This is a genomic window from Symplocastrum torsivum, from assembly GCF_059505465.1.
The window spans coordinates 1-57,671 of record NZ_JCACKQ010000039.1 but is presented as its reverse complement, the minus strand read 5'-3'; the positions used below and the strand labels follow the sequence as shown (position 1 = coordinate 57,671).

The 57,671-nt window shown below is 46.4% G+C and carries 45 protein-coding genes; 32 read left to right on the top strand and 13 right to left on the bottom strand.

Annotated features, from left to right (window positions below):
• Positions 1–6: 6 nt before the first annotated feature.
• Both AC5JL3_RS12570 and sufR read right to left on the bottom strand, forming a co-directional pair.
• Positions 7–264, bottom strand: a complete 258-nt coding sequence (locus AC5JL3_RS12570) for an NDH complex assembly factor CRR9 (RefSeq protein ID WP_192222026.1) — start codon at positions 262–264, stop codon at positions 7–9.
• Between the two features lie 62 nt (positions 265–326).
• Complete coding sequence (gene sufR / locus AC5JL3_RS12565) at positions 327–1,004, bottom strand: iron-sulfur cluster biosynthesis transcriptional regulator SufR (RefSeq protein ID WP_496074810.1); 678 nt, start codon at positions 1,002–1,004, stop codon at positions 327–329.
• A 220-nt stretch (positions 1,005–1,224) separates the two neighbouring features.
• On the opposite strand from sufR, the gene sufB reads away from it, so the two are divergent.
• From sufB to AC5JL3_RS12530, 7 genes are all read left to right on the top strand, one after another.
• Entirely contained in the window at positions 1,225–2,664 is a 1,440-nt protein-coding gene (gene sufB / locus AC5JL3_RS12560; protein ID WP_496074809.1) for a Fe-S cluster assembly protein SufB, read from the top strand.
• 112 nt (positions 2,665–2,776) lie between these two features.
• Positions 2,777–3,568, top strand: coding sequence for a Fe-S cluster assembly ATPase SufC (gene sufC / locus AC5JL3_RS12555; RefSeq protein ID WP_496074812.1), 792 nt, complete (start codon positions 2,777–2,779; stop codon positions 3,566–3,568).
• 2 nt (positions 3,569–3,570) lie between these two features.
• Positions 3,571–4,956: a Fe-S cluster assembly protein SufD gene (sufD, locus tag AC5JL3_RS12550; RefSeq protein WP_496074808.1), complete on the top strand. Its 1,386-nt coding sequence runs from the start codon at positions 3,571–3,573 to the stop codon at positions 4,954–4,956.
• An 87-nt stretch (positions 4,957–5,043) separates the two neighbouring features.
• The gene (locus AC5JL3_RS12545; RefSeq protein WP_496074807.1) at positions 5,044–6,306 is read left to right on the top strand and encodes a SufS family cysteine desulfurase; all 1,263 of its coding nucleotides are present in this window, start codon (positions 5,044–5,046) and stop codon (positions 6,304–6,306) included.
• A gap of 85 nt (positions 6,307–6,391) precedes the next feature.
• The gene (locus AC5JL3_RS12540) at positions 6,392–7,021 is read left to right on the top strand and encodes a Uma2 family endonuclease (RefSeq protein ID WP_496074806.1); all 630 of its coding nucleotides are present in this window, start codon (positions 6,392–6,394) and stop codon (positions 7,019–7,021) included.
• Positions 7,022–7,040: 19 nt separating this feature from the next.
• Complete coding sequence (locus AC5JL3_RS12535) at positions 7,041–8,429, top strand: deaminase (RefSeq protein WP_496074805.1); 1,389 nt, start codon at positions 7,041–7,043, stop codon at positions 8,427–8,429.
• Positions 8,429–8,845, top strand: coding sequence for an Imm1 family immunity protein (locus AC5JL3_RS12530; RefSeq protein WP_496074804.1), 417 nt, complete (start codon positions 8,429–8,431; stop codon positions 8,843–8,845). Before AC5JL3_RS12535 ends, AC5JL3_RS12530 begins: the two co-directional genes overlap by 1 nt.
• 106 nt (positions 8,846–8,951) lie before the next feature.
• Here the strand turns inward: AC5JL3_RS12530 and AC5JL3_RS12525 are convergent, their stop codons facing one another.
• Positions 8,952–11,903, bottom strand: coding sequence for a GAF domain-containing protein (locus AC5JL3_RS12525; RefSeq protein ID WP_496074803.1), 2,952 nt, complete (start codon positions 11,901–11,903; stop codon positions 8,952–8,954).
• A 4-nt stretch (positions 11,904–11,907) separates the two neighbouring features.
• Here AC5JL3_RS12525 and AC5JL3_RS12520 point away from each other — a divergent pair, with 4 nt between their 5' ends.
• A complete protein-coding gene (locus tag AC5JL3_RS12520; RefSeq protein ID WP_496074802.1) occupies positions 11,908–12,162 on the top strand; it encodes a hypothetical protein in 255 nt (84 codons plus the stop codon).
• Between the two features lie 275 nt (positions 12,163–12,437).
• On the opposite strand, the gene AC5JL3_RS12515 is transcribed toward AC5JL3_RS12520, so the two are convergent.
• Complete coding sequence (locus AC5JL3_RS12515) at positions 12,438–13,676, bottom strand: alpha/beta hydrolase fold domain-containing protein (RefSeq protein WP_496074801.1); 1,239 nt, start codon at positions 13,674–13,676, stop codon at positions 12,438–12,440.
• A gap of 313 nt (positions 13,677–13,989) precedes the next feature.
• Here AC5JL3_RS12515 and AC5JL3_RS12510 point away from each other — a divergent pair, with 313 nt between their 5' ends.
• The 8 genes from AC5JL3_RS12510 (at position 13,990) to AC5JL3_RS12475 (ending at position 27,446) form a co-directional block, all read left to right on the top strand.
• Positions 13,990–14,451, top strand: coding sequence for an orange carotenoid protein N-terminal domain-containing protein (locus AC5JL3_RS12510; RefSeq protein ID WP_496074800.1), 462 nt, complete (start codon positions 13,990–13,992; stop codon positions 14,449–14,451).
• 327 nt (positions 14,452–14,778) lie between these two features.
• Complete coding sequence (locus AC5JL3_RS12505) at positions 14,779–20,046, top strand: response regulator (protein ID WP_496074799.1); 5,268 nt, start codon at positions 14,779–14,781, stop codon at positions 20,044–20,046.
• Between the two features lie 76 nt (positions 20,047–20,122).
• Positions 20,123–20,377 carry a hypothetical protein gene (locus tag AC5JL3_RS12500; protein ID WP_496074798.1) on the top strand — a complete coding sequence of 85 codons (255 nt, stop codon included), beginning with the start codon at positions 20,123–20,125 and terminating at the stop codon, positions 20,375–20,377.
• A 395-nt stretch (positions 20,378–20,772) separates the two neighbouring features.
• Positions 20,773–21,033 (top strand): hypothetical protein, encoded by a 261-nt coding sequence (locus tag AC5JL3_RS12495; RefSeq protein WP_496074797.1) that lies wholly within the window; start codon positions 20,773–20,775, stop codon positions 21,031–21,033.
• A gap of 160 nt (positions 21,034–21,193) precedes the next feature.
• Positions 21,194–21,613: a BlaI/MecI/CopY family transcriptional regulator gene (locus AC5JL3_RS12490; protein ID WP_496074796.1), complete on the top strand. Its 420-nt coding sequence runs from the start codon at positions 21,194–21,196 to the stop codon at positions 21,611–21,613.
• On the top strand, positions 21,613–22,455 hold the full coding sequence (locus tag AC5JL3_RS12485; protein WP_496074795.1) for a M56 family metallopeptidase: 843 nt from the start codon (positions 21,613–21,615) through the stop codon (positions 22,453–22,455). The genes AC5JL3_RS12490 and AC5JL3_RS12485 overlap by 1 nt, the downstream gene beginning before the upstream one ends.
• Positions 22,456–22,686: 231 nt before the next feature.
• Positions 22,687–24,159: an efflux RND transporter periplasmic adaptor subunit gene (locus tag AC5JL3_RS12480; protein ID WP_496074794.1), complete on the top strand. Its 1,473-nt coding sequence runs from the start codon at positions 22,687–22,689 to the stop codon at positions 24,157–24,159.
• Positions 24,159–27,446: an efflux RND transporter permease subunit gene (locus AC5JL3_RS12475; RefSeq protein ID WP_496074793.1), complete on the top strand. Its 3,288-nt coding sequence runs from the start codon at positions 24,159–24,161 to the stop codon at positions 27,444–27,446. Before AC5JL3_RS12480 ends, AC5JL3_RS12475 begins: the two co-directional genes overlap by 1 nt.
• A 66-nt stretch (positions 27,447–27,512) precedes the next feature.
• Here AC5JL3_RS12475 and AC5JL3_RS12470 read toward each other — a convergent pair whose 3' ends face one another.
• Positions 27,513–28,649, bottom strand: coding sequence for an iron-containing redox enzyme family protein (locus AC5JL3_RS12470; RefSeq protein ID WP_496074792.1), 1,137 nt, complete (start codon positions 28,647–28,649; stop codon positions 27,513–27,515).
• A gap of 174 nt (positions 28,650–28,823) precedes the next feature.
• On the opposite strand from AC5JL3_RS12470, the gene AC5JL3_RS12465 reads away from it, so the two are divergent.
• Positions 28,824–29,948 (top strand): carboxylate-amine ligase, encoded by a 1,125-nt coding sequence (locus AC5JL3_RS12465; RefSeq protein WP_496074791.1) that lies wholly within the window; start codon positions 28,824–28,826, stop codon positions 29,946–29,948.
• Between the two features lie 65 nt (positions 29,949–30,013).
• Here the strand turns inward: AC5JL3_RS12465 and AC5JL3_RS12460 are convergent, their stop codons facing one another.
• Complete coding sequence (locus tag AC5JL3_RS12460) at positions 30,014–30,328, bottom strand: DNA cytosine methyltransferase (protein ID WP_496074790.1); 315 nt, start codon at positions 30,326–30,328, stop codon at positions 30,014–30,016.
• Between the two features lie 337 nt (positions 30,329–30,665).
• Between AC5JL3_RS12460 and AC5JL3_RS12455 the strand changes: the two genes are divergently transcribed.
• From AC5JL3_RS12455 to AC5JL3_RS12445, 3 genes are all read left to right on the top strand, one after another.
• Positions 30,666–30,815 (top strand): helix-turn-helix domain-containing protein, encoded by a 150-nt coding sequence (locus AC5JL3_RS12455; protein WP_496074789.1) that lies wholly within the window; start codon positions 30,666–30,668, stop codon positions 30,813–30,815.
• Positions 30,816–30,889: 74 nt separating this feature from the next.
• A complete protein-coding gene (locus tag AC5JL3_RS12450) occupies positions 30,890–32,071 on the top strand; it encodes a benzoate/H(+) symporter BenE family transporter (protein ID WP_496074788.1) in 1,182 nt (393 codons plus the stop codon).
• 169 nt (positions 32,072–32,240) lie between these two features.
• Positions 32,241–32,831, top strand: coding sequence for a peptidoglycan-binding domain-containing protein (locus tag AC5JL3_RS12445; RefSeq protein WP_496074787.1), 591 nt, complete (start codon positions 32,241–32,243; stop codon positions 32,829–32,831).
• 379 nt (positions 32,832–33,210) lie between these two features.
• Here AC5JL3_RS12445 and AC5JL3_RS12440 read toward each other — a convergent pair whose 3' ends face one another.
• The 3 genes from AC5JL3_RS12440 to AC5JL3_RS12430 all read right to left on the bottom strand — a co-directional run bounded on the left by AC5JL3_RS12440 (position 33,211) and on the right by AC5JL3_RS12430 (position 36,760).
• Positions 33,211–34,083 (bottom strand): pentapeptide repeat-containing protein, encoded by an 873-nt coding sequence (locus AC5JL3_RS12440; protein ID WP_192222005.1) that lies wholly within the window; start codon positions 34,081–34,083, stop codon positions 33,211–33,213.
• Positions 34,084–34,376: 293 nt separating this feature from the next.
• Positions 34,377–35,408: a hemerythrin domain-containing protein gene (locus AC5JL3_RS12435; protein ID WP_496074786.1), complete on the bottom strand. Its 1,032-nt coding sequence runs from the start codon at positions 35,406–35,408 to the stop codon at positions 34,377–34,379.
• Positions 35,409–35,722: 314 nt separating this feature from the next.
• Positions 35,723–36,760 (bottom strand): hemerythrin domain-containing protein, encoded by a 1,038-nt coding sequence (locus AC5JL3_RS12430; protein ID WP_496074785.1) that lies wholly within the window; start codon positions 36,758–36,760, stop codon positions 35,723–35,725.
• A 478-nt stretch (positions 36,761–37,238) separates the two neighbouring features.
• On the opposite strand from AC5JL3_RS12430, the gene AC5JL3_RS12425 reads away from it, so the two are divergent.
• Positions 37,239–37,979, top strand: coding sequence for an LmeA family phospholipid-binding protein (locus AC5JL3_RS12425; protein WP_496074784.1), 741 nt, complete (start codon positions 37,239–37,241; stop codon positions 37,977–37,979).
• Positions 37,980–38,092: 113 nt separating this feature from the next.
• On the top strand, positions 38,093–38,827 hold the full coding sequence (locus AC5JL3_RS12420; RefSeq protein WP_496074783.1) for an LmeA family phospholipid-binding protein: 735 nt from the start codon (positions 38,093–38,095) through the stop codon (positions 38,825–38,827).
• Positions 38,828–38,978: 151 nt separating this feature from the next.
• Here the strand turns inward: AC5JL3_RS12420 and AC5JL3_RS12415 are convergent, their stop codons facing one another.
• Positions 38,979–39,719 carry a carbonic anhydrase gene (locus tag AC5JL3_RS12415; RefSeq protein WP_496074782.1) on the bottom strand — a complete coding sequence of 247 codons (741 nt, stop codon included), beginning with the start codon at positions 39,717–39,719 and terminating at the stop codon, positions 38,979–38,981.
• Between the two features lie 223 nt (positions 39,720–39,942).
• On the opposite strand from AC5JL3_RS12415, the gene AC5JL3_RS12410 reads away from it, so the two are divergent.
• The 4 genes from AC5JL3_RS12410 (at position 39,943) to AC5JL3_RS12395 (ending at position 48,795) form a co-directional block, all read left to right on the top strand.
• Positions 39,943–41,985: a protein kinase domain-containing protein gene (locus AC5JL3_RS12410; protein WP_496074781.1), complete on the top strand. Its 2,043-nt coding sequence runs from the start codon at positions 39,943–39,945 to the stop codon at positions 41,983–41,985.
• A 229-nt stretch (positions 41,986–42,214) separates the two neighbouring features.
• Positions 42,215–42,958, top strand: coding sequence for an LmeA family phospholipid-binding protein (locus tag AC5JL3_RS12405; RefSeq protein ID WP_496074780.1), 744 nt, complete (start codon positions 42,215–42,217; stop codon positions 42,956–42,958).
• A 71-nt stretch (positions 42,959–43,029) separates the two neighbouring features.
• Entirely contained in the window at positions 43,030–43,551 is a 522-nt protein-coding gene (locus AC5JL3_RS12400) for a DUF2231 domain-containing protein (protein WP_496074779.1), read from the top strand.
• A gap of 300 nt (positions 43,552–43,851) precedes the next feature.
• On the top strand, positions 43,852–48,795 hold the full coding sequence (locus tag AC5JL3_RS12395; RefSeq protein WP_496074778.1) for a CHAT domain-containing protein: 4,944 nt from the start codon (positions 43,852–43,854) through the stop codon (positions 48,793–48,795).
• A 173-nt stretch (positions 48,796–48,968) separates the two neighbouring features.
• On the opposite strand, the gene AC5JL3_RS12390 is transcribed toward AC5JL3_RS12395, so the two are convergent.
• On the bottom strand, positions 48,969–49,319 hold the full coding sequence (locus AC5JL3_RS12390; protein ID WP_192221996.1) for a hypothetical protein: 351 nt from the start codon (positions 49,317–49,319) through the stop codon (positions 48,969–48,971).
• Positions 49,320–49,500: 181 nt separating this feature from the next.
• Positions 49,501–52,143, bottom strand: a complete 2,643-nt coding sequence (locus tag AC5JL3_RS12385) for a HEAT repeat domain-containing protein (RefSeq protein WP_496074777.1) — start codon at positions 52,141–52,143, stop codon at positions 49,501–49,503.
• A 343-nt stretch (positions 52,144–52,486) separates the two neighbouring features.
• Here AC5JL3_RS12385 and AC5JL3_RS12380 point away from each other — a divergent pair, with 343 nt between their 5' ends.
• Together AC5JL3_RS12380 and AC5JL3_RS12375 are read left to right on the top strand one after the other, a co-directional pair.
• Positions 52,487–53,041 carry a Uma2 family endonuclease gene (locus AC5JL3_RS12380; protein ID WP_496074776.1) on the top strand — a complete coding sequence of 185 codons (555 nt, stop codon included), beginning with the start codon at positions 52,487–52,489 and terminating at the stop codon, positions 53,039–53,041.
• Positions 53,042–53,183: 142 nt separating this feature from the next.
• Positions 53,184–53,648 (top strand): DNA phosphorothioation-associated protein 4, encoded by a 465-nt coding sequence (locus AC5JL3_RS12375; protein ID WP_496074775.1) that lies wholly within the window; start codon positions 53,184–53,186, stop codon positions 53,646–53,648.
• A 14-nt stretch (positions 53,649–53,662) separates the two neighbouring features.
• Here AC5JL3_RS12375 and AC5JL3_RS12370 read toward each other — a convergent pair whose 3' ends face one another.
• On the bottom strand, positions 53,663–53,959 hold the full coding sequence (locus tag AC5JL3_RS12370; RefSeq protein WP_496074774.1) for a Uma2 family endonuclease: 297 nt from the start codon (positions 53,957–53,959) through the stop codon (positions 53,663–53,665).
• A gap of 408 nt (positions 53,960–54,367) precedes the next feature.
• Here AC5JL3_RS12370 and AC5JL3_RS12365 point away from each other — a divergent pair, with 408 nt between their 5' ends.
• The 4 genes from AC5JL3_RS12365 (at position 54,368) to AC5JL3_RS12350 (ending at position 57,619) form a co-directional block, all read left to right on the top strand.
• On the top strand, positions 54,368–55,537 hold the full coding sequence (locus AC5JL3_RS12365; RefSeq protein ID WP_496074773.1) for a phosphoadenosine phosphosulfate reductase domain-containing protein: 1,170 nt from the start codon (positions 54,368–54,370) through the stop codon (positions 55,535–55,537).
• A 75-nt stretch (positions 55,538–55,612) separates the two neighbouring features.
• A complete protein-coding gene (locus tag AC5JL3_RS12360; protein WP_496074772.1) occupies positions 55,613–55,861 on the top strand; it encodes a winged helix-turn-helix domain-containing protein in 249 nt (82 codons plus the stop codon).
• 25 nt (positions 55,862–55,886) lie between these two features.
• Positions 55,887–57,026 carry a DUF4351 domain-containing protein gene (locus tag AC5JL3_RS12355; protein ID WP_496074771.1) on the top strand — a complete coding sequence of 380 codons (1,140 nt, stop codon included), beginning with the start codon at positions 55,887–55,889 and terminating at the stop codon, positions 57,024–57,026.
• A 149-nt stretch (positions 57,027–57,175) separates the two neighbouring features.
• Positions 57,176–57,619 (top strand): transposase, encoded by a 444-nt coding sequence (locus AC5JL3_RS12350; RefSeq protein WP_496074770.1) that lies wholly within the window; start codon positions 57,176–57,178, stop codon positions 57,617–57,619.
• Positions 57,620–57,671: the final 52 nt, after the last annotated feature.

The following is a 57,671-nucleotide window of genomic DNA, read 5'->3' as shown; positions in this document are numbered from 1 at the left end:
TAAGCTTTACCACTTGAGGAACGCCGCATCGATTCCTTGTTCTCGCCGGATTTTTCCATCTTGTTCAAACCAGTCTATGACTTGCTGATGGGTTAAGTCCTCAATTGCAACGTTAGTATCTTTGGAAATTTGCTTTAACAGCCGTAGAGATGAAATTGTTAATCGAGTCAAAAATTTTTCTGAGGAGGATAGTAGCGCTTTGTCTACATCTGCCGACTCTTCTGGAGTTAGAAATTGTGTAGTCGGTTGCTGAGGTTCAGCCATAAGATAGATATTTCAGTAGTTCGTTCCTACCATAGCAAGCGATCGCTTACTGGAGAAATAGCTCACACAACCTCTTTACATGAGCTTCCTGCTTTAATCAAATAACCACACTGATGTTCGCCATTGTTAATCCAGTGAGTGCGCTCAACCGAACAATCCGGTAGCACTGCTGCAAACATCTCCAACTCATGCCCACACACGCTGGGATAAGATTCAGCAACATTGGAAATAGCACAGTTGTGTTCTGCCAAAATAAACTGATGACCAATGCCGTTTTCTACATTACTTGGTTCTAGAGCATACCACTCTGCCATGTACCCTTCGCCTTTGCGGAGTTCTACTAGCTTAGCTACACGCTCTTGTACCGAACCCGTGCCAACCTTATCGCGATATTCTAGTGCTTTACGTTGCCACTGTTTACGCAAAATTGAACTTGCTTGTTCATGCCCTACAGTTTCTATGAGAGTATCCAGTAGGGAAACAGCAAAATCTTCATAGCGATGAGGAAAGCGATCGCGTCCTTTGCGACTAAGGCGATAAACGTATTGGGGACGCCCCATCCCCACTTGTACCTGTTGATGCTCAAGCAAACCTTCTGTCTCCAAATCCTTCAAATGCCGCCGAATTGCCTGCGGGCTAATCTCAAAGGCTTCGGCTAACTCCTGCGCCGTCGCTTGATCTTGTTTCAGTAAACGTTGCAAGATGTCTTGCTTAGTGGAAGGATGCTGAGTAGTCGTCATCGGCTTTCGGGAAACTTGGGACTGAAAGGCGAGAGGAAGCAATTTGATTTGACTTTGACAATATCGTTGTTGTTAATGTATTTTACAATAGAGTTAAACAACTAGTTTGTTGTTTTAGTCATCAGACGCATCTGTCAGTGGTTGCCGCAGCTTGACGCTCGCCGTCACCCACCTGCCATCTTAATGATTCGCACAAGAACACTCCTAGAACACTGAATCAATGACTGCCACCGTCAAGACACTAGTCAACCAGCCTTACAAGTACGGCTTTGTCACCGACATTGAGTCCGACATCATTCCTCGCGGGTTGAGTGAGGATGTCGTCCGCTTAATCTCCTCCAAGAAGAACGAACCAGAGTTCATGCTGGAGTTTCGCCTCAAAGCTTATCGGCAATGGCAGAAGATGACGGAGCCTAGCTGGCCTCACGTTACCTATCCTGCTATTAATTATCAGGATATTAGTTATTACTCGGCACCTAAGCAAAAGAAACAGAAGCTAGATAGCCTCGATGAAGTTGACCCCGCACTGCTGGAAACCTTCGAGAAGTTAGGCATTCCCCTTTCTGAGCAAAAGCGGTTGTCTAACGTTGCTGTGGATGCAATTTTTGATAGTGTTTCCGTGGCAACCACCTTCAAAGAAAAGCTTGCTAAAGATGGCGTAATTTTCTGCTCAATCTCAGAAGCCCTGCAAGAACACCCAGAACTGATTAAGAAGTACCTTGGTAGCGTTGTTCCTGTCGCAGATAACTACTTCGCTGCCCTCAACGCTGCCGTCTTTAGTGATGGTTCCTTTGTCTTCATTCCCAAGGGTGTCAAATGCCCGATGGAACTCTCCACTTACTTCCGGATTAACACAGGTGACACCGGACAATTTGAGCGTACCTTGATTGTCGCGGAAGAAGGCAGTTCCGTCAGCTACCTAGAAGGCTGCACAGCACCGATGTACGATACGAACCAGTTACACGCGGCTGTGGTGGAACTCGTTGCCATGGACAACGCTGAAATCAAATATTCTACCGTACAGAATTGGTACGCCGGAGATGAAAACGGCAAAGGTGGTATTTACAACTTTGTTACCAAGCGAGGGTTGTGCCAGGGAGTTAACTCGAAGATTTCCTGGACACAGGTAGAAACAGGTTCTGCGATTACCTGGAAGTATCCCAGTTGTGTACTCGTAGGCGATAACTCTATCGGTGAGTTCTACTCTGTAGCGCTAACCAATAATATGCAGCAAGCTGATACTGGCAGCAAGATGGTGCATATTGGCAAAAACACCCGCAGCACGATTATTTCTAAGGGAATTTCCGCCAGCCGTTCCAAAAATAGCTATCGCGGGTTGGTCAAGATTGGCCCCAAAGCTGAAGGCGCACGGAACTACTCTCAGTGTGATTCAATGTTGATTGGTGACACCGCGCAGGCGAACACATTCCCTTATATCCAAGTGCAGAACAATACTGCCAAGGTAGAACACGAAGCCTCTACCTCCAAGATTGGGGAAGACCAACTATTCTACTTCGCGCAACGTGGTATTTCCGCTGAAGATGCTATCTCCATGATGGTTAGCGGATTCTGTAAGGATGTCTTCAACGAACTGCCAATGGAGTTTGCCGCCGAAGCAGACAAACTGTTGAGCCTCAAGCTAGAAGGTAGTGTCGGATAGGGACTAGGGACTGGGGGCTGGGAAAGTATGACGTGTGAATTCAACGATGAACTTTTTTCTCAATCCCCAATCACCAATTTCCACAATTTGCAGAGAATTATTGTTAGTCGAAATGATTAAAGAAAATAGTGAAGTGATTCTGTCGGTTCGCGACTTGACGGCAGATGTCGATGGGAATCAGATTCTTAAGGGATTAAATCTAGACGTTAAGGCGGGAGAAATTCACGCCATTATGGGACCGAATGGTTCTGGAAAGAGTACGTTTTCTAAAGTTTTAGCGGGTCATCCTGCCTATGACGTTACTGGAGGTGAGATAGTTTTCCAGGGGCAAAATTTGCTGGAAATGGAACCGGAAGAACGTGCGATCGCAGGTATTTTTCTCGCCTTCCAGTATCCTATAGAAATTCCCGGTGTTAGTAATTTAGACTTCTTGCGCGTAGCGTACAACTCCCGCCGTAAGAACCAGGGATTAGAAGAAATTGACACGTTTGATTTTGAAGATTTAGTACAAGAAAAGCTAGAAGTTGTCAAGATGAACCCTAGCTTTCTAGAACGTAGTCTTAATGAAGGCTTCTCTGGAGGCGAGAAAAAGCGGAATGAAATTCTCCAGATGGCACTACTAGAGCCGAAGCTGGCAATTTTAGATGAAACAGATTCGGGTTTAGATATTGACGCTCTCAAGATTGTTGCTGATGGCGTTAATCAGTTAACAAATCCAGAGAATGGGACGATTTTGATTACCCACTATCAACGGCTACTTAATTACATTGAGCCAGATTTTGTTCATGTAATGGCAAGTGGTCGTATCCTCAGAACGGGTGGAAAGGAACTTGCCGTGGAATTAGAATCTCGTGGCTATGATTGGGTGCTGGAAGAAGAAGCTGTTGAGGTTGGAGGACGATAACGATGCAAGTTTCTGCCAACACAATTCCTAACCCCGAAGAGTTATTAATCACTGCCTCTGACTCTCAAGATGCTTATCTTATTGAGTTATTAAATCAGTCTCAAGCACTGGGTTTACAAGTAATTGACCCGGAAATGGTAGCGTTGCTCAATGAGTTACGCGATCGCGCTTCGCAATGGGTGAAGAAGCTTACACTTCCCACTAGACGGGATGAAGAATGGCGCTTTACTGATTTATCACCACTAGTACAGGTTAATTTCCAAACCTCTACGACTTCTGCTTTACCGGAATCATTACTAGATGAGTTCGCATTACCCGAAGCACCAATTCGCTTAGCCTTTGTTAACGGGGTTTATGCGCCCCAACTATCATCTTTGGCTGATTTGCCAGAGGGGTTAGTTGTCAGTAATTTGGCTCAATTACCTGTAACTCATCGCTCAAGAGTTGGTGAATATCTCGCCCAGCAACAAGGCGCAACAGAACTATTCACGGCGCTGAATACTGCGGGTTTAACAGATGCCGCTGTGGTTTGGGTATCGAAGAATACGGTAGTAGAAACACCGATTCATGTGTTGTTTATCTCGACTACCGATGAGGTGCCGATTATTTTCCAGCCTCGTTGTTTGGTGGTAGCTGAAACAGGCTCTCAATTGAATGTAATTGAGTCGTATGTCACTAGTGTAGAAGGGTGTCCAGATATTCCTGTGAATCGTCCCTATTTCACAAATCCGGTGACAGAGATTTGGGTAGAGGAAAATGCTCAAGTGACTCATACCCGGAGTCAGAGAGACGCGGCTGATGCAATTCATATTGGCAAAAGTGCGATCGCACAAGCTCGAAATAGCCGCTACACCTGCAATGCCATCACGCTAGGGGCAAAACTGTCTCGCCATCATTTAGAAGTCTTTCAGACAGGTGAAGGCACGGAAACGACTTTAAACGGGTTGACGATGATTGGCGGTGAACAAGTGGCTGACACCCATAGTGCGATCGCTCTCAATCATCCCCACGGCATCAGCAATCAGTTGCATAAATGTATCGTGGACGACCGGGGTCACGCGGTCTTCAATGGTAAGGTGTTTGTCCCGAAAGCGGCACAATTTACGAACGCGGGTCAGCTAAACCGCAACTTACTGCTATCACCAAAAGCCCGTGTTGATACCAAACCCCAACTAGAAATCACTGCTGACCAAGTGAAATGTTCTCACGGGGCGACGGTAAGCCAACTGGATGCCGATGAAGTTTTCTACCTGCAAAGCCGTGGACTGAATGAAGCCAACGCCCGCGAGTTGTTGCTTGATGCCTTTGCGGCTGAGATTCTTAATCGCATTCCTGTAGCTTCGCTACAGCATAGACTGGCTCAGTGTGTTTCATGCAGGATGTCATAGTTGCTTGTTGTTGGTTGTTTGTTGTTTGTCAATAACCAATAACCAACAACCATTAACCAATAACCAACAACCATTAACTGATAACCCATGACGATTGCTCAGGAAAGAACACTCGCTGCCAAAGTGCGCCAAGACTTCCCTATTTTGCATCAGGAAGTCAACGGCAAACCTTTGGTATATCTCGACAACGCTGCCACTTCCCAAAAGCCTCTGGCAGTACTGAATGCCCTACGCCACTACTACGAACGGGATAATGCCAACGTTCACCGAGGCGCTCATACCCTCAGTGTGAGAGCGACAGAAGCGTATGAAGGCGCACGGGATAAAGTCGCTAGCTTCGTAAATGCTGCCTCGCGGCAAGAAATTGTTTTCACCCGTAATGCCAGTGAAGCGATTAACTTAGTTGCCTATACGTGGGGATTGAACACGTTGCAGCCGGGAGATGAGATTATTCTCTCTGTGATGGAACACCACAGCAACATTGTTCCTTGGCAACTCATTGCTCAGAAAACAGGTGCAGTACTCAAGCACGTAAACCTCACTGAGACAGGTGAGCTTGACTTAGAGCATTTTCAGCAGCTAATTTCAGATAAAACCAAGCTGGTAAGTGTGGTTCATGTCTCTAATACCTTGGGTTGTATTAATCCAGTTGAAGAGATTATTGCGATCGCACACCGTCACGGCGCTAAGGTATTAATCGATGCTTGCCAGAGTGTCCCTCATATGCCGATTGATGTCCAGGCAATGGACTGTGATTGGTTGGTTGCCTCCGGTCACAAAATGTGCGCTCCAACAGGTATAGGCTTCCTGTATGGGAAACTCGACCTACTTATGGCAATGCCTCCCTTCATGGGTGGTGGCGAGATGATTGCCGAAGTCTTCCTTGATCATTCGACTTATGCGGAGTTACCCCACAAATTTGAAGCCGGAACTCCGGCAATTGGAGAAGCGATCTCGCTAGGTGCAGCAGTAGACTATCTATCAAACTTAGGCATGGACAAAATCCACGCCTATGAAGAAGAACTAACCGCCTATCTCTTCAAGCAACTGCACGGCATTCCTGAACTAAAAGTCTATGGTCCACAACCGACAGAAGACGGTAAAGGTAGAGCAGCACTCGCATCTTTTACACTTCCAGGACTCGACTCTAGCGATATTTCTGCACTTCTCGATCAAGAAGGTGTTGCGATTCGTTCAGGACATCACTGCACTCAACCCCTACACCGAATTTTAGGCGTATCGGGTACAGCACGGGCGAGTTTGTACTTCTACAACAGCCGTGAAGATATTGATGCCTTCATTACTGCACTCAAGGACACGATCGACTTTTTCGGCAACATTATGGACTGAAAGGAAACTATAAAGTATCTTCAGTTATGTTTAAAGGGTGGGCATTGCTCACCCTTTCATGTTCTAAAACTTATCCAAGATTGAGATGGTTACTACCTTAACTCAAGCTGAGCAAAGAACTGTACTACAAAACATTAGTTGGCAAACCTTTGAAGCCTTGCTGAAAGAGACAGGTGAAGATAGAGGTTCACGGTTTGCTTATGACTGCGGCACCTTGGAAATCATGACTCCTCTTTACGAACACGAAAATCCAAAAGTTCAGTTTGATCGCTTAATCTTTGCCTTAGTTGAAGAACTTGATATTGAAATAAAAAGTGCTGGTTCTACAACGCTAAAGCGGAAATTAACCAATCGAGGGATAGAACCAGATAACTGTTACTACATCCAGAATGAACCAGTGGTCAGAGGTAGGCAAGAACTAGATTTAGAAACCGATCCGCCACCTGACTTAGCCATTGAAATCGACATTACTAGTAGTTCTGTTAACAAGTTCGGAATTTACTCAGCACTAGGTATACCAGAGCTTTGGAGATATGATGGACGAGTTTTGAAATTCTATCAGCTAGCTGAGGAGCAGTATGTTGAGTGTGAGTTTAGCCTTGCCTTTTCCCTAGTATCGGTGGCTGAGATGAGTCGGTTTATTGAGCAGAGTAAAATTTCTGGAGAAATTGCCTTGCTGAAATCATTTCGAGCTTGGGTGAGGGATAAGATTTAGTATTCTCCAAAACATCAGGATGAAAGAGATGAGTCGTGGCAAAGGTTTTGGCGAAAATAAAATTTTAATAAAGAGTAACTTCTCAACAAAATCTCATCCTTTAAAAAAATTTGCTAGAGAAGGAGCTGACAGGAAATCCTTAATACGCTTCATTGAGGAAAATTGGGAACGTCTTTCAGGGGAAGCTTGGAAAGGTTATTTAGAGAAAGGACGTGGGGCACTTATCATTAAGTTGAATAAGATAGTTCTGCTTGGAGGTAATTTTTCTGTTCAGTACATAGACGAGCGAGAGATATTTCGTCAGGAGATGATGCGTGGACTTTGGGCTGCGATGCAAGCCGATAAAGTTCAAAAGATAGTGAATGAATATGATCCAGAACGACAGGTAGCGATTATCCTTGAATGGCGAGGCAGGGATGGGCATATTAGCCTACGCTACAATTCGACTTCCAGTACCCCACCAGAGAATTACCAAAAACTTGGGCTTCAGGCAGAGGAACCAGCGTCACCACTGAATAAATTACTAGATTTAAGGGCTAGTGTTGAATGGGCTGACCCATTAAACCCACCTCACCCTATTTGTAGACTCATAGCAGAAGATTTCGAGCTTTTTGCAGCTTTTGCCTGGAAGGGTTATTTAGAACAAGGACGTGGTGCCGTTCATGTCCTCTTGGGTAAAGGAGGGTGGGAGGCGTTAGGCATACCAAGCTGGAATTCTGGGGAATTTCCTTTTAAATACTTAGGTGAGTATCAGTACGGCTTGTCCAAATATTTGAAGCAAACTGAGGATCGGAAAAACTGCCAAGAATTAATTTCTAAGTATGATCCTAGCCAAGAATTCGTTCTTGTAGTGGGATGGACTTGTAGTAAAGGATTGATTTTTTTACCTTTAAAAACTGATGATAGAAATATACCATCTGAATGCTATAAGCGGCTTAAGGGGCAGCTAGACGAATTCACTGTGAAGCAGTCGAAGCAAACATTTTCGATATCGAAGGAAAAAACTATTAGTATTTTTGAAGAACTAGCTGAATATAGACAACGCCTCGATTTACCCCCTGCTGGAAGTGAAATAGATAAATCAACCATCGCCAAACTAGAAATAGGCGGTCAAACTTTCTTCGGTATCAATTCTGCTAGTAATCCCCATCCTCGACAGATAACTTTCAAAGTCAATCCCATTACTAAAACCCACGCTGAGGCTGATGCTTTTCAACAAGCAGCGGATGCAGGCATTAAAGGTGGTAAAGCTCGTTTGATTGTGGATCGCGATCTTTGCGCTGCTTGCGGTATAAGAGGGGGTGTCAATTCTATGGCTTGGCAGTTAGGTATAGAAGAATTAGAAACTATTACTCCAAGCGAAAGTAAGACAATAACTGTAAAACCGCCAAACAGAAGGAGCCAATAATGTTTGTATTAGACTTATCAGTTGAAAAATGGGTTGGGAACCGAAATGAAAGTGACTTCATTGAAAACCCAGACTGGAATCAAATAGAAGCAGCCATCCGTGAATTAGACGGCAAGAGCAAAACTTTAGTGACATTGGGAGTAGATGACGAGGCATACATGACTATTGGCGGGGGTGAATCGGGAAATTATGTTGTCTCAGTAACTTTCGATAATATGAGTTTCCATAACTTGGTTGATTTATCAAAACCTAATGCTACAGAAAAGCTAGTTATTGGTGGACAAGAAGGAATTTATCCAGCCAAGATATGTGTTGATTTGCTTCCTTGCTTACTGGCTGCTAGAACATTTACAGAATCAGGCAAACTTGATACCTTGCTTTCTTGGCAAGAAGATGAATCATTAGTAGCGGTGTGAAAAGCAAGGTTTTGGTCAAATCTATTTCTGAATACCAATCATTCAAGTAACAAAGTACTGCTTGAGAATGAAGGCGATCGTATTGAACGAAGAGTCCTTTGCTGTATCAAAGAGGCAAATTGCGATCGCCTTCCCATAGCGATCGCTTTTGAGACTTCTCGGTATCCACCTTAAACACCTCCACAGACGCTTGTAGTTGCTGTGCCACCTCCACAGTTTGCTGCAACGAGTCAGAAATTTGATGCGAAGACTCGGCAGCCCGTTCCGAAACCTTGGCGATCTCATTCATCAAATCCGTCACAACAGACGATGTTTCTACTTGAGACACTGTAGCAACAGAAATCGAGGTAATCAACTGGTCAATCTGGCGAGACACCTCCACAATCTGAGCAAGACTTTGTTTTGTCTCATTAACCAGATGAGTACCTTCAACAACCTGAGATGTACCCAGTTCCATCGCCTCAACGGCTTGACTCGTCTCTAGTTGAATCTTTTCCACGATTTGTTCAATTTCTTTAGTCGCTGCCGCAGAACGGGCTGCCAGTTCACCCACTTCTTTAGCCACTACAGCAAAGCTCTGACCCTCTTCACCCGCTCGTGCCGCTTCAATCCCGGCATTGAGGGCTAACAAGTTTGTCTGCAAAGCAATTTGGTTGATTAAAGAAACCACCTTAGAAATTTCTTGAGTTGATTCACCCAAACGCTTCACTTTATTAGCCGTTTGGGCGACTGTTTCCTGCAAGTTCAAAATCTTTTGCACTGTGCGATCCATTGCTTCTCCACCTGTTTCGGCTGTTGTCGAGGCTGTACGCGCCACAGCCGCCGCTTGGCAAGCGCTATCTGCCACTTCTTGAATCGAACGAGTCATTTGCTTCACTGAATCCAAGGTTCGCGTTGTCTCTTGAGCCTGTTGGAAGGCAACATCTGCCAGTTGTCGGATTGCCTCTTCATTGTCTCCAAGAGAAGCGTTAACCTGAGTTGTTGCTTGTTTGACCTGTGTCACAATCCCTTGCAAGCTTTCAATAATTGCATTAAAAAAGTCAGCAACGGTACCCAACTCACCATCTGTCACTTCAGCGCGAACGGTTAAATCACCTTTAGCGGCTCCTTCAACCTCTTGAATCAAGATAAGCAGTTGACGTCGCAGTTCCTCGCTTTGCTGATTTTGCTGCTCAGAAACAAGATTAACTTGCTCAATGAGCTTGGCTTGGTCAAGAGCATAGCCAATTTGAGCCGCTAACTGTTTAAGTAAATAAAATTCTGGTTGCTGCCAATCCCGACGCTCCGAACACTGATGAACACACAATAAACCAACTAACTCATCACCGGAGAGAATCGGCGCAACCATACTGGCTTTAATTTGCAGGTTTTCCAAGAGCCTGAGGTGAGTAGCGGTGAGGTCGGCTTGATAAACATCATGGGCAATCCAGAGGCTACCCATGCGATAGCCTTGGAAATTTTCTTCCTGAAACAATTGATTGAGATTGTGTTCTGGAGTCGGTGTCCAATCGGAGGAAACGGCTTGAGATGTGATTGTTCCATCCCTACCCTCAGGATTGAAGCGATAAATTAGTACACGATCAACATTTAGGGTTTGTTGAATCGACTTGACTGAAGTGCTGAAAATGTCTTGTGAGTTGAACGACTGACGAATATGGGAGGTAAAGTCTGCCAAGAGTTGTGTTCGCTTCGCTTCAGTTGCCACACTTTTTAAAAGGGTTGCTTGTTCCAGCGCCAAGCTAACTTGGGTGGCTAACTCCTCAAATAAGTCAATTGTCGGCTGTTCCCAGGTGCGTGTTGTAGAACACTGATGAGCAATGATTAAACCCTGGAGCTGTTTGTTTGTCCGAATTGGGGCAATTAAACTTGACTTAACTTGGTATTGTGCTGCAAGAATTTTGTCAGTGTTGTTGTGAGTCGATTCTTCAATGACGTTACTGATGGGATGGTTCAAACCATTCTTCAACAACTCCAGATCACGCTCTGCTATACCAAGATTAGCCAGTTGCAATCCAAATGTTGACGACCAACCAGAAACAACTGACTCTGCGACGACTTCTCCTTCGTTGAGGCTTGGGTTAAGGCGACAGACAAGGACTCGATCTACATTAAGGGTTTGTCGAATTTCTGTAGCGGCTGTGATGAAAATTTCCTCTGAATTGAGAGATTCACGAATACGCAAAGCAACGTTAGAAAATAAACTAACCTGTTTGGCTTCAGCTTTCTGTTCCAGAAAGTTCATGCGACTCAATCGCAGTGAAATAAGTGAGGCTAACTGCACGAAGAAATCAATATCGTCTTGCTGCCAAATCCGTGCTTTGTCACACTGATGAGCAATGATTAAGCCAAGAAGTTGGTCATCTTGGAGAATTGGTACCACCATGTTGGCTTTGATTTGATAGTGTTCCAACAATTTAATGTGGCACGCTGACAAGTCGGCTTCGTAGATGTCGTTAATGACACAGATGCGACCATTTTTGTAGAGTCCACCTTTGCTGTCTTTCATGCAGGTGTCTACAATTTCATTCCCAATCGACTGAATTAATCCCGGTGCAACGGATTCAGCGGTAATAGTTCCATTCCAGTTCTCGTCAAAGGTATAGATAATTACCCGATCAGTATTGAGGATTTTTCTTGCTCCCTCAACGGTTCGTTGATAGAGAGAGTGAAGATTGATCGGTTGATTTTGGGAGGCAATATCACCAAATAATAGCGTTTTCTCAGAGCAAGGCTTTACGGAACTGAGGCGATGGCGATAAACGAGTAATGCGATCGCATTTGCTAATACCCCTGCAACTCCACTAAAGAGCGCTAATTCAAGCAGTAGGTTTTTTTGAAGAATTGGTGAAACCTTTGTTTCCCCTGACTCAACTTGGGCAATTGGTTTGGTGGCAGCTCGGTTTGCAAAGTGGTAGCCTGTTGCTCCAATACCCAATGCAGGAATGATGCTCAAGCAGAGTGCTAAAACCAAAGCTTTAGTACGCTCTCTAGAACTTACTCCGCTGGCAAATAAGCGGTGTTTGACTGCTGGAAAAGTCAAATTCAGTTGGTTTGTCATGAGGATGAAACCACAATTAGTTAAGACAAATGCATTGAGTAAGAAGTCATTTATGTCCGCACCCTACCAAACCGTTGTTTACAAAAGGAAACTATACTATGAGCTTTATACAGGCATAGGTTTTAATGGCAAGGAAAATTTCTCAATTTCTATTGCTTTGCCAGTGCCGATAGCTGGTGCCCTGATGAATTCCTTCAGAGGAGAACCCATTATTATGCTTATAAAAAACTGCTTTGTCAAAGCTGTAGTGGTCAAATAACTAGAGCGCTTTGTGGAGATGCATTCCTAGTCTTACTGCTTGGGTGACGTTGATTCTAAGTGTAAAGAGCGACAAACTTACTCTTGAATCAAAGTTTTACCTTTGTGTTTTTATAATAATTGCGATCGCTCGTCATAAAGTAAAGCTTCTTTAAAGATTTCATAGATTATTGACCACCGATTAAGAGCAATACCTTTATAGGCAGTTTAATTAATCAAAGTTTTTGTTTTATACTTCAGCCCCCTTACTCAGATGAAGTGCTATTCTCTTTAAACTCATTTGAGCGCCCAATGCAGAAAACGCTCTGTGTAGTAGAGTGCTAGCTGATTGCTGAGTCCATTAAAGATCGCATCAAAGGCGTGTTCTGCCCAAGGAATTTCGAGCAAGACGCGGGTAGTCCCAGTTGCACCCAGACGATTGTACATATTCCGTGCAAAGCGTACTTCGACAATATTGTCGCGGCTTCCATGGACTAAGAGCGTTGGTGGGAGTGGGCGTGTTACATAACTTGCAGGTGAAGCTTTGGCGTATTCTTCCGGTAGCTCATCTGGTGTCCCTCCTAAAAATGCTTCCAAGACAGCACGTACATTGAGCGGATCGGGATAGGGTGGGTCTTTGTAGCCACTTGTTAGGTTAAATGGTCCATAGTAGCTAACAACGGCTCGGATGGGTAGAGCATCAGGTTGATAAGCCGCAAGCATTGCTAGGTGTCCTCCAGCAGAACGTCCAAGTAAGGCAATGCGTTTGGGGTTAGCTTCGTACTTAGCTGCATTCTGATAAATGAAGGTTAATGCCGCTTGTACGTCCTCTAATTGCGCTGGAAATTGGTAGCGTGGGGCATGGCGATAATCAATCGCAAAAACAGTGTAACCTCGCTCTGCCATATAGCGATTGAAACTAGCATTTTGTGTTGGGTCACCGTTTTGCCAACTACCCCCATAAATTACGACAAGTGCTGGATATAGTCCTGGTTTTGGAGGCTGGTAAATATCTAGGCTTAATGGCACGTTGTCTGGGGCAGCAAACTGAATGTTAGGTGTGTAGCGGACTTCACCAAGTTTAATGCCTGTAAAGACCTCAGTAAGGACAAAGGGTTGCGATCGCATTTGTCGAGGCAACTTGGGCGATCGCATTTGCTGTACTTCACTCGGAATTTTTGCCATGTAGTCTGCGCCTAGTCCCTCAACCATTGCTGCTGCCATACGCTGCGCGGTTGCAGGCAACTGCAACAGTGGCAGTGCGCTCCAGAATAACCCCAGTAAAGTCGCAAACAAACCTAGGCGATACAGCCAACGACGCTGTCGCTTCACCCGTGAAGACACAACTAGCACAGTGGCAAAAGCGATCGCATTGAGTACCAGTAACCAAGGACTCACTTCTGGCGCACCAACCCCCAACGGAAGTAGGCGCCTTGTGGGAGCGGGTATGACAATCCAGGCACTCAAGAATAGACCAACACTGCATAAAAGCAGGGCAAGAGAGTTGAACAACCTTCTAATTGGATGAGACATCATGGCTATCCTTATCCTCTTCTGTACTTGGAGCAACTCCTGACTCCTCCCCTACTTCTTCATCAACATGACGAACAACTAAATCAACGATCAAGCTTTAAAGCGATCGCATTATGGAATTTTGTAAAGAAAATTCATTAAAACTCTACTGTTTCATCTGCCTTTAGCAGTGACCTCGATATCTGCCTGTAGCCAGGTTAACCGATCATCGGTAATTTATTAAATTTTGTAAAGAGGGGCAAGAAAGCCACCTCAGCCGCTCAGAAAACTGAGCCATCCATTAGTAATTCAATCGGAAACTCAATCGGAGATTCAAATGACTTTTGCAACTGACGATATCACAAAACAAACTCTCGAATCCTTTAAGCGCTTCGATGTTGATACCCAACTCGCCATACTATGGTTTGGTTATTTAGACATCAAAGACCAATTAGATCCAGCGAATGCAACTTCTGCACAAACAACCGCTGAAGCTGTATTCGATCAAATTCAAGCCTTATCGCCAGAAGAACAGCTACAGGCGCAGCGCGATATTGCTAGCTGTGCAGATACTCAGATCAGCCATACCTATAGCTCTTTGAGTTCCAGCGGTAAGCTGGATGTGTGGCTGCGTCTAGCACAAGGGATGGAAAAAGGCACGGTTATTCAGGTACCTTCTGACTACCAACTGCCCACTGAAACTCAAGAGTTTACAAATAGCGTCAAACAACTGGACTTTGAGCAGCGGATTAACTTCATGCGTAGTGCAGTAATCGCAATGGGTGCTAATCCCCAGTAAAACGCTAGATTCCAGAGCGCGTACAAGCTAGCATAAAAAAGAGTAGGGTGGGCATTTTTGTTCACCCTACTCTTTTAATAAACTATGTAATAAATCTAGTGTTAAACAATAAAATTCGGAGTATTTTGTATTTAAATTACTTTTATTTTGTTTTCTGTGTTTAAGATTTTGTTTAGAAATTAGACATCTACTGTCTAAAAAAGATTTTTACAAAAGCATCATAATTAGTTGTAGTTTCTTTAAGCCCTCTTTAGATAAAGAAAAAATTCTGAAGTATAACCGTAAAGAGGTTGGCATCTCCCAATGCAAGCATACAATGGAACTACTATGCAGCCTGACCCTGCCCTTGTTAATTTACCGTCCTTAGAGGAGCTAATCGCTTCTCATCCCCTAACGATTTCTCCTGAGACACCACTATTAGATGTCATTGCCTTAATGGGGAAAGGGGGAAAAACTAATGCTTTGTCCAGTGCTGCGTCAATTTCTCTGGTGGAGACTCAGCACTTAGAAGACGCTATAACAAGGCAGACATCGATCGCTAATTACAAGTGTGCTGCGCCATCGACTTGCGTCTTGGTGATGGAACAAGATTTGTTAGTTGGGGTATTTACGGCACAGGACTTGGTTCAGCTAACCGCTTGTGAGGTGAACTTCAGGGAAATAAAGATTGCAGAGGTGATGACGCGATCGCCAATTACCCTGACTCTCTCGAAGTCCTGTAATCTTTTCACAGTACTATCGCTTTTTCATCAACATCAAATTCATCACCTACCTGTCTTAGGTTCTGAGGGTCAACTGTTGGGAGTGATTACCTCTGAGAGTTTATGTAGAGGGCTATCACTGCTCAATTTCCTGAAATTGCAACAGGTAGAGATGGTGATGACAACCACAATTATTCAGGCTCTCTCAACTAGCTCTATCCTGAGTATTGCCCGCCTGATGGTAACTCATGATGTGAGCTACGTGGTGCTGACCCAGGAGAGGCGAGGTGATAAAGAGAGGGAGAATGGAGCGCAACACCTTGCTCCGATAAAAGACCAAACTGAGTTGCAATCGTTAATTCCAGTAGGGCTAATTACAGAACGCGACATTATCCAGCTTGTCCAACTCTCGCTGCTAGGGCTTGATTTGTCGAAAACTCAAGCGCATATGGTGATGAGGACACCCTTGTATGGCTTGAGTCCTGATGAGTCATTGTGGACAGCCAATCAAAAGATGCTGCACCTATGGCAGAGTGAACACTTAATAGTGTGGGAACAGCCAGAAAATTGGTTAGGAGTCTTCACTCAAGAGGATTTATTGCGATCGCTTGAGCCAATGCAACTGCTTGGCATAATTGAACAATTGCAGCAAACTGTCGAGGAAAACAAGGCAGAGGGCAGAGGGCAGAAGGCAGGAGGGATTTATCCCAATAGCGTGACGCGAAGCGATAGCGACGTAGGAGCGTCAGTGGTAGCAAGTCTACCCTACCCTTCGGGAACCCCTACTCCTTTGGAGAAGGCTGCGCCAACGGGGAACGGGGACGACTTCGTCGAACGAGCGTCTGCCGATGGCACGAGTCATATAGCCGAACCATTGCGGAGCAAGGGTCACAATCCCCCACCGAACAACGTTTTAGGGGTTCCCGTTCAGCAGGGTTTAGAATCCCCGCCTGCACAGAACCTTCTGCCCCTCCGGGGTGCTTCCTTGCCGGGACGCAGGTTCCTTTTCACCGCACCCTCTGCCTTCTGCCCCTCCGGGGTGCTTCCTTGCCGGGACGCAGGTTCCCGGCACCAGCACCCTCTGCCTTCCCTTCAACACCAACGTCTCCAAGAGGAACTCACAGCAACAAAAGAACGTTTTGATCTAGTCACCCAAGCCTCGAAAGATGGTTTTTGGGACTGGAACCTCATAACTGGCGAAATTTATTACTCTCCACGCTGGAAGGAGATGCTGGGCTACCTTGACTATGAATTGCCCAACGAATTGGTTTCCTGGGAAAAAGTCATCTATGAGGAAGATCGAATTGCGGCATTAAAGCTGATAGAAGATTACAACTGCGGCAAAGTCTCACGCTTTCTCGTAACGCAACGCTTCTATCACAAAAACGGCTCAACAGTTTACATCCTTTCACGAGCCACTCACCTGAAAGATGCCAATGACAAAGTGATTCGTATGGTGGGTGCCCATACTGATATTACTGAGCTTTTCAACACTCAGGAAGCCTTGCGCCAAAGTGAAGAGCAGATGCGGGCGCTGCTGAATGCGATTCCTGACCTCATGTTCCGTCAACGAGTCGATGGAACGTATTTGGATTTCAAGGCGACAGAAAGTAATGTATTCATCCCAGCAGAGATAGTAATTGGAAGTAATATCAGCGACTTACCGATATCTGAAGAGGCAAAGAAGCATCATCTGCATCTTCTAGAAATGGCTGTCGAAATAGGGGAATTGCAGACGTATGAGCATCAATTTAAAAAGCCTGATGGCATCTATCACTATGAAGTGCGTATTGTCAAAAGTGGTGTTGATGAAGCCGTCTGCATTGTGCGCGATATCACTCAACGCAAGCAGGCAGAGGCGGCTTTGCGAGAAAATGAAGAGTTTTTACGCAGTATCTACGATGGCGTAGAAAAGTCGATCTTTGTTGTTGATGTCCTGGAGAATGGGGAGTTTCGTTATGTGGGCTTGAATCCGGCTCACGAACACCTGACAGGTTTGCGTTCAGAGGAGCTTCGTGGCAAAAGTCCTGAGCAAGTATTGCCCCTGGAGGCTGCTCAAACTGTGAGTGGGCGCTATCGCGCTTGTGTGGAGGCTGGAGCGACAATTTCCTACGAGGAATGTCTACCCTTCAAAGGGTTAGAGATGTGGTGGTTGACGAGTCTAACTCCTCTACGTGATGCTAACTCCCAAATTTATCGTTTGATTGGGACTAGTACCGATATTACAGAACGCAAGAGTTCTGAAGTTGCGTTTCAGCAGCAAGCGGAACGGGAGCGTTTAGTTGGCGCGATCGCACTGCGAGTACGCCAGTCCTTAGATTTAGAGGAGATTCTCAATACTACCGTTACGGAAGTGCGACAGTTCCTCCAGACTGATCGGGTACTAATTTACCGCTTCAATCCTGACTGGAGTGGGATGGTTGTTGTTGAGTCTGTCACTCCTGGATGGAATGCTGTTTTAGGAACGATGATTTCTGACCCTTGTTTTGGAAAATTTTACACCGAGAAATATCAACAAGGTCGTGTGAGTGTCATTGAGAATGTCCATAAAGCTGGTCTAACGCCCTGCTACGTTGACTTCCTGGCTCAGTTTCAGGTAGTCGCAAGTCTTACAGTACCGATTCTGCAAGGAGACAAACTCTGGGGACTGTTACTTGCCCACCACTGTGGCGAATCTCGGCAGTGGAAGTCTTCAGCCATTGAGTTACTACAACAATTGGCAACCCAGGTTGCGATCGCGGTTCAGCAATCGGAACTGTATCATCAGTTATCAGCCGAACTTGCTGAGCGCAAGCGAGCAGAAGAAGAATCACAAAAAGCAAAAGAAGCGGCTGAAGCGGCAAACCAAGCTAAGGGTGAATTCTTAGCAGCAATGAGCCACGAAATCCGCACCCCGATGAACGCCGTTATCGGCATGACAGGATTGTTGCTCGATACGGAACTCTCACCACAACAACGAGACTTTGCCAAAACGATTCGCAGCAGTGGTGAAGGATTGCTTACGATCATCAACGACATCCTTGATTTCTCCAAAATCGAGTCAGGCAAACTCGAACTAGAAAAATACCCTTTCAAACTGCGTACCTGTATCGAAGAATCCCTCGACCTCCTCGCACCGAAAGCCGCAGAGAAGGGGCTAGAACTCGCCTATCTCATTGACCCAAAAACACCAACCACGATTTTGGGAGACGTTACTCGTCTGCGTCAGATTTTAGTCAATCTGCTCAGTAACGCGGTTAAGTTTACCAAGACAGGAGAAGTCACTGTTTCAGTTGTGGCTAATGTATTGGGGAATCGGGAATTGGGAATCGGGAATTGGGAAGACACGGGAGACATGAAAGAAAAATCTTCCTTGTTTCCTCCTACTCCCTCCCCTCGTTACGAGATTCAATTCGCTGTTAAGGATACAGGTATTGGTATTCCTGCTGAGCGTCTAGGTCGCCTGTTCCAAGCCTTTAGCCAGGTTGATTCCTCGACAACGCGCAACTATGGAGGCACTGGATTAGGGTTGGTCATCTCCCAACGATTGAGTGAAATGATGGGGGGTAGAATTTGGGTAGAAAGTGAAGTGGGTCAGGGTTCGACCTTTTATTTCACCCTCGTCACGCAAGCGCGTGAGAGTCCTCAAGAGAATGAGCTTGATGTTCCCCAACCCCAGCTAGTCGGTAAGCGGTTGCTGATTGTGGATGAAAATGCAACCAATCGTCAAATTTTGACGATGCAGGGGCAGTCTTGGGGAATGGTGATTCGTGTGGCTGAGTCAGGTTCAGAAGCTCTAGAGTGGCTGCGTCAAGGAGAACTATTTGACCTCGCCATTCTGGATATGCAGATGATAGAGATGGACGCGCTAAACCTTGCGGCGGAAATTCGCAAACAGCCCGGATGTCAACAGTTAATCTTAATCATGCTGACCACGATTGGGAAGCCAGAACTTAGCGATCGCATAGCGGGGTCAAATAGCCATAACTTTGTGAAGGATGATTTTCTGGCTTTCCTCAACAAGCCGATTAAACAGTCTCAGCTCTATGATGTCTTGATTGAGGCAATCGTCGGACAGCCCATCAAAGTTCGATCAACCTGCTCAATTTCCTCAAAGATTGACTGTCACTTGGCCCAACGCTTGCCGTTACGAATTCTCTTAGCCGAAGACAATGTTGTCAATCAGCAAGTCGGGCTACACCTACTACAAAGGATGGGATATCGGGCGGATGTGGCAGGTAATGGCTTGGAGGTACTAGCGGCACTGCGCCGTCAGCCTTATGACGTGGTACTTATGGATGTACAGATGCCGGAGATGGATGGCTTAGCAACTGCACGTCGCATCGTTAGTGAATGGTCACTTGCTCAACGTCCTCGGATTATTGCAATGACAGCCAATGCGATGCAAGGCGATCGCGAGATGTGCCTGGACGCAGGCATGGATGATTATGTTAGTAAGCCGATTCGTGTGGAGGAACTCAGTCGCGTCTTGAGCAACTGTCAAGTGATTCAGGAGCGTCTTGTTCCTACGGTTGAAGTCGAGCCAGAGTCTGTAGAAGGAGAGGCGTTTGACATTGCGGCATTTCGAGAAGTCCAAGAAATGCTGGATGAAGACGAAATCTTGATCAAGGTAATTGATCGCTATTTGGAAGATACGCCAAAGTTGTTGCAGTCGATCGCTACATCCATCGCCCAAGAAGATGCATCGGAGTTGGAGTGGGCAGCTCACTCCCTTAAGTCAACTAGCGCCATGCTAGGTGCGAAAAGCTTTGCCCAACTTTGCGGGGACTTAGAAGCGATCGCCCGTACAGGTACGCTTACTGATACACCAGTAAAAGTATTACAGGCGAAAACGGAGTATGAGAAAGTGAAAACGGCTTTGCTGGCTCAACGTCATCAGCTTATCTCAACGTGATAAGCAGAAAGAGGGAAGTCACTTCTTCTAAGATTTGCTTTCTTTAGGGAATCGCGGTTTAGAGGAGAAGTTTTAAATGACTCACGATCACGCTACTCGAACAGAACACGACCACATTACGAGAGCAGAACACAATAGAATCACTCGAAAAAACCTTATTTCCAGTCTCGCTACTGGTTTAGTGATTGGCATAATTGCAGGCGCACCTTTAGGTTGGTTTGCTCATCGAATCTACTATCAACAGCGAGCAGGTCAAGTCTTACTTTGTCGCCAGCAGCATCTAGGTCAACCCGAAGCCGAACTTAAGCAGTTGTGTGGTGACCCCTATTAACCAGGGGGTTTTATCCCATGACATCCTGTTGTACCAGAGTGATGACAACATGATGTCATGGGGAAAGGAATGATTATATTGCAGCATGGCGGAAATAAGTGACCAGTTAACAACAGAGCCAAAACTGAGACGTATAAGCCTTTCGACCTTTTGCCTTCTGCCCCCTTCCTTCTGCCTTCTTGCAATATTCCTTTCCCTTTTACCTTTTGCCCGTACCTGTAGAAATAATTTTGTATTACTAACTCTTGACTGAGGTAAGCCTAAAGGTCGAGAGGGAGAGGCATAATGTGTCCAAAGATACTACTCTAGACCTATCTCCTCGGACAGTTCTTATTACATATGTATGACGGTCATTACAGTAAGTGGACAGACTAAAAAGCTAAGGTTTATTGTTTGTGGTTTCGCCCTGGCAACTTCCACTCCCAAAAGGGGAGCAGACAACTCTTCAAGTTGTGGTTTATTTTTACAGCGACAGATGGATTCCCATTCCCTGCTTCTGCTTGAGTGAGGCGCTTGCGCTTTACCGTAAAGCTTTGCGTCAAGGGAAGGAAATTCTTGTGTTTCCTCCTGGTTTAAACCTTGAAACTAAAAATATTCTCTTAACTGAATCGCCTTGTTGGTTGAATGACCTCGCTTGTGACTTGGTTTATGGTTAAACATCTTGAGTTGGTGGCTCAAACGTCAAAAGTTGAAACTCTTTGAACCTTTGTTAACTATTGAGAGTCTATAGGGGGACAGAGGATAGCCTGACTGCTCGATACTTTAGAGTAGGCTCTTGTTGCACTGCCTGAGAAACCCTTACACTCAAGATGACGAATGACTCCTCTGCCTAATTACCGTCCAAAACAACTCTCTCTTGGTCCCTTAGAGACTGAGATTTTAAATATTGTCTGGGAACTGGGTTGTGCCACCGTCAAGGATGTGCATGAACGGATTTTGGCTGACCCGGATCGGGAGTTGGCTTATACTTCCGTGACTACGGTGCTACGTCGCCTCACCCAGAAAGGTTGGCTAAGTTGTGAGAAACAAGAACGTGCTTTCTCTTGGCAACCTCTAGTTTCTCGTGAGGAGGCACAAGTCATCAAAGCTCACGATCAGCTTAATCAGTTTCTCGCTGTAGGTAACCCGGATGTCGTTGCTGCCTTTGCCGATAGCCTGGATGCAGCAAGCTTAGAGAAAATCGAAGCGATCGCACTTCGCCTAAAAGCGGCACGTCAAGCAAGGGAGGAGCAATAATGCATCTAGTGATGATTCTGATTGCCCTAGCCTCAGCTTGGTTACTCCGATGCACTTGGATTGAACCTAGTGGAAACTGGACAACACGCTGGCAGCGATCGCTTTTATTATTTCTCTTACCGCCTCTACTTCTTCTAATGACAGCCCTCGCTGTGCTTTGCATGGGGCCACAGGGACAAATGATTGGACTGCACACCGACTGGTTCAGCTATTGTCTCGCTCTCGCCTATGTAGCGATGTCCATCTTTTTCGGCTTGCAGTTAGCCGCTCAAGGGTTGCAGTCTGTGCAACACATTCGCAATTATCCCCAAATTGACCTTGACGGTAAGCCAGTTTATCTTGTCGATAATCCTGTTCTGTTCAGTGCCCAGATCGGCTTTTGGCAGCCATCTCTGGTTGTTACACAAGGACTGTTGCAGACTCTCGAACCGGAGCATCTTGAATCGGTACTGACTCATGAGCAAGCTCATCACTACTACCGGGATACCTTCTGGTTTTTCTGGCTAGGCTGGTTACGACACTGTACTTCCTGGTTGCCGAATACAGAAGCGTTGTGGCAGGAACTCCTGGTATTACGGGAACTTCGTGCTGATCGTTGGGCAGTAGAGCGTGTAGATAGCTTGCTGCTGGCAGAATCGCTACTGATGGTGGCAAGCGCCCCAGTAATAGCCTCAGAAAGTTTCTGTGCTGCCTTTAGCTGTGCGGCTCCTCGCAATCGTTTAGAAGAGAGGATTGAGGCACTTTTAGGGGAACCAGAAACATCAACGCCGTCAAGCTCGTGGACTTGGAGTTTGGTTCTCTTAGCGTTGCTGCCTTTGGTTGCTGTGCCGTTTCACACTTGAGGAAAAAAGCGATCGCTCCTCAACGCCATCTTTTTTTAGTGATGTTGGTAAATCAAGCCTAGCCTCGGTTACTCTCATAACTTCTCACTCAAACTTAAGAGGTAAATTTTTGTTACTTAATACTTCTTAATTTATTATTAAGATTCAAACCTAAATTTAAAAAAAGCCAGTTGTCCGTTTAGATCCCGATAGGGATGTCACACCAATAATGCCCTAATTGGAACCTAAATCGTGTCTTTAAATTCCACCTCTGCTCATCCAACCACCACCAAATCCCAAGTAGAACAGCACCCTGCTGTTGAACACAGTTTCCCTAAGTCCTCCTCCGGTTCGTTTGTCTGCTCAAACCCATTAACCCAAATAGTATTGGCGGGCTTGCTCGTTAGCCTATCTGGGTGTGGTTTCCTTTCAAAAACTCAAGCGGAAGCTCAAACGGGTAATCCTGGCTCACAACAGGGAGGGCAAGTCACTCCAGTAGATGTGGCGATCGCAAAAACTGGAACCCTTCAAGAAGAAATTGAATTCACAGGTACCACTCGACCCGTGCGGGAAGTCTCCCTCCGCGCCCAAGTAGAAGGGCGAGTTCTAAACCTGCAAGTTGGTGCAGGTGACTTGGTGAAGCAAGGTCAAATTGTTGCCCAGTTAGACGACTCCTTGTTGATGACATCTGTGAGTCAAGCCCAAGCGGAACTGGGGGCACTGCAATCAGAAGTCGCACGCGCCCAAACTCAGGTGAGCAATGCTCGTGCCTTAGCAGAACAAGCCCGTGTTGAACTCAAGCAAGCTCAAGTAGACGCAGCACGTCGGCAGACTCTTGGGAACCAAGGCGCAATTTCCCAGCAAGAAGCAGAATTAGCACAAACGGCTGCCCAAACCGCTCAACAAACACTGCAATCTGCCCTCGAACAAATCCGTACAGAACAACAGGCAGTAGAAGCCGCAAAAGGGAGAGTAGCAGCACAACAAGCCGCTGTTGCCCAAGAACGGGAACGTCGTTCCTATGCTCTAATTGCCTCTCCCATCAATGGTGTTGTTTTAGAGCAGATTAGCGAACCCGGAAACCTGATTCAGCCGGGAGGAGAAGTCCTTAAATTGGGTGACTTTAGCCGTGTGAAGGTAGTTGTTCCCGTTTCAGAGTTGGAACTTGCCAACATTCGGGTTGGACAGTCAGTTAGGGTGAGCTTAGATGCCTTTCCTGATGATTCATTTGCTGGAAGCGTCACACGTATTTCTCCTGCGGCTGATCAGGCAGCACGTCAGGTGCCAGTGGAAATTACAATTCCCAACAGTAATGGTCGGATTGGCAGTGGACTTTTAGCACGAGTTAACTTTGCCTCCAGCAAGCAAGAAAGAGTTGTAGTGCCTGAAACCGCACTGCAAGAAGCGGGACGAGGAAGAGGAGGAGCAAGGGGGGCAGAGGGTGCAGGGGAAGCAGGAGAGAGGGGAAGTAATATTCCATCCCGAAGTCCTCGTTCTCAACCGACTGAAGGGACAGTGTTTACTGTCACGGGTACAGGTAGCGAAGCGAAAGTACAGGCGCGACCTGTGCAAGTTGGCGATCGCGTCAATGGTCAAGTAGAAATTCTCTCTGGTTTGCAGCCAGGAGAGCGCTTTGTTGCCAGCAGTGGTAAGCCTTTAAAAGCTGGTGAAACGGTGCGTCTGAGTATTTTGTCGAGAACCCCCCAACAACAGGAGCAACAGTGATGCAGAATACTGGAACACCTGGGTTCAGCCTAAGTGCAATCTCGATTCGCCAACACATAGGCACTCTCGTACTTACCGTAGCTGTAATTGTCCTGGCCATATTTTTCATTCCTCAAATTCAGGTCGATTTGCTACCGTCGATTACCTATCCCCGAATTGGGGTGCGGCTGAGTGCGCCTGGAGTCTCACCAGAAGTGGCGGTTGAGGAAATTACAAAACCGCTGGAAGAAGCCTTAAGCGCAACTGAGGGAGTGGTGCAAGTTTATTCCCAAACCCGTGAAGGACAGGTGAGTTTAGACTTGTTCTTCGAGCCGGGAGGTGATATCGACCAGGCTTTAAATGATGCTACGGCTGCCTTTAACCGCGCTCAAGGTAACTTACCTGATATTGTCGAACAGCCGCGCTTGTTCAAGGTTGACCCTTCTCAGTTGCCTGTGTATGAATTAGCCTTGCGATCGCCTTCTTTGGAGGATGTCGATTTACGGGTATTTGCAGATGAAGAACTCAGCCGTGAACTTGGCGTTGTGGCAGGAGTGGCGGCGGTAGACATCGCTGGTGGTGCTGCTGAAGAAGTGTTGGTTCAAATTGACCCTAATCGCTTACAAGCGCTGGGTATCGGTTTGACGGATGTGTTAGATGCCCTTGGCGATCGCAATCAGGATGTCTCTGGTGGGCGTCTGCGAGGGGAGAATGCGGAACCCCTGACACGGACAGTCGGGCGCTTTCGGAATGCCCAAGAACTCAAAAATCTCTCATTTGAGGTACCGACAGGAGGCGGAGAATCGTCCCAATCCCTAGTCCCCGATTCCCAATCCCTACTACCTACTCCCCAATCTTCTCGTCGTGTTTACCTACGAGACTTTGCCCAAGTCATTGATGGTACTGAAGACCAGCGCGTGTTTGTTTTCCTGAATGGAGAACCAGCGATTAAAGTCAGTATTCAGAAGCAGCCAGATGCTAACACGATTCAAGTGGTAGACGGTGTAAAAAAACGCATCGAAGAACTGCGACAGTCGGGTGTGATTCCAGAGGATATGGAATTGGTAGCAACGCTGGATGAATCAATATTTATCCGCAACTCGATTTCTAATGTGACCAGTTCTGGACTAATTGGTGCAGGACTCGCCGCCTTTGCGGTTCTCCTATTTTTGGGTTCTTTGCGTCAAACGTTGATTATTGTCTTAGCGATTCCCCTAGCAACCTTAGCGGCAATTATCTTAATGCAGCTATTTGGGTTGTCGATCAATGTGTTTAGTCTAGGAGGCTTGGCATTGGGTGTGGGGATTGTCGTGGACAATGCGATCGTTATGCTAGAAACCATTTCTGATGGTGCTGGCATGACACCAGGAAAAACCAACCGCGTTCGCCTGAGTCAAGGGCAATTAATTAATCAAGCCGTAAGCAGTAGTCAAGAAGTAGAATCAGCGCTAGTTGCTTCTACCACTACTAATTTGGTCGCCGTGTTGCCATTTTTGCTAATTGGTGGTTTCGTCTCACTGCTGTTTAATGAGTTAATTCTTACTATCAGTTTTTCTGTCGCGGCTTCTCTGCTGGTGGCGTTGACTATCGTACCAATGCTTACTTCACGCCTTTTGGCAGTACGCTGGTCAAGTCGCGCCAGTGAATTTTGGCCGTTGCAGCAGTTTAACCTTCGGTTTGAAGCGGCAACTCGCAGTTATGGGCGTTTCCTAGGCTTGGTGCTGCGTTATCGGATTATTGTTATTGCGATCACGTTCATTGTCCTTGGTGGTGGTAGTCTCTTTTTAGCTGGACAAATTCCGCAAGAAATTCTGCCTCGAATTGATACCGGACAAGCGAACCTGAGAGCGCAGTTTCCTCCTGGCACCACTCTGGAAACTAACCGAAAAGTGATGGGTATTGTTGATGACATTCTCCTCCAACAGCCAGAAACTGAGAGTGTTTTTACAACATCAGGTGGCTTTCTCTTCGGTAGTAATACAACAGAAAATGCCCTGCGCGGTTCCAGCACGATTACCCTCAAACCGAATACTGATGTTGAGGAGTTTGTAAAGCAGGTGACTCAGGAGGTGGAAAAGCTAAATTTAGTCAATACTCGCATCCGGGTAAGTCCGGGGGAAGTACGCGGTATTATCCTCTCCAACTCCCCAGTACGAGGTGCAGAGGTTGACGTTTCCCTCCAGGGACCCGATGCCCAAACTCTACAAGAAGCAGGACGTCAAGCACTTCAAGCATTGGATGAGCGGGTTACCTTGGCGCGTTTCCGTCCTGATGCTGATGAACGGCAACCGGAAGTGCAGATTCGTCCCGACTGGGAGCGTGTGGCTGAGTTTGGTTTAACAACTCAGGAGATTGGAGACACGATTCAAACGGCAATTGAGGGTTCAGTGGCAACTGAACTGCAACGGGGAGATCGGTTGGTGGATGTGCGAGTGCAGCTCAATCAGGAAACTGTGCAGCGTGCGGCGCAGTTAAAGCAGTTACCCTTATTTGTAGACAATAATCGCCAAATTCGTCTGGGAGATGTGGCGACGATTGAAGAAGGGCAAGCACCGGGAGAAGTACAGCGGATTAACCAGCGACAGGTTTTCCAAATTGCGGGAAATCTAGCTGAGGGAGCGACGTTGAGTGATGCGATCGCTCAAACTACTGCTGTCTTGGCAGAGTTGGACTTCCCTGAAGGCGTTAGTGTACTCCCTAGTTCCGCAAGCGAGACAAATCGGCAGTTGCAAGAGTCCCTGAAAGTTCTGGGAGGATTAGCGGCGTTCTTGGTTTTCGTGGTGATGGCAGTGCAGTACAACTCGCTGATTGACCCTTTGGTGATTATGCTCACCGTGCCACTTGCCCTTGCTGGAGGTATTTTAGGGCTTTATGTTACCAAAACTGCGATCGGGGCAACTGTACTTGTTGGCGCAGTGCTGTTAGTGGGGATTGTTGTGAACAACGCCATCATCATGGTTGAGTTGGCGAACCAAATTTATGAACGGGAAAAATGCGATCGCCAAGCGGCAATTTTAAAAGCGGCTCCTCTGCGCCTACGACCAATCATGATGACCACTATTACCACTGTCTTAGGCTTATTCCCTCTAGCACTCGGAATTGGAGAAGGTTCCGAGTTTCTGCAACCGTTGGGTGTCGTCGTGTTTTCTGGTTTATCCCTCGCGACAGTTCTAACTCTATTTATTATTCCCTGCTTCTACACCCTGCTTCACGGTTTTCCAGGAGGCAAAAAGCCGTTACGCAAACGCCAGCGACTCATCGTCAAAAAAGAAGCGTTGGCGAAAGCGACTAGTGGCTCACCCCACTAAGGGCAGAGTTGATTTATGGTCGTTAGAGAAAGTTGGGGAGCGGGGAGAGTTGCGGGAGTCAGCTAGCTAATCTATTCTCGCCTCCTTCGTTAATGCGGTTTGCTCGGCTTCCCGTACTGATCGGGCTACAGCAGCACTAGCGCGATCGCTCATCAATCGCTGTTGATCATAGCCAAAGACTAGCTCCCAAGCATCATCGGGATACTGTGCGACAAGTGGCAGGGCAGCATCGTCCAACATCCAGCGCCCGTGTAACTCATCTACCTTAATGTGCAGAGTCCAATAGCTCATTGCCGAGGCTGATAGTCCAAGCCGTTCGCCAGCCGCTTGGTAGTTGCGGAAACCAGATGGGACGGAAAGTTCGCCGTAAAGCAGTCCGCCTATATAGCGCAGGAAGTAGCGCTTGCACTCAGTCAGCAGGAAACTATGATTGATGATTGCCAAAAGCTCCCAAGGTACTAGATCGAAGTATGCCTCTGGTTCGGTCTGCATCCCTAGATCCTCAAGCATGGTCGTAAAGTGGGACGAGTGCTTGCGACCAAGGCGACCGCCGCCGTATTCTTCTAGGAGCAACCGAGTCAGCACCGCTTGGATTTCATTCGGGACACCACCGAGTGTGCGGGAGAGTTGACTTGCCTCGACCAATCCATCAAGGGAGCCAATCGCGACTAAGCGACGATAGCCTGCCTCACCGACTTCGTCGCGATAGAATAGACCATCAGCGGACGGAGGAGGATCGACATCAGCCGCGCAGCGATCGCGCAGTGCCTGACTTATATCCTCTATTCCTTGATACGCTGCCACATCGAGTTGTGCTGCTTCCCACTCCTGCCAAGCTTCCTCAATTTGGTCGCGTACCGTTCTCAAGTAAAGCGATCGCTCGTTGGTATAGCGCCGCAGATCGTCATACCAAAAGAGCTTTAGCCGATTAATGCGATAAAGCACGCGCTGCAAAAAGCGATGTGCACAATCATCTCCGGATGCTCCGGTGTAAGCAACTTCAATTGCCGTAGCAAGTGCCTCTTCAAAGTCACTGGCTATACTCGGCTTTGCAGCCAGTTTTTTGTCTAGATCTTCTGTTTCGAGCAGTTGTATGAATTGCTGCTCTGCGCGATCGTAGTAGTCTGTGGTTGGTAATTGATTGGTGGGCGTACTCTTCGCTTCAGCCTGAGTGCTTGGGAAGGTAACGACGTTGCTCTGCATGACGTAATCTTCTTCATTGTCGTATAAGTAGCTACATTCTCCGTTATCATTACAGTCTGTTACATCTACCCTGAAGGTAGATAGCGGAAACTGGTATTTCTAGGTTTCCTTGTCAATAGGATGAAATAGGAAACTTGATAGCACGACGGCATCTAAGCAAAGGAAACGCCTGACATGTCACCTCAAGCTGAAGAGTTTACCCTTGGTGTGGAAGAGGAATATCAGATCATCAATCCTCAGACACGCCAACTCTGTGCGCGATCGCAGCTAATTTTACCAACAGCTCAGTCAGCTTTGGGTGACGAGGTAGCGAAACCGGAGTTTCGTCTGTCGCAAATAGAGGTTGCGACACCAATCTGTCGATCGCTACAGGATGTACGCGCACAGTTGATACGCTTGCGGGGTGAAGTAATTGCGGCGGCAGCGAAGGAGGGCTACCAAATTGCGGCGGCTGGAACACACCCCTTTTCCCATTGGCAAAAGCAACTGGTTACACCAAAACCAAGCTACCAGAAACTTGTGCAAAATTATCAACTCCTCATGCACGAGCTAGTCACACTGGGCTGTCACATTCATATTGGTCTTAGCGATCGCGAGATGGCAGTTCAAGTGATGAACCGAGCGCGATTGTGGCTGGCTCCAATGCTGGCGCTGTCGGCTTCCTCACCCTTTTGGCTAGGAATGGATACAGGCTATACCAGTTACCGAACAGTGTTGATCAGTCGGCTTCCCATGACAGGAGCGCCCCATATATTTGAATCTTATAGTGAGTATCAAGCAATAGTGCGATCGCTAATCGCCACCAACACCATTCAGGAACCAACACAAATCTGCTGGGACTTGCGTCCTTCTGAACGTTACCCAACGTTAGAGTTCCGCGTTGCAGATATGTGCATGACAATAGACGAATCGGTAATGATGGCAGGACTGGCACGCGCCTTAGTGCGGAGTTGTTACGAACAAGCACTCTTAGATGCACCGTACAAAGCCGTGCGTCCTGAACTGTTGCGTGCTGCTCATTGGAGTGCTTCACGCTGGGGTTTGGATGCAGAACTGGTAGATGTTAACGCTGAGTGTAGTGTTCCAGCACAGAAACTAGTCAAAAAGTTTTTAGAGTTCGTGCGTCCTGCACTCGAAGAATTTGGAGAGTGGGATGAAGTTTATGCAATTGTCCAGGAAACGATGCAGCAAGGGAACAGTGCCGCACGGCAACGGGACTTGTACAAACGCACTGGTTCGTTGGAGGATGTGGTTGATTTTGTTGTCCGAGAGACTGCAAAAGGAACGACGGCACTTTAAGAGTTGGAGAGACAAAAGTCATCGGTTAGGGCGCAGCCGCAAGCTTATCTGTGGGGTGTTGAGACTCAGTTCGCATTGTGAATCTCTAGTTCAACACCTCCAGCTATAAGACTCACAGTTTCAGACTGAATGAGTTCTTTAATCTCTTGACCTTTCAAATCCTTTACATCTTTTGCTTCTGCTACACAATCAGAAAAGTTATGTGAGATAGTGTCACAATAATACTGAACCTCATCGTTAGCATACTTAAAGTTAAATCCTGCTAGTGACAGACCTAAGTCAAGCCCTCCCCCCCCCGAAAATAGAGAAATTGCAGTGGATTCTCTGTTTGACTTGGAGGGCAGACGTAGAGAGTTTATACCAGTAAGGTAATGGTTCAATGAGGCACTTCCGGTTAGCAGGTTTTACTTAGGCATAGGATTTTAGCGCAAAAGCGGTAATTTGTACTACTCTAGCTTGTAATCCACTAGACCTAGTGATCGCATATCTTATCGGTGGGCTTTCCTTCGCTAACTCAACATCTGCTTTTTGCTTAACATTCATACCAGGTTTGTGCTGCCTCCTACTGCTGCCAAGCAGATTGCATATCTCAGCGCTTGGGTTGACTCCAGATAGCCAAACGCTGGCTGTTAAGTATAAGGGGCAGCTAATTTTGTTGAAATTAAGTGTAAGTAAGAGTATGGATTTGAATTCTTTGCTATGGCAGTTTAGGCGTTAGTGCGATCGCTACGAACCTTAAAGTCACTCTCTGAAATTGCTGTGGAAAACGGATTCTATGACCAAAGCCACTTGAACCGAAGCTTTAGACGAGCTTGTAGGATTACTCCAGGGCAATATCAGAAGAGCAATTTTATCCAATACGGTTAAGCCTCAGCGCCCATAGCCTTGATTCTATCTACAATCCACTCCTCTACCCGAAATTCTCGATCTTCGGCACGCGCATGACTTTACTCAAGGACTTCTCTGCCTCTGCGGTCATAGCAGGCTTCGTCACTGTATTAGTGGGATTTACTAGCTCAGCTGTCATTGTTTTCCAAGCCGCCCAAGCCCTCAATGCCTCACCTACCGAAATTGGCTCATGGATGTGTGCATTGGGGTTAGGCATGGGGCTGACGAGCATCATCTTTTCCCTGCGTTACCGGGTTCCGGTCGTAACCGCTTGGTCTACGCCTGGTGCAGCTATGCTAATCACGTCTGCGGCTGGCGTTTCGATGGAAGAAGCTATCGGAGCGTTTCTCATCTCAGCAGCGTTAATCACGCTTTGCGGCTTTACTGGCTGGTTCGAGCGCATAATTAACCGAATTCCGATGTCTATTGCTTCAGGGATGCTGGCTGGCGTTCTGTTGCGGTTCGGGCTTGATGTCTTTGTCGCCATGAAAACGCAGTTTGTGATGACGTTCGCCATGTTCTGCGCCTACTTGATTGCACGCCGTGTCTTGCCTCGCTATGCGGTTGTTTCTGCATTGATATTAGGTATGGTTATCGCAGGAATTCAAGGACTACTGCGTATTGACACAGTACGCCTGCAACTGGCAGAGCCGGTTTTGACGCTGCCGGAGTTTTCGGTTGGTGCGCTTGTTGGCGTGGCATTGCCCCTGTTTGTGGTTACCATGGCTTCCCAAAACGTACCTGGGGTTGCTGTAATGCGTGCCTCAGGTTACTCAGTACCCATTTCTCCACTGATCGGCTGGACAGGGGTTGCAACACTGGTGTTGGCTCCATTCGGTGCATTCGCTTTGAATCTTGCTGCTATCACAGCCGCTATTTGCATGGGACGAGAAGCCCACGAAGATCCAGCAAAGCGTTATGTAGCAGCAATTGCCGCTGGGGTTTTCTACCTTGTGATCGGGCTGTTTGGCGCTACGGTGGGTGCAGTGTTTGCGGCGTTCCCTCAGGAGCTTGTGCTTGCGATCGCAGGACTTGCTCTTTTAGGTACCATTGGCAATGGGCTTGCAGCAGCGCTGACCCACGAGAAAGAGCGCGAACCCGCACTCGTGACGTTTCTCGTAACCGCGTCCGGCGTAACGTTATTCGGTATCGGGTCAGCGTTTTGGGGGCTGGTGGCTGGCGCGTTATCGCTTGCGGTATTGCAGTATGACCGCAGATTTTTTAGGTTGAGTTAAGTTAGCAACCGTAGGCGATCGCTTTTTTTTCTTAATTATTCGCTATTGTCGCCCAATTAAACTTTGAGGCTATAATGCATTCATCAAACCGGGATTTTCTCAAAGTAAGGGTAATTTTGAGAAAAATCAACGTCAATCATTAAATTTTGCGTAAAAAAAGGAGAACCTCGTGGAAGCGCTTGCTTACACTAATTCGTATGCTGCCTATGAAGAAGCAGCCGGTATTGAGTATGACCTTCCGGAGTTAACGCTCAACTGGAATAAAATTCCCAGTTCCGCTTGGCTAAGTTTGGTGTGCATCACTGTATTGTTGAGCAGTCTGCACGTAGCAGATCCAGCAGCGGCTGCCTATGTGAGGACAAATGGTAGTTGCTTGAATGCTCGGACAGCCCCTTACGTTGGTGCGCCTGTTTATACCTGCGTTCGCAATGGAGCTGCACTTGCGCCTATTGTTGGTTCTCAAAACGGGTTCTACAAGCTTTCAACAGGTCGTTATGTTGCTGTCGGTTATGTTGGCAATGCTCCTAGACGCCGTGTTAGTTCTGCTTCAGTTGGAGGTCGGGTTCGCCCTCGCTATAGTGCGGGTACTAGAGCTATTCAAGTGGCTTTGCGTGATAATTACGGCATCCCAATTGGATCTTCCGGTGCTGATGGAATTTATGGCTCTAACACACGAAACGCTGTTAGACAGTTTCAGCAGAGGTCTGGCTTACGTGTAGATGGAATTGTTGGACCCCAAACACGAGCAGCCCTATTTTGAACTAGGCGTGTTGGGGCGTAGAGTTTTGAAAAAGCTTGCAGAAAAGCGAGCAGCTTCGCTGGTGCCGTTGGCGTTAGCCTAGAACGCTTTCAACAATCATCAAAATAACGATTTTTCGTAGGGACAATTCTCTTGAGGATTGTCCTTACTTATTAATTGACTGATGTTCTAGCTAGAAGAATTCATTTGGCTACGAATCAAAAAGCAGCACATCATAAAGTTATGAATTCAAGGCAACATTTGTAGCACTTAGGCTGAAACTTATAGCTGTCGCTATAAAGATTAGGACAGATTTAATGGCTAAAACAACCACGTACTAGTAAACTTTTATGCCCTCTGCCCTTTACCTTCTGCCTTTTGCTATAAGTTCTGAAGATGTCTAATTGCAAGCTTGTCGCGCTATTCTCTCGGAATTGTGCAACTCACCATTCGGCATCGTTGTACCGCTCAAATTCGCTCCATCAAGATTGACTCCACTCAAGTTAGCGCCACTCAAATTAGCACCACTCAAGTTAGCATTACTTAGATTCGCGCCAGTCAAATTCGCGCCACTCAAGTCTGCCCAAATTAAAGTTGACTGACTCAAGTCTATTTGACTCAGGTTTGCCCCCTGTAAGTTAACTCCAGGAAGGTAAACTCCACTCAAATTTAAACCTGCAAGAGACACATGAGGAGCTACCAAGTAAGCGCCAGCCTCAACTGGGTCAAACCCTAAGGGAAAAAGAGTTTTTTCGTTATATAAACTTCTTTGCAAGTTGACATTGTTGAAGTTAGCCTCGCTCAAGTCTGCCTCATGCAAGTAAGTTTCGCTGAGATTTGTCTTGTTCAGATTGGCTCCAATCAGGTTTGCTCCTCGCAGATTCGCTCCAACTAAGTTCGCCTCACTGAGGTTAGCTCCATTGAGATCTGCACCTATCAAGCCAGCAATCATCAAAATGGCTCCACTCAAATCTGCGCCAGTCAAACCTGCAAAATTCAGGTTAGCGCCACTCAAGTTAGTCCCTATCAAATCAGCACCGCTTAAGTCTGCCCCTTGTAGATTTGCAGCTTCCAAATCAGCTTGGCGCAAGTCCGCTGTACTGAGCGTCGCACGACTCAAGTTTGCCTGCAACAGGTTAGCGCCGCTCAGATTGGCTTGAGTAAAATCGGCTCCGCTCAGGTTAGCGTGCTTGAGGTGAGCAGCACTCAAGTCAGCAAGAAAAAAATCTCTTTCTCCTGCCGCATATTTCCGCAAGAGTTCATCAGGATTCATGGTTTCACCTCTGTTGCTTTTTGCCAAACAACAGTCAAATCGGTATCTACGCTTTATGCCACTACAACCTGATGCACCCTTTATTCTCACCTTCGCAGTGGAGGCAATGGGGAAATCTCGATTTAGATATTCTAAGTTGATTTACGTCTATCAACCAACTTAGTTTTAACAGCCTAGCTCTGAATAGTCACAAAAAAAAGAGGTCGGGTAGACCTCTTTTGATTGTTTTCGCTAATCTGCCTATTTGTTGTGTTTTAGGCAACTTAGCTTAGTAGCGAGGAGAATGCGATGCATTACTTAGACGCTGCCATTTCTTGTTGCAAGCGACTCTTGGCTTCTTTGAACTGCGTCGCCATTTGCTTCTGCTGTTCGTCGCTGAAGTTGTCGCGGATTTTGGGGAACATATCGTTCTCTTCTTCCTGGACGTGCTTTAGCACAGCACTCATTAGCTGCTGGACTTTGGCTTTGAAGTCATCAATGTTGGAGGGGTTCATGGACTTAATCTCTTCGAGCATTTGCTTCATCTCAGCCTGCTCGTCATACAGTTCTTGGGTGTCTGCATAGTAGCTGCGGACGGCTGGGTAGACGATTTGCTCTTCAGCTTCGGAATGAGCGGTTAAATCTTTGTAGATTTGACCAAAGTATTCTTGTAGTTTTTGAGGGTCGTTTGTACCCTGAACTTCCACGAATAGAGTATTAACCTTGGCATGATCCATGCGGATAAGGTCGCGAATGCTCATCTCATCATCGCTACGAGTAACGGCACTACCGACGACACCTGACAAAGCTGCCATGGCATCTTGAACACGTCCCCATAGTCCTTGGTCTGGCTCTTGTCCCGTCAGTTCACGGGTACCGAGAATCTCTAGGATACCTTTAAGCTGCTCTTGGTGAGCGCGGCTATCGAAGTTAACGGCGTTTAAAGGAGAGATGGCTGCCATTACGTCAGCACCCACAACTTGAGCACACTTGTGGACGAGTACTCCGCTCATTGTTTGCTTATGCTTGAGTAATTCAAGCTGAGCAGCTTTTTCATAAACACTAAACTCAGAACTATCCATCATTTGCTGAGCTTGTTCAACAATCTTCTGCGATGACTCTTTGGGTTCTGCTTGAACACCGTATTGAACGATTACGGTATCGAGAACACCCATGTTCTTCTGATCATCTTGGATGAAGTCCCGTAGACGCTTTCTAATCTCTTCATCAGTGATGCCTTCAATTAGTTTCTGCTCACTGGAAATGATTAGGTTTTGCATCGCTTTCATGTCAGATAGTTTCTGTGCGATCGCAAGACGCTTTGTATCATCAAGTGTTGTTACCATGTGTACTACTCTCTTAAGGATTCTTAACTTTTATCTCTTCTAACTTTGCCATAGAAATTTGGGTGGCTTCATCTTTCTCTTGATGGATTCAACTCAGAATTGTTGAAATTTTTAATAATCTTAGACTTGGCAACTCTTGCCTTCTTGAGCTTGCTTTTCCAGTAGAGTAGGAGGAAAGTAATTTTGTGTACAACTTAGAGCTTTAAGTAGTCAAAGAAAAAAGGAGAGGTCACGTAGCCCTCTCCTTTTTTCTTGATTAATCTAATGGCTTAATCTGTTTTTTGCCATTTAGATTTTGCTCCTAGAATGAAATATTACTTAGAAGCAGCCATTTGTTGCTGGATCTTGCTCTTAGCTTCTTTGAACTGAGTAGCCATTTGCTTCTCTTGCTCGTGGCTACAGTTACTGCCAATGGCACTAAACATGGTGCTTTCTTCTTGACGAATGTGATCGCCAACTACATCCATCAGCTTCTTCACTCTTGACTTAAAGTCATCCATGTTAGATGGGTTCAATGACTCAATCTCTTTGAGCATCTGCTTCATTTGGGCTTGCTCATCGTACAGCTCCTGAGTATCGCCTTGACCGTAGAAAGGACGTACTGCTGGATAGACAACTTGCTCTTCAGCTTCAGCGTGTGCGCTTAGGTCTTTGTAGATTTGACCAAAGTACTCTTGGATTTTTTGAGGATCGTTAGATTGAGCAATTTCTGTGAACAAGGTATTGGTCTTGGCATGATCCATGCGGATGAGGTCGCGGATGCTCATCTCATCATCGCTGCGAGTGACGGCACTACCGACTACACCGGACAAAGCTGCCATGGCATCTTGAACACGTCCCCATAGTCCTTGGTCTGGCTCTTGCCCAGTCAGTTCACGGGTACCGAGAATTTCGAGGATACCTTTGAATTGTTCTTGGTGAGCGCGGCTATCAAAGTTAACGGCGTTTAAGGGGGAGATGGCTGCCATTACATCAGCGCCGACAACCTGAGCACACTTATGGACGAGTAGCCCACTCATCGTTTGCTTGTGCTTGAGCAATTCAATCTGAGCTGCCTTCTCATAAGGACTGAACTCAGAGCTTTCCATCATCTTCTGAGCTTGCTCTACCATCTTTTGTGCTGACTCTTTAGGTTCTGCTTGAACACCGTATTGCACGATTACGGTATCAAGAACACCCATGTTCTTCTGGTCATCTTGGATGAAGTCTTGTAGACGCTTTCTAATCTCTTCGTCAGTGATGCTTCCGATTAGTTTTTGCTCACTAGAAATGATTAGGTTTTGGATCGCTTTCATGTCAGATAGTTTTTGAGCGATCGCAATGCGCTTTGTATCATCAAGTGTTACTACCATGTGTACTGCTCTCTTAAGGATATTTTGTATTTCAACTCTTCCCACTTTGCCAGAGGGAGCGAGGTACTCCATCCTTCTGTTGATGGATTCATCTCGAAGTTGCTGAAATTTCCCCTAATCCTAGGCTTGGCTACTGTCTACTTTTTTTACCTTTAATCTTTTACAGTTTTAGATTAACTCTCTAGATAGAGGAGCTTTTTTGTTTATTGATTAGCCATAGAAAAGCTGATTGTTTGAACTATATTAACTACAGAAGTATCTCTTGTTACTTTGCCTCTAAGACAAAGGATTATTGATTATAGTATATTGGCAGCGTTCTTGAGATTAAGTGACAGGTAAGTCATCTACAACTTCCTAAGAACTAACTATCAAAAACTATGGCTTGAGAGACGACATAGAATCCTAGCGAACTAGTCGTCAAGTAGTACATAACGCTTCACTCAACGAGAGTCGGAGCAACGCCGGAGATGACTTTGTGATGCAAGAACAGAATACAGGAATGGGAGAACAGGCACTGAACAAGGCAGCAGAGCTAGCTGTATCTAGCAAGCTAAATAGTGCTGAAACTATAGACATCAAGATTAATAGTGAAGTCCTACAGCTAATTCAGGGAGAACTGAATTCACTGACGTTGCAGGGGGAAGGCTTAGTAACGCCTCAAGACTTGCGTATCGGGGAATTAGACCTGAAAATTGGCAAGATTGCGGTTAATCTCCTTAGCGCGGCATTAGGCAAAATTGAACTAACCCAGCCGACAAATGCCTCAGTTCGTTTGGTTTTCACGACAGCAGATGTCAACATTGCTTTGAACTCTGAGTACCTACGCAATCAGGTACGCCAAATAGAAATTCCAACCAGGAATCAAGCGATGATGATTGACTTGCAACACGCAGAGTGCAAGTTACCAGGCGATGGCAAATTCGTCATTAAGGTAGAGTTTCTGGCACATCTGGCAGATAAGGTTCAGTCGGCAGCACTTGAGGTCGCACTCAGGATTGGTGAGGGTGGAGAGTACATTGCCTTTGAACAGGGTCATTACGTCGAAGGGAAAGACTTACCACTAGAACTAACAGCCGCTTTGTTGATGATGATTAGTAAACTCGTGAAACTGCGTGATTTTCAATATGAGGACATAGCACTGCACCTGAAGCAAGTGGATGTAGAAACTGACAAAATTACATTGTTGCTTAATGCTCTCATTAGTCAGATTCCTTCATAGTGCATAGTAACCTTGTGGGCTTGCTTATACCAACAGACAGATTAACTTGAAAAAGCGATCGCCTAAATTGTCTTGTGTCAGGAATACATAACAGGACAACAGGGAAATAGGACGTGGGACAAGACATCGGCGAACAGGCTCTAAGTAAAGCCGCAGAAATTGGACTATCAACGCAACTTGATGAAGTAGAAAATCTGGAAGTTGATATCCGCACCGACCCCGGTAAGTTGCTTCAAGGAGAATTAGAGTCGGTCAAGATTGAAGGTCAAGGTCTAGTAATGCAGAAAGACCTTCGTGCGGAGGAATTACAAGTCAAAACAGGTAGCATTGCAATCAATCCCCTAAGTGCGGCTTTTGGGAAAATTGAACTAACCCGTCCAACAGACGCTGAAGCTCACGTCGTTCTAACTGAACAAGATATGGAGCGTGCGTTTAACTCAGAGTACATCCATGACAAGCTGCAAAACCTGGAGGTGAATGTCAATGGTCAACCACTGACCATCAACACTCAGCGAGTGCAATTTAGTCTCCCCGGTGAAGAAAAGATTGATCTCAAAGCAGAAATCCTTGTAAAGGAAACAGGTGAAACGAAGCAGGTTGCCTTCAGTACCGTACCTCGTCTAAGTCCTGGTGGAGAGAAGATATCGCTCGAAGATGTTCAATATGCTGAAGGGCAAGAGTTATCCCCAGACCTGACGGCTGCCTTGCTAGACAGAGCAAACGAACTACTAGATTTACGCAACTTTGAACTAGAAGGGATGTCACTTCGTCTGAAAGGATTTGATATACAAAAAGGTAGGTTGACGCTTCAATCTCAAGCCCGTGTAGAGAGATTCCCTGAGTCCTAATCTGAAAATAAGGGAGAAGGCTGAGGGCTGAAGGCTGAAGGAATAAGGATTTTCATCCAAGCGTTCGTGAGCTTTCGCCTCATGGTTTCTAACTTGAAAATAGGTGTTATGTAGTAGGGGAGAGGGATAAATCCCTCTCCTCTCGCTTGAATTAGGTAACAATAGTTACTTGTCCAGTCGCCAGATCGTAACGACCACCAACAATTTTTAGTTTGCTGTCCCGAATCAGTCCAGCTAAGATTGTTGAGCTTTCTGCTAACTGTGCAGCCTGATACTGTACATTAGCGGTGACTGCATTTTCTTCAATATCGCCGGTTTTGAATCGGACTCTTTCTACAGCGGGTTTGATTTCCTCAACAAAAACGCCTATTCTTCCGGGGAGTGGGTCATCTGCGATCGCAGCCGACACGGCACCACAACGGCTGTGACCTAGAACGATGATTAGCTGAGAACCTAATACGGCTGTTGAGAATTCCAGGCTGCCTATTGCTGTTTGACTGGCAACATTTCCTGCTACGCGAACAACAAATAAATCGCCAAGTCCTTGATCGAAGACAATTTCCGCCGGAACCCTCGAATCCGCACAACCAAGGATAGAGGCAAACGGATATTGAGCAACAGCAGTTTCTTGCAAACGCAAGCGGGATTGATTTGGGATTTGGCGCTTTTCATCAACGAAGCGTTTGTTTCCTTCCATCAATCGTTTCATCGCTTCATCCGGGCTAACAGATGGAGGTTTTTGCTGAGGAGTACTAGCAGGTTGTTGAGCAACAGCTTGTTGTGCATCCCACAGGAAACTACTACCAGCAGCACTAGCTGCAATTCCAACACCCCCCACACCTAAAAACTTCATGAAATTACGACGCCCGACAAACCCATTAATCCGGCTCATCAATCTTCCTCAAATAACAAGTGCTTAACTGAACAGAGTTTCATCAATGGGAGGAATATACCATTATGAGAGGATGTTATATAAATATTAAGAATTATGAGAGTGGGATTGTCTAGGTGAGGCTGGGTTTTCTCGATGGGAATTGACAGGTTTTAAAGTGAGTACTTTGACAAATCACTCCTAAAAAGCGATCGCTCTTCTATCAGGAGACAATAGAAATAGATTGCCGAGTTGCTTAGGCTACATGAGCTATTGCCTCAATCCCGATTGCCAGAGAGCCAGCAGTAACCCAGTTGGGGAGAACTTTTGCCAGAATTGTGGCTCTAGGTTGCTTCTGCAAAACCGTTATCGCCCCCTCAAACTCATCGGACAAGGTGGTTTTGGCAGAACCTTCTTAGCTGTCGATGAAGACAAACCCTCAAAACCCTACTGCGTCATCAAGCAGTTTTTTCCGCAAGCTCAAGGTATCGCTAATACTCAAAAATCAGCAGAACTGTTTGAGCAGGAAGCAGTGCGCTTGGAGATGTTAGGGAAACACCCGCAAATTCCCCAATTTTTAGCGCATTTTGAGCAAGATAATCACCAATATTTAGTGCAGGAGTTTATTGATGGGCAAAACTTAGCCCAAGCCTTGCAAGCAGAAGGCGCTTTCAGTGAAAGACGGATTCGAGATTTACTCAACAGTTTGCTCCCTGTTATTGAATTCATCCACGCTCAGAACGTCATTCATCGGGATCTCAAGCCAGAAAACATTATTTGTCGTGGCGATGGGCAACTGGTTCTGGTTGATTTTGGAGCAGCTAAGTATGCCACCGGAACGGCTCTCGTCAGAACAGGAACCGTAATTGGATCGGCTGGGTATGCAGCGCCAGAACAGGCTGGCGGTAGAGCGGCTTTTTCTAGTGACTTGTACAGTTTAGGTGTTACCTGCCTCCATTTACTGACCCAAGCTGAACCCTTTGACCTTTATTCGTTTAGCGAAGCGACCTGGGTATGGCAGGATTATTTGACCAATCCTATCAGCCGTCACTTGCGGCAAGTGCTGGACAAGATGGTCAAGATGGCAACGAGTCAGCGCTATCAATCAGCCTCAGAGGTTCTACACGCCCTGAATTCTCCACCGAACCTAGGAACGAGAACACCAAGATTTACCGCTAAGTCTGCTGTCCAGTCACCGCAAGCAGCATCCCCTAGAGTTACGCCGACCTCAACGCTGCAAATGTCGAACTGGAGATGCGTTTATAGTCTTGAGCGTCATGCTGGCTCGATTCGCTCCCTCGCGATTAGCCCAGATGGTCAACTACTTGCCAGTGGCAGCGATGACAAGACGATTAAGCTATGGCATCTCGTGACAGGAGAAGAACTTTTCACGCTTAAGGCTCATACTAAAGCCGTTTATTCTGTCGCGATCAGTTCTGATGGAGAGATTCTTGCCAGTGGCAGTGATGACAAGACTATCAAAATCTGGCAGCTAAAGACAGGGCGCCAACTCGGTACGATTACTCTTGGTAACTGGTTTTCTGGAGATTCTGGCTGTGTTTATTCTGTTGCCATCAGTCCGAATCGAGAGGTTCTCGCTAGCCTCAGCAGTGGCGGAACAATCAAGCTGTGGAATCTGAACACAGGGCGGGAAATTCGGACGATCAAAGCTCGTAACAGTTGGGTTCAGGCTGTTGCTATTAGTCCCGATGGGCAAATTGTTGCGAGTGGTAGTGATGACGGTACGATCCTGTTGTGGAGTCTGAGGACGGGAAAACTATTACACACCTTCAAAGGGCATAGCAGTTGGATTCAGTCTGTTGCCTTTAGCCCAGACGGGCACATACTTGCTAGTGGTGGCGAGGATGCAACGATTAAGCTATGGGATCTGAGGATTAGGCGAGAACTTTGCACCCTTAAAGGTCACACTCAATCCGTTTATGCCCTTGCCTTTAGTCCTGTTCGCTCTGTGCGAGGTGTCGGAGGCGATCGCACACACACACCTCTTCAGGAACTAGCCTTCTCTAGAGGCGATCGCACAACCGAGGCAATTCTGTTTATGTTAGGCGACCAACTTCAAAGGAAACAAGGATTAGGAGTTTGCCAGATGCTGGCTAGTAGCAGCGATGACAGGACGATTAGGTTGTGGGATCTGAATACGGGGCAAGAATTTTGTACCCTCAGAGGGCATCCCAGTTGGATTCATGCCGTTGCCTTTACCCCTGATGGGCAGACTTTAGTGAGTGGCTGTGGTGACAGCATTATCAATATTTGGCGGTGTGATTGAAGGGTATCTAAGGGGGGCAAAAATCGACTTTTGTAAGAGGTCTAATGAAAGCCTAATTCACTCATTCCCCGTTCCCCACTGTCAAGAGATTTCAGGAAAACAAAAAAGCTGATGGCTGATGGCTGACCGCTAACTGCTACAAACTTAATGCCTTATGCCATGAGGCAGATACAACTAGCTAATCACTGCCGCTAGAGTACTCCTTATGAAGGCAGCAGGAGATTAGCCAGTGACGCAAGAGAAAGCAGGACTTGGTGAACAGGCACTCAACAAAATTGCTGAAGTGGCTTTATCAACACAGCTAGATGAAGTAGAACGGTTAGAGGTTCAAGTCAAAACTGACCCAAGCAAGCTAGCTCAAGGAGAACTGGAATCACTCACCATTGACGGCAATGGTTTGGTGATGCAAGAAGACCTCCGCATGGAAAAGATGGAAATGCAGATAAGCTCCATCGCTGTTAATCCATGGAAAGCCCTAATGGGTAATATTCAACTTACTCAGCCTGCAAAGGGTGAGGCTTATATTGTTTTAAGGGAAAGTGACATCAACCGCGCCTTCAACTCCGAGTTCCTGAGTGAACACATGCGTAACCTCAATGTCCACGTTGAGGGGAAGCCAGTCACCATAGACACGCAACGGGTAGATTGTCACCTGCTAGCGAATGGCAAAATCGCTTTGGATGCAGAGATTCTACTGCGTCAAACGGGTGAAACAAAACTCGTTTCCTTTACAACAACGCCTCATATCAATGCGGATGGGCGTGGTGTCTCTCTGGAAGATATCCATTACCCAGAGGGAAAAGAGCTTTCACCAGAACTTACTCAAGCCTTGATGGGCAAAGCTAGTGAAATCTTGAACTTACGCAACTTTGAGATAGAAGGTATCTCATTGCAGATTCATCAGCTTGATGTAGAAGCTGGTCAACTCACCTTGCACGCCGAAGCGAACGTCACGCAATTTCCGTCTGCCTAAGCTTTCAATTGCCTGAAACCGCTCCCTAGGCGGTTTTGACCTATAAAAATCTTAAAAATAGTGAGAGGAACATGACACAGACTCCAAATATCCCACCAATAATCGAAAGTGACGAGAATGAATATCGCGACAGTGGCGTGCCTAGTACAGTAACGATTGCTGGGCATCCTCTTCATCCTCCAATGGTTGTTTTTCCAGTTGCTCTTTTAGTTACAGTAGCAGCCTTTGATATTGGCTATTGGTTGACAGGAGACCCGTTTTGGGCTAGAGGTTCGTTTTTGCTACTCATAGGAGGATTAGTAACTGGCCTCGTAGCCGCCCTGATCGGCATGATGGACTTTATGAAAATTGGTCGAGTGCGGAAGCACACAGCAGGTTGGGCGCATATGTATTCCAACGTTATAGCGCTGGTGCTAACAGCAATCAACTTAGGGCTTCGTCTAGGCGATCGCACTGAGAATATCCTGTATACGGGGTTGATAATCTCAGTGGTTGTCGCGACGCTTCTCGGTATTGGTGGTTGGTTTGGAGGGGAACTGATTTACCGCCATAAAATTGCTGTAATTGGCTATGGCGATCGCGATCAACCCTAGCTAATAACTCGCAATATTTCTAATTCTCAACTGAAGCGCCTGTCTGAGTCTCATATCTCTCAGACAGGCTTCGCATTTTTGTGGGAAAAGACGGTTTGGTGCAGGGATACAGAAGGCAGAAGGCGGAAGGCAGAAGGCAGAGAGCTTTTATGTTTATTACTGGGATACTTGGGTTTTCTAGCTCCAAGAGCTTAGGACGAGACGCTGAGGTGCTTCTATTGTCTTTATTCTCTCGGTAGCGAAAGTGACGATTTACTAAAAAGACTAATCACTCACTGGCATTGTCTGACCAAGATAAGGATGAAGCTTGCTTCAGACAACGTGAAATTACACCCAGTCAAAATCCTCTTTGCTACTCCCTTCTCCTCAGCCATGACTGCACCCATCTCTATCGTCATTACTACCTATAACCGAGAACGTTTCCTCAGCGCTGCGATTGAAAGCGTTCTTGCACAGACAAAGCAAGATTTTGAGTTGCTGATTTGGGACGATGGTTCGACAGATCGTTCCGTAGAGATTGCCCAGCACTATGCCAATCAAGATAGACGGGTGCGAGTGATAGTGGCTCAACATCTAGGGCGAGGGCGTGCGTTGAAGTTAGCGATCGCACAAACTCGTGGCACCTACATTGGCTTAGTAGACAGCGACGACTTACTGGCACCGACAGCATTAGAAGAGACAGCCCAAGTACTCGAACGAGAAGCAAACGTGGGCATGGTTTACACGAGTTACCTAGATATTGACGAACAAAATGCGATCGTCAGCTATGGATATCGCTGCCTTGTACCTTACTCCAAAGACAGGCTGTTGCATCAATTCATGACGTTCCACTTCCGGTTGATGCGACGGAGTGTCTATGAACAGGTTGGTGGCTTCAACGAATTATTTGACTGCGCCCAAGACTACGATCTGTGTCTGCGGCTTTCAGAGATTACCGAGATACAACACGTTAATAAACCCCTCTACTACTACCGTACCCATCCTCAGAGCATCTCCCATCAGCAGCAAACCCAGCAAGCCCGTGATGCACAGCTAGCGATAGCGCAAGCTTACCAACGGCGGCGTAATAGTAAGGCTTCCAAGGTAGCAGGGGGAGTAATATCTTTTGGAGCTTGGTATAAAAAACGAGTGAGTTCTCAAGGGCAGAAGATTGGAGCAACTGTTTCCTCTCTTGCTTCATCCCTTTTGCCATTTACCTTGTGCTTTTTGCCTTCAGTTGTTGCAGCTCAACCAATTGTCTCAGACGGCGCCACAAATACACTCGTTACACCGAATGGTAATCTCTACAACATTAGTGGTGGTGAGCTTTCTGGGAATGGAGAGAATCTATTCCATAGCTTTAGCCAATTCGGTTTAAACCCAGAGCAAACGGCTAACTTCCTCTCGAATCCATCAATCTTGAATATCTTAGGGCGCGTCACGGGTAGTAACGCCTCAATTATTAATGGTTTGATTCAAGTCAGTGGCGGTAATTCCAACCTTTTCTTGATGAATCCCGCAGGAATTGTATTTGGCTCAAACGCCCAGCTCAATGTTCCAGCTTCTTTCACGGCTACAACCGCTACGGGTATTGGCTTAGATGGCGGTTGGTTTAAGGCACTTGGAACCAATAACTACAGCAGCTTAGTTGGTACTCCCAATGCGTTTCGATTTGCCACTTCTCAAGCTGGGGTGATTGTCAACTCTGGCAACTTAGCTCTTCCCTCTGGGGAGAATCTAGCGCTGATTGGGGGAACAGTTGTTAGTACTGGTAGCTTGCAAGCACCAGCCGGGAACATTACTGTCACCTCTGTACCGGGAAGCAGTTGGTTACGTCTGAGCCAAAACGGGCAAATTCTCAGTTTGGAGGTGAAGCCGCCGACGAATGGAGAGGGTAATCTTTTATCTATTACACCGTTGATGTTGCCCCAATTGCTTACAGGTGATGCAGCTAATCTAGCGATGGGTGTAACCGTTAATGATTCAGGACAGGCGCAACTTACAAGTTCGGGGGTTGGGATAGAAGTAGGTGATGTTGTTACCAATCAATTGAATAGTGGAACAGCAACACTCTCGGCTCAAAATAATCTTTCTTTAATTGAGAGCAACTTAGTAACCAGTGGAGATATGAATCTGCTGGCACAGGATACGGTATTTGTGCGAGATAGTATCGCTAATCCTTTTCTTACCCAAGCAGGAGGAAATCTCTATATTCAGGGAAATCAAGGCATCAATATCCTCGCGCTGAATCATCTTACCCAAAAAGCCTTTCTTAGCGGTGGTGACCTCAGTCTAGTTAGTAATGGAATTATTTCTGGAGATGCACATTATGCCAGCGGTGGTCGTTTCTCTGTTCTCAATTTGAGTGGTGGTGGTGGTAATTTTGTCAGTTATTTTGACCCTATTATTAGCTCGACTGAGGATGTTGTTTTCGGTAACTATACAGGTGTTTCCCTAAAGGTAGAAACGTTAGGGAGTATTACTGTTACTGGAGATATTGTTATTACTGGTGAGGATTTTAATCTTGCTAATTTTTGTGGTGGGCAGATTGGTTCTATTAAACCCGTGCAGCATATTGCCCAGCAAAAGAGTACCGCTAAAGCTAGTTCACGACTCAAAAGTAATACTCAACGTGATTCTGATTACTTACTTAGCCAATCCACTTGCTCAGATGATGCGATCGCTTTAGGAACACAGCCAACTCTCATTTTACGAGCTGGCTTAGATGTCCTACAAGAAACTAATTTTAACTATCCAGGTACAACCTTTGCTGAGGTTCCTCCTGATTCTCCCGGATTTGGATTTCCCCCAACGGTTTTTAGCGCAACTGACGAAACGTCTGTGCCAGGAAATGTCATAGTTGACGGCGATATCAATGTTGGTGTTACTACCGGATATGGTACTCCAATCCGAACAGGTGGTTCGGTAACTATTAGTGCTACAACAGGTGATATTCAAACTGGCGATATCAATACTTTTGGCAATAGTTTTTCCGTCTTCAATGGTACGGGGGGTAATGTTTCCTTACAAGCAGGCGGTAATATCTCCACAGGTGTAATTAATACTTCTGGTAACAGTGACTTTAGCCAAACGGCTCAAGGAGGTGAAGTACGCTTAGAAGCAGGAGGTAACATTCTCTTTGACAGTATCAACGCTCAAGGAATCAACACCTTTACTGGTGGTGGAGTTATCGGTGGTGGAGTCGCCAGAGGAGGGGATGTCATCCTGACAAGTAACGGAGTTATTCAAGGAACAGGAGCCACAGCAGGTAACACGATCAATACTCGAGGACGAACTCAAGGCGGTTCAGTTACGATTCAACATGATGGTGGAATAGACAATGTACCGTTTACTATCGGTGATGCAACGAACAACGGGACGGCTGGCGCAATTACAACAGGGACGGTAACGGCACCAGTTGGAGAGGAATTTCCCACTCCTGGTTTAGATACGCGGGGGGCTACTCCGGGAGTTGATGGAGTTCAGATAACTTTTGTCAATACTGAACCGACGCTAACCGTCAATCAACAGCTACCTGATGTTCAACAAAATCAGTTCGTTAGCTTCACCTTTGCCGATTTAGACGCTTTGGTGGCTGATATCGATGGAGATAACACATCTATTGTTCTCGATGCGATCGCAACTGGAACACTCACAAGAAATGGTATACCCCTAGCTCCAGGAGATATTATTTTGCCAGGTGATACTTTGATCTATACGCCGCCACCGGATGCTACGGGTCAACTCTCACCGTTTAGTATTGTTGCAAGCGATCGCGTTTCCTTATCAGCGCCACAACAGGTAAGCATCAATGTAAGTGCGTTGCCACCAGATACGCCGCCAGATACTCCACCAGATACTCCACCAGATACCCCAGCCGATACTCCACCAGATACTCCACCCGATACCCCACAAGATAATCCACAAGATAATCCACTTCCAGAAGAGACTCCCTTACAAAAACTACCCCTAATTAGCGACCTACCCCGCCTTGAAATTGACTCGGTTGTGGCTCAACTAGAGGAATCATTCACGCGCCAGTTCGAGCAATATTTCGGACAGTCTCCTCAGACACCAATCACTAGCCTGGATGAGGCGCGTGAAATTCTGAACGAAATTGAGAAAGCCACTGGTATCAAACCCGCAATACTCTATGTCACATTTGTGCCTCAGACAATTGCCTCTTTATCAGAGCAGTCAACACAAAGCCCAGAAAATCCTCTACGGCAAGATAACGACCAACTCGAATTGGTGATGGTAACAGCTAAAGGAACACCTGTTCGCAAGCGGGTTGCAGGGGCGACTCGCGCACAAGTCCTCAAGGTTGCTCAAGACTTTCGAGGTCAAGTCACTAACTTCAGACGCCCGACTGGCTACCTCGCTTCAGCCAAACAACTTTACCAATGGCTAGTTGCCCCCTTAGAGTCGGACTTACAAACGCGAGAAATTCAAAACCTCGTCTTCCTCCTGGATACTGGCTTGCGCTCCCTACCTGTTGCTGCCTTCCATGATGAAAAAGGCTTTCTAATTGAGCGTTACAGTGTTGGTTTGATGCCAAGTCTTAGCCTCACTGATACCCGCTACAAGGACATCAAAGAGTCGCAAGTACTGGCAATGGGAGCCGAAAAATTTACAGACCAACCTTCTTTACCTGCTGTACCCATAGAAGTGTCAACCATTGCAGAGCGACTGTGGCAGGGTAAGTCCTTCTTGAATGATGCTTTTACTCTAGAAAACTTGATGCGATCGCGGCAGCAACACCCATTTGGTATTATCCACCTAGCAACCCACGGCGACTTTCAGCCAGGTGCGCCAAGTAACTCCTATATCCAGCTATGGGACACCAAGCTGCGCCTCAATCAACTGCGGCAACTGGGCTGGAATAACCCAGCAGTAGAGCTATTGGTTCTCAGTGCCTGTCGTTCAGCTTTGGGGAATGAGGAAGCAGAATTAGGCTTTGCGGGGTTATCGGTACTAGCAGGAGTCAAATCATCACTAGCCAGTCTCTGGTACGTCAGCGATCAAGGGACATTGGGACTAATGACAGGGTTTTACGAGCAGTTGAAGAGCGCCCCAATTAAAGCCGAAGCACTCCGACGAGCGCAAGTAGCAATGCTCAAAAAAGAGGTGCGCTTGGAGGGGGGTAAACTCCGCACTCCTGGCGCAGATGTTCCCTTACCGCCAGAATTGGCAGCCTTGGATGATCAAACACTTGAGCATCCATATTATTGGTCGGCTTTCACGATGATTGGTAATCCTTGGTAATAAGGAAAAAGGGAAAGGATTAAAGGGTTTGAAAATTGCCCTTTCACCTTTCCCAACCTTAGAATGTCATCAACAAAACGATGTTGCGATCGCTTATTAGGAAAGCCCAATTGTTTGTTGGTTATTTGCTATTTGTATTCTTTAACGAACAACAAATAGCAAACAACAATCTTCTATTCTTCAGCAGCCGTTTCTTGAGGAGTTTCAGTCACTGAATCCTCAGTTTCGGTAGCTGAATCCTCAGTTTCATCAACTGTTTCTGACGGTGTCTCTTCAAGTACTGGCGGCTTCGGTTTGGTCGGCTTTGGCCCCCGCATCAAGGCTGGATTCACGCTAGTTGGACGCGACTCCTGTTGGTTACCTTTACCTTTTCCCTTTCTTCTATCTTGCTTCTGGAAAGATCGTCCAGTTGTTGAGTCAGAACGATCTTCAGTAGGGCGTCCTTGCCCTTTGACCTCTTCGCCACTATCGCTCTTAGGAGCAATAGTTTGACGCTCGGATCGCTTTATGGGTTTTTCTACCATAACTTGAATACTCCGGTTCCTTGTATCAGATAGTCCACTCAATCATGTTTTATGCTAGCGCTTAAGCTACAACTCCCTGCTATCTTCAGGAAAAGACTTAAGTTGAATGGCAGTGACTTAAGGAAGGTAGGGCAGAAATTACTCCCTCATCTCCCTTAACGAGAGTGCCATTCGACCTGAATTAAGGCGTTTGCACCAACTGAGCTTGCCTAGAAGCAATGCTTGCGCCAGCGCGTTTACTAAGTTCTTGTGATACAAAATCAGGCACTTTGGCTTCTGCTCCCTTCGCCAGACAGCAATCTAACACCGCTAGTAAGAAACCTTGAATTGCTACGGGTGCCCCTGGTATGGCGGCTGTCTGAGCGAGAAATTTTCGCCACTGTCCCTGGTTTTTGCCGTAATGCTCTAACAACTGCAAAGCTGCAAGATACTCAGCTAAAGGGTCGAGGGCAAAGCGGATTTGGTCTTGAGCCGGGCCAATAGTTTGGATGAGGCGCAGGCGATGTTCTAGATACTGGAGGCGGGCTTCTGCATTATCACCAATTAAAACAGCGATCGCATCCTGCCGCTTTGTCGTTACTGGTCGAAAGGAAAGCTTCAAGCATTCCCAAGCGATCGCTTTTGCATCCTCCTGAACTGTGCGATCATCAAACTTATCCCCGGTTACATCCCGATTCAATTCGTTTAAGTAGCTAAGCATTAAGTCAGGAATGTTATCCGGCAAGGGCGCAATTAAGGGTGTGCCTGCTGTTGTACCATCCTTAACAGCAATCAGTTGTTCAGCATAGAGCTTGGCAAGCAAGACGGTAATATTTCGCGCTCCCACCATTACACTCAATCGACTACAGGCATCGAAGAACTCAGTATCGGTAAAGCGATCGCGTTTTCCTCGCTGCGTCAAATAGGCTTCCATAAACGACGACAGCCGATTCCCCTCAATCCGGAGAGGTTTAAGCGTTGTCTTCGTGACTTTGCCCAGTGTTTCTTCTGTCCGGGAGGTAATCACCAGCGCATTAACCCAGAAGTCTGGTAACTCAGGACGAATTGCCTTGCGCGTCGCCTCAGTCATTTCTGACAAGTGATCGACAATTACGAGAATACGGCGTTGTCTGAGAAGACGTTCCAGCAGTTCCTCGGAAATTGGCTCAGCCTCGTTTGTCAAATCTTGCAACTGTCCTCGAATCGCTGCCATGAACGGTTGTTGTCCTGCTGCATCAAAGTCCAACTCTTCCTCAATTAGCACAGGCAACATCTGGTAGTCACAGAGGCGTTCTGTCTCATCTTCTGACAAAGCCCACTTAGCAATCTGACACGCTAAACTTGTCTTTCCCGCGCCTCCTTCACCCCAAATGAGTAGGCAACGCTTTTTTAACTTTGAGCGCAAGTCTTTAGCTGTGAATTGGGCAACAGTTTCGCCATCTAAAACCACTGGGACTGGAATATAGATGTTGCGATCGCGTACTGTGTCCTTATCTTGAAATTTCTCTCGAACTGACGTGATGTGCGCCGTCACCCAGGCATCCAAGACTCTCGGATGATAATGAAAAAAACCAACAAATAGTGCAAATCGAATCGGTACACTGATGCCGATGAAAGGCAACGGAACGTCTGTATAAGGTTTTAGAGCATTGTTTATCCGCAACAGCCACAAAGGACGAATCCAGAGTAGCGCTAACCAGAGTAAAGGAACAAAGATAACGTAACTGGTAAACCCTAAAAGCCATTGATGTTTGAGAATCCATTCCAGGGTTCTATCAAACAAGCGGGTTTCTTTTTCGGCTTTTAGTGCCAAAAGTGGTCGCCGCACAACGGCAATGTATTCTTCTGCAAAGTTAGCCTCAGGGTCTTCTACAATTTTGAGGGCTTTCTCTAAATCTGAAATGTCTTTTTCCAACTCCGAGCTAGAGAGTGTCTTCGCCTTATCCTGAAAGACACCAGCAATCCCTCCCAATCCATTCGCGGCATTCCGCCGCACTTCCTCCTTCTCGTCTTGCAAGGCAGCAATTAGAGCAGGAATCGCGGGTTTTGCCTCTAAACCAATTCGCCCCAAAGCAGCCGCCGCATTCAAGCGAACATAGTTGTTCTTGTCCTGCAACGCAGTAATTAGGGCAGGAACGGCTGTTTTTGCTCTCGTCCCGAATCGCCCCAAAGCATCAGCAGCACCTTGGCGAACGTATTTATCTGTATCTTGCAACGCCACAATTAGGGCAGGGACTGCCGTTTTTGATTCAGCACCAATTCGCCCCAACGCAGTCGCCGCATTCAAGCGAACTTCCGCATTTGTGTCCTGTAAGGCAGTAATTAAGTTGGGAACTGCTGATGAAGCTTCTGCCCCAATTTTTCCCAATGCATAAGCGGCAACCAAGCGAAGGTTTCGATCCGTATCCTGCAATGCGGCAATTAAGTCAGGGACTGCTAAGGCAGCTTCTAAACCAATTTTTCCTAACGCATAGGCAGAAATCCGGCGAATATATTCATCCTCATCTTGCAATGCCGTCGTCAAGGCAGGCACAGCCGATGAAGCTTCTGCACCGATTTCACCCAAGGCAGAGGCAGCACGCCAACGAACTTGTTTCTTCTCACTCTTCAACGCTTCGATGAGAGCAGGAACCGCTGGTGAGCCAATTTTTGCGATCGCATCAGCCGCATCATGGCGAACCCGAAAATCGTTATCGGTTAGCTTTTCGATGAGTGGAGCAACCTGTGTGTAGGGAGTTGGTTGCGCCCAGCTATTGCTGCTTACCAGCAGGGACAATGAAAGGCATAGGACAGCAACCTTGAGTACCGCCGCTGCGAGAAATTTCGCTCTGGTGGGATTGACCATCACTACCTCTTGAGTATTGTGCCTATTTTAAACTTCACCAAAGTTAATGCCGATTTCGTACCTATGACGCCATAGGTATAGCAGAAAGTACATTGTTGTTGTCCAATGCGTTAGAAGAGTAACAGCGCTATTAGATAACATGGTTTTCTAAAGGAGCGATCGAATACTGGCTGATTGACCGAATACAACAAACTATTACTGTTTTGGAACCCAAGAGCGGAATTTATCGAGAACTGGGTGTTTTCAGTGGGTCAGACCCAATTCAGTCTTCTGTAATCTCTATAAAGCCGTTAACGGCAGAAGAGGTTCTTAACGCAGGGCAGTAAAGGTTTGAAGGTATGTGATGAGTATAAAAACTAAAGCAACTATCGAAGATTTGTACCGTGTGCCTGAAGATGGGAAGGCGGAACTTGTGAATGGAGAACTGGTATTGATGGCGGCGACGGGTTTCCTGCCTGGGCGGGCGGGTGGCGAAATTTATGCCAGTCTACGCGATTATGAACGCCGCACCAGGAGTGGATATGCGCTGCCTGATAATGTTGGTTTCCTGGTTAATCTCCCCAATCGTCGTTCTTTTAGCCCTGATGCGGCTTTCTACACGGGGGAACCTACAGGCGGAAAATTCCTCAATGGTGCGCCTGTTTTTGCAGTTGAGGTGAGAAGTGAAAATGATTATGGTAATGCTGCTGAAGTGGAGATGGCAGCTAAGCGTCAGGATTACTTTACTGCCGGGACGCGGGTTGTTTGGGATGTAGATGTGCTGAAAGAGGAAGTCGTGAGGGTGTATCGTGTAAGTAGTCGTGAACAGCCGCAAGTCTATCATCGTGGTGAGATGGCTGAAGCTGAACCTGCTGTGCCGGGATGGTTGATGCCAGTGGACGATCTATTTTTTTATTAGGCGATTAGCGATCGCATCAACACTTTCAATCCGCCTCTTGCCTAGCCTGGAAGAATGTAGCCATACTGGTGATGCTAGGAAGAGCGATTGCATTTTGCTAAAAGCCTTCTACTAAGATTTTGAGAAACTAGATACCAACAACATGGGTGCAAATCGAATTAGAGTTGCGAAAGATAAGGCTGATTTGGTGAAAGCCTTAGTAGACTCAAACAATACGACTGGGCCTTTCCAAACGTATGCTGATGCGATGGTGTTTGCAGCAGCGTTAGGGGCAAAGCGGAAAAAGCGATCGCCTTTGGGAACAATCACGAAAGAACCTTCTCCCATTGCACTAGAGGTTTTTGTTTCAAGGGGATATGACTTAGTGCTGAAGTTATTGGCGATTAGAGAAACTAAAGACCCCAAAATAATCTCCCTTTTTGATGAAACCTCTGAGGAAAAACGTATCCATATCTTTGAAGAATATGCCAATGGTGGGCTGGATATTTTGCGAGATGAATTGCGGGGTGCTGTAGATTATACAGAGCGAATTTTGTTGATTTTGAGCAGTGAAAGATTTAAAGAAGAATCTCCTGAAGGTGGTTTTGATTTAAGTAGATTTTTATAAATAATAGTGTGGTATTAGCTAAATTGGCTCAAAAGCCAGCGAGTAATTGCGCCATGCTCTTCAGAACGACTGCGCTCCAGAGTCTCTTTAACTAAAGCTATTGTTAACCCTGGCAATACCTGTGAAGTATCGATTTGTCTACTACCACCATCAGCGATCGCAAAAGCAGTTACTTCTGCCTGATTGACATCCACTACCCAGTATTCTTGTACATTCATCTGCTCGTATAACAGTCGCTTTTCTCCTAAATCATCACTTAGAGAAGAAGCCGCCATTTCCACTACCAAACTGGGAGGTGCATACTTGTTCAAATCGACGGGAGAATTGCTGTGGGGTGAATGTTGTCTAGGGAGGTGATGTAAAAAGATATATCTGGCTGAGCTTCTTGTAAACCTGTTTTTCTAAGGGAGCAATTAGTCAGTCCCCGCACTGGGATTCTTTTAACGGCGCAAAAGAGGTTCACAAGGTTGGAAATGATGGTGTTGTCTTCAGCGTGATTCCAGCCAAGGGGTGTCATTTCAATCATGGAGGATAGGTGTTAAGCGAAGCTAAAACGAATTGTGCGCTTAACTTAGTGGTATTTTAAATTTTCTCAGTGTTTGGAGAGCCTTTGCTCGTGAGCAGGGTAGCATTCAAGCTACCTTGGGTAAAGGACTGTTATGTAATGGCGATGGGGTACGGAGACTTTGAGGACACCAAGCTTATTTGAAGAGGATCGTTTGACGCTCTCTAAGAGCATCGATCTTTCTGCTGAGTCTCTATCGCACTACGGGGCGTTGTATAAGCACTGGGCAGTTGCATTCAGCGGTGGGAAAGATTCTTCGGCAACTGTAACGCTGGTGCTTCATTTGATTGAGACAGGGCGCATTCCTCAGCCGGAAAGCCTAACCGTTCTTTATGCTGATACCCGGCAGGAGTTGCCACCCCTTCATGCTGCGGCACTAGGTATCATCGAAGAACTCCGCAACCGAGGGATTGATACCCATATAGTCCTGCCCGAACTAGATCATCGCTACTTTGTCTATATGCTAGGACGGGGTGTACCACCTCCTAGTAATACCTTCCGTTGGTGTACCCCCAAACTGAAGGTGATGAGCATGGAGCGTGAACTGGAAAAGGTTCGCCAGAAGTATGGTGAGAAGCTGCTTATGCTCACGGGTGTGCGAATTGGTGAGAGTGCAGCTCGTGACCAACGGATTGCGATTAGCTGTACAAAAGATGGGGGTGAATGTGGACAAGGTTGGTTTCAGCAATCTTCATCTCAGGCGGTAGCAGATACTCTCGCTCCAATCCTTCACTGGCGGATTTGTCATGTCTGGGACTGGCTCATGTTTGATGCTCCAGCTCTAGGTTTCCCAACAGAGGAGATTGCGGCTGTGTATGGGATGACGAATGAAGGAACTGAGTCGGAGGAGCCACTGAGCTTGAGAACTGGCTGCATTGGGTGTCCTTTGGTACAAGAAGATCGAGCATTGGAGGCTGTAATTAGTGAGCCGCAGTGGGCATACCTAGCTCCACTGCGTAAGTTGCGCCCTCTGTACCGGGAAATTAAAAAGCCGCAATACCGTCACCGGAAACATGGAGAAGTTAAGAAAGATGGCTCTCTCGCTGCTAAGCAAAATCGGTTGGGACCAATCACGCTGGAGTCTCGGCGCTGGATGCTAGAGCAGGTACTAGCAATTCAGGAGGAAGTGAATCAGGCAGCTAGAAGAGAGAATCGTCCTACTATTAGCTTGATTAATGATGAAGAACTGGCCCGGATTGAAGAGTTGATTGCTGCTAAAACTTACCCGGAAAAGTGGGACGGGACTGAACCGAGAGGGGATGAGTGGTTGCCTGAAATTTTGCCTGATGGGAGTATTCAGCTATTGTTATTTGATAAATTTTGAGTGTGCTAGTGTCTGGAGGTTTCCTTTGGGCAATAAAGCGCAGTGTTTGCACTTGGTTAGTTAGTGAAGGAATTCATGGAGAAACAAACAGTTGCTCAAGCGGTGATTGAGGTATTGCAAGCAGCTAAGCAGCCAATGACTATCTCTGATATTACGCAGGCTATCCTCGATAAGAACTTGTATACCTTCAATGCGAAGGAGCCAACAGCAATTGTTCGTGGAGCAATTGAACGACGATGTGAGGGAGTGAATCGCAAAAATTCAATTGAACCTAAATATTTCAAGAAACTCTCAGATGCAAAGTATGGGCTGAAGGATAAGTGAGGGAATTTGGTGTAAAATCTGGAAAATGATTGACCACGATCGCTTATTTAAGGAATTACTCTCGATATTTTTTAGTGAATTTATCGAGCTATTTCTGCCCGATGTTGCTGGCTATATTGAAAGAGACTCGATTTCTTTCTTAAATCAGGAAATTTTCACAAATATTACGTCTGGAGAGCGTCGAGAAGTCGATTTGTTGGCACAAGTGCGGTTTCGCGGTCAAGAGACTTGCTTTTTAATTCATCTCGAAAATCAATCTTATTCCCAAGCTGGCTTTGAACGGCGGATGTTTCATTACTTTGCTCGTTTAGACGAGAAGTATAGCTTGCCGATTTATCCAGTAGTTATTTTTTCTTTTGATACTCCACAACGACTGGAACCCAACCGCTATCAAGTTGAGTTTCCTGACCGGAAGGTGTTGGATTTCAGTTATGTAGCGATTCAGCTCAATTGTTTGAATTGGCGGGATTTTCTCTCTTCGCAAAATCCTGTAGCGGCGGCGTTGATGGCGAAGATGAAAATTCAGCCAGAAGATAGACCCAAGGTGAAGGCAGAATGTTTGCGTTTGCTAGCTACGTTACAGTTAAATTCAGCAAAAATGCAGTTAATTTCGGGGTTTGTTGATACTTACTTGCGATTGAATGAAGCAGAGGAAGTCGCCTTTGAAGCTGAACTGAATAGAATGGGGTTATCTGAGGAGGAAGAGGCGCGAGTTATGGAGATTGTTACCAGTTGGATGGAGAAGGGAATTGAACGGGGTTTGCAACAGGGGCTACAGGAGGGATTTGAGCAAGGATTTCAGCAGGCATTAGCAAGAGAAGCGGCTTTGGTTTTGTACCAGCTCAATGACCGTTTTCGAGGAATTTCGCAATCTGTAGAGGAGGAAATCCGCAGGTTGTCAATTGTGGAAATTGAGTTATTAGGTGAGGCGTTATTTAAGTTAGCCAGTGAAACGGATTTGAGGAGTTGGCTAGAGCAAAGGGGATTGCGGCAGGGAGTTGAAAGAATTGTGTTGAGCCAAATCAATCACCGTTTTGGAACTGTTTCTCTTGATGTAGAAAAGCAGGTTCGCCGTTTACCAATTGAACGGGTGGAAGAGTTGGCACAGAGGTTGTTTGATTTTGAAGAAGAAGAGGCGATGATCAATTGGTTGAATGAGATTTAGTGGTCAATCAGTTTGAGGGATGTATTTGTGCTACACATCGACCCCCCTAACCCCCTTAAAAAGCTATGCATTAATCGCATCTTTCTTAACAAAAGATGGAAGGCTTAGCTGACAAGGGATGCATCGTGCAGGTCTGAGGGGAAGAGCCGATGAAACCGCAGATGGAGGCTAACCCAATCACACGAGGACTGAAGATGCACTCAGTAGTGTGCGTCAGTACACAGCAGGTGCCACTAGGGGTACTACACCAAGAAGTTTGGGTGAGAGACCTAGCCCAGTTGGGCAAGAAACACACTCGCCACAAGCGCCCCATCCAAGACAAGGAGAGTCAACGCTGGTTAACGGCACTACTGGTAACTGAGCAAGTGATTTTAGCTCAGGAAGAAAATCCACCGACAGGAGTTGAGCCAATCCATTGGTTGCTGTTGACCACCTTAGCGATCGCAGATGCTGCCGATGTTGTGCAATATCTGCGTTGGTATAGTTATCGCTGGCTGATTGAGCGCTACCACTATGTGCTTAAGAGTGGTTGTCGGGTGGAACAATTACAACTCGAAAGTGCCGCTCGTTTACAGCGAGCCTTAGCTACCTAGGGCTTGCTGAATAAGTCAGAGGAAAACAACCGATGGATTAATTAGTTATTTA

Bases quoted from the DNA above. Each gene is read 5' to 3' on its own strand.
- AC5JL3_RS12570 (WP_192222026.1), bottom strand. From the start codon at position 264: ATGGCTGAACCTCAGCAACCGACTACACAATTTCTAACTCCAGAAGAG.
- sufR (WP_496074810.1), bottom strand. From the start codon at position 1,004: ATGACGACTACTCAGCATCCTTCCACTAAGCAAGACATCTTGCAACGT.
- sufB (WP_496074809.1), top strand. From the start codon at position 1,225: ATGACTGCCACCGTCAAGACACTAGTCAACCAGCCTTACAAGTACGGC.
- sufC (WP_496074812.1), top strand. From the start codon at position 2,777: ATGATTAAAGAAAATAGTGAAGTGATTCTGTCGGTTCGCGACTTGACG.
- sufD (WP_496074808.1), top strand. From the start codon at position 3,571: ATGCAAGTTTCTGCCAACACAATTCCTAACCCCGAAGAGTTATTAATC.
- AC5JL3_RS12545 (WP_496074807.1), top strand. From the start codon at position 5,044: ATGACGATTGCTCAGGAAAGAACACTCGCTGCCAAAGTGCGCCAAGAC.
- AC5JL3_RS12540 (WP_496074806.1), top strand. From the start codon at position 6,392: ATGGTTACTACCTTAACTCAAGCTGAGCAAAGAACTGTACTACAAAAC.
- AC5JL3_RS12535 (WP_496074805.1), top strand. From the start codon at position 7,041: ATGAAAGAGATGAGTCGTGGCAAAGGTTTTGGCGAAAATAAAATTTTA.
- AC5JL3_RS12530 (WP_496074804.1), top strand. From the start codon at position 8,429: ATGTTTGTATTAGACTTATCAGTTGAAAAATGGGTTGGGAACCGAAAT.
- AC5JL3_RS12525 (WP_496074803.1), bottom strand. From the start codon at position 11,903: ATGACAAACCAACTGAATTTGACTTTTCCAGCAGTCAAACACCGCTTA.
- AC5JL3_RS12520 (WP_496074802.1), top strand. From the start codon at position 11,908: ATGAAACCACAATTAGTTAAGACAAATGCATTGAGTAAGAAGTCATTT.
- AC5JL3_RS12515 (WP_496074801.1), bottom strand. From the start codon at position 13,676: ATGATGTCTCATCCAATTAGAAGGTTGTTCAACTCTCTTGCCCTGCTT.
- AC5JL3_RS12510 (WP_496074800.1), top strand. From the start codon at position 13,990: ATGACTTTTGCAACTGACGATATCACAAAACAAACTCTCGAATCCTTT.
- AC5JL3_RS12505 (WP_496074799.1), top strand. From the start codon at position 14,779: ATGCAGCCTGACCCTGCCCTTGTTAATTTACCGTCCTTAGAGGAGCTA.
- AC5JL3_RS12500 (WP_496074798.1), top strand. From the start codon at position 20,123: ATGACTCACGATCACGCTACTCGAACAGAACACGACCACATTACGAGA.
- AC5JL3_RS12490 (WP_496074796.1), top strand. From the start codon at position 21,194: ATGACTCCTCTGCCTAATTACCGTCCAAAACAACTCTCTCTTGGTCCC.
- AC5JL3_RS12485 (WP_496074795.1), top strand. From the start codon at position 21,613: ATGCATCTAGTGATGATTCTGATTGCCCTAGCCTCAGCTTGGTTACTC.
- AC5JL3_RS12475 (WP_496074793.1), top strand. From the start codon at position 24,159: ATGCAGAATACTGGAACACCTGGGTTCAGCCTAAGTGCAATCTCGATT.
- AC5JL3_RS12470 (WP_496074792.1), bottom strand. From the start codon at position 28,649: ATGCAGAGCAACGTCGTTACCTTCCCAAGCACTCAGGCTGAAGCGAAG.
- AC5JL3_RS12465 (WP_496074791.1), top strand. From the start codon at position 28,824: ATGTCACCTCAAGCTGAAGAGTTTACCCTTGGTGTGGAAGAGGAATAT.
- AC5JL3_RS12450 (WP_496074788.1), top strand. From the start codon at position 30,890: ATGACTTTACTCAAGGACTTCTCTGCCTCTGCGGTCATAGCAGGCTTC.
- AC5JL3_RS12440 (WP_192222005.1), bottom strand. From the start codon at position 34,083: ATGAATCCTGATGAACTCTTGCGGAAATATGCGGCAGGAGAAAGAGAT.
- AC5JL3_RS12435 (WP_496074786.1), bottom strand. From the start codon at position 35,408: ATGGTAACAACACTTGATGATACAAAGCGTCTTGCGATCGCACAGAAA.
- AC5JL3_RS12430 (WP_496074785.1), bottom strand. From the start codon at position 36,760: ATGGTAGTAACACTTGATGATACAAAGCGCATTGCGATCGCTCAAAAA.
- AC5JL3_RS12425 (WP_496074784.1), top strand. From the start codon at position 37,239: ATGCAAGAACAGAATACAGGAATGGGAGAACAGGCACTGAACAAGGCA.
- AC5JL3_RS12415 (WP_496074782.1), bottom strand. From the start codon at position 39,719: ATGAGCCGGATTAATGGGTTTGTCGGGCGTCGTAATTTCATGAAGTTT.
- AC5JL3_RS12400 (WP_496074779.1), top strand. From the start codon at position 43,030: ATGACACAGACTCCAAATATCCCACCAATAATCGAAAGTGACGAGAAT.
- AC5JL3_RS12395 (WP_496074778.1), top strand. From the start codon at position 43,852: ATGAAGCTTGCTTCAGACAACGTGAAATTACACCCAGTCAAAATCCTC.
- AC5JL3_RS12390 (WP_192221996.1), bottom strand. From the start codon at position 49,319: ATGGTAGAAAAACCCATAAAGCGATCCGAGCGTCAAACTATTGCTCCT.
- AC5JL3_RS12385 (WP_496074777.1), bottom strand. From the start codon at position 52,143: ATGGTCAATCCCACCAGAGCGAAATTTCTCGCAGCGGCGGTACTCAAG.
- AC5JL3_RS12380 (WP_496074776.1), top strand. From the start codon at position 52,487: ATGAGTATAAAAACTAAAGCAACTATCGAAGATTTGTACCGTGTGCCT.
- AC5JL3_RS12375 (WP_496074775.1), top strand. From the start codon at position 53,184: ATGGGTGCAAATCGAATTAGAGTTGCGAAAGATAAGGCTGATTTGGTG.
- AC5JL3_RS12360 (WP_496074772.1), top strand. From the start codon at position 55,613: ATGGAGAAACAAACAGTTGCTCAAGCGGTGATTGAGGTATTGCAAGCA.
- AC5JL3_RS12355 (WP_496074771.1), top strand. From the start codon at position 55,887: ATGATTGACCACGATCGCTTATTTAAGGAATTACTCTCGATATTTTTT.
- AC5JL3_RS12350 (WP_496074770.1), top strand. From the start codon at position 57,176: ATGAAACCGCAGATGGAGGCTAACCCAATCACACGAGGACTGAAGATG.